The sequence below is a fragment of the Sphingobium sp. LF-16 genome, from assembly GCF_003711185.1.
GTDB lineage: Bacteria > Pseudomonadota > Alphaproteobacteria > Sphingomonadales > Sphingomonadaceae > Sphingobium > Sphingobium yanoikuyae_A.
The window spans coordinates 55,615-110,664 of sequence record NZ_CP029335.1 but is presented as its reverse complement, the minus strand read 5'-3'; the positions used below and the strand labels follow the sequence as shown (position 1 = coordinate 110,664).

Genomic DNA, 55,050 nt, shown 5'->3' with positions numbered 1-55,050 from the left:
TGGCACCGCCGGGCATGGGGGAGCAGGCAACCTCCCCCCGATGGAGGGAGGCGCCGGGCGTCAGTCCAGGTTGGGGCGCAGATAGCGTTCGGCGGTTTCCAGGTCGATGCCACGGCGCTGGGCGTAATCTTCCAGCTGGTCGCGGCCGACGCGGGCGACGCCGAAATATTCCGCCTGCTGGTGGCCGAAATAGAAGCCGCTGACCGCTGCCGTCGGCAACATGGCAAAGCTTTCGGTCAGGGTCGCGCCGGTCGCGTGGTGCGCGTCCAGCATCTCGAACAGGATCGGCTTCAGACTATGTTCCGGGCAGGCCGGATAGCCGGGCGCCGGGCGGATGCCGCGATATTCTTCCTTGATCAGCGCCTCGTTGGTCAGCTGCTCGCCCTCGGCATAGCCCCAGAGCGCAGTGCGGACATAATGGTGCAGCCGCTCGGCGAAGGCTTCAGCGAGACGATCGGCCAAGGCCTTCAGCAGAATATCCGAATAATCGTCGATCGCATTCTTGAAGCGAGCCAGATGCGGCTCGATGCCATGGATCGACACGGCAAAGCCGCCCATCCAGTCGCCATCATGACTGATGAAGTCGGCCAAGCACATGTTCGCCCGGCCTTCGCGCTTGGCGATCTGCTGGCGCAGCATCGGCAGGGTATAGTGCTTCTCGTCCTCGACATGAACGATGACGTCGTCGCCCTGACGACGGCAGGGCCACAAGCCGGCGACGCCGCGCGCGGTCAGCCACTTCTCGTCGATGATCTTGCCCAGCATCTTCTGCGCGTCGGCGAACAGGCTGCGGGCGCTTTCGCCGACAATCTCGTCCTCCAGGATGGCGGGATAATTGCCGGCCAGTTCCCAGGCGCGGAAGAAGGGGGTCCAGTCGATATAGTTGACCAGATCCTTCAGATCCCAGTCGGGGAAGCGGTGGGTGCCGGGCAGCAGCGGGCGCGGCGCCTTCAGGCTCTCGTCCATTTCGAAGGCGTTGGCGCGGGCGTCCTCAAGCGACAGGAGCTGGCTCTGCCCCTTGTTCGCGCGGGCGACGCGGACATGCTCATAATCATCCTTGGTCTTCTGGACGAAATCGGCCTTTTGCGTTTCGGAGACGAGCGCCGTCGCCACGCCCACCGCACGGCTGGCGTCGAGCACATGGACGACCGGGCCGGTGAAGGCGGGGTCGATGCGCAGCGCAGTGTGGACGCGCGAGGTGGTCGCGCCGCCGATCAGCAGCGGCATGGTCATGTTGGCGCGCTGCATTTCGGCCGCCACCGTCACCATCTCGTCGAGCGAAGGGGTGATGAGGCCGGACAAGCCGATCATGTCGGCGTCATTCTCGTTCGCTGCCTTGATGATGTCCTGCCAGGGCACCATCACGCCCATGTCGATCACCTCGAAGCCGTTGCACTGGAGCACGACGCCGACGATATTCTTGCCGATATCATGGACGTCGCCCTTGACGGTCGCCATGATGATCTTGCCCTTGCCCTTGGCGCCGGGTTCCTTGGCCGCCTCGATATAGGGCAGCAGATGGGCCACCGCCTTCTTCATGACGCGGGCGGACTTCACCACCTGGGGAAGGAACATCTTGCCCGCGCCGAACAGGTCGCCGACGACGTTCATGCCGTCCATCAGCGGGCCTTCGATCACCTGGATCGGCTTTTCGGCGGCGAGGCGGCATTCCTCGGTGTCTTCCACCACATACATGTCGATGCCCTTGACCAGCGCATGTTCGAGGCGCTTGGCGACCGGCCAGCCGCGCCATTCCTGCGCGGCCTTTTCCGATGCGGCATCCTTGCCCTTGAAGGATTCGGCGAGCGCGACGAGGCGATCGCCGGCTTCGGGATCGCTGTTCAGCAGCACATCCTCGCACGCCTGGCGCAGCGCCGGGTCGATCGCGTCATAGACGTCCAGCTGCCCCGCATTGACGATCGCCATGTCGAGGCCGGCGGGGATGGCGTGATAGAGGAAGACCGAGTGCATCGCCCGGCGCACCGGTTCGTTACCGCGGAAGGAGAAGGAGAAGTTCGACAGGCCGCCAGAGATATGGACGTGCGGGCAGCGCTTCTTGATCTCGCGGCAGGCTTCGATGAAGTCGACGCCGTAGTTGTTATGCTCCTCGATTCCCGTCGCGACGGCGAAGATATTGGGATCGAAGATGATGTCTTCGGGCGGGAAGCCGATCGTCATCAGTAGCTTGTAGGCGCGCTCGCAAATCTCGACCTTGCGGGCCTGGGTGTCGGCCTGGCCGGTCTCGTCGAAGGCCATGACCACCACGGCCGCGCCATAGGCCATGCAGAGACGGGCGTGATGCAGAAAGGCCTCTTCACCTTCCTTCATGCTGATCGAGTTGACCACCGGCTTGCCGGAAACGCATTTCAGACCCGCTTCGATGACTTCCCATTTGGAACTGTCGATCATCACCGGCACGCGGCTGATGTCCGGTTCCGACGTCATGAGCTTGAGGAAAGTGGTCATTGCCTCGACCGCGTCGAGCAGGCCCTCGTCCATGTTCACATCGACGATCTGCGCGCCATTTTCGACCTGCTCGCGGGCGATGTCGATCGCCGCGGCATAGTCGCCGGCCATGATCAGCTTCTTGAACTTGGCGGAGCCGGTGACGTTGGTGCGCTCGCCGATATTGACGAAGGTGGCGGTGGAGGTCTGCGTGGTCATTCTATCAATCCGTTCGCTTCGAGCCTGTCGAGAAGCGTTGCGCGCCCGGTTCTCGACAAGCTCGAACCGAACGGAGGGTGGTTTTACGCCGCGATATGCATCGGTTCGAGACCCGCGAGGCGCGTCACGACCTGCAGTTCGGGCACCTGGCGCGGCTTGTGGCCGTCCAGCGCCTTCGCCACCGCGCCGATATGGGCGGGCGTGGTGCCACAGCAGCCGCCGACCATGTTGACCAGCCCTTCGTCCACCCACTGACGGATCAGCTTCGCGGTGGTTTCCGGCAGCTCGTCATATTGGCCCAGTTCATTGGGCAGGCCGGCATTGGGATAGGCCAGGATCAGCGTGTCGGCATTCTTCGACAATTCGGCCAGATAGGGCCGCAGCAGGTCCGCACCGAAGGCGCAGTTCACGCCGATGGTCAGCGGCTTCAGGTGCCGCAGCGAATACCAGAAGGCGTTGATCGTGTGCCCCGAGAGATTCCGGCCCGACATGTCGGTGATGGTGAAGCTCAGCATCACCGGCACCGAGCGACCTGCCGCTTCCTCCGCCTCGCGCGCGGCCATGCCGGCGGCCTTGGCGTTGAGTGTATCGAAGCAGGTTTCGATCAGCAGGAAGTCGACGCCGCCGGCGATCAGCGCGTCGCACTGTTCGCGATAATCGGCCTTGAGCGTATCATAATCGACCTCGCGATAGGCGGGATCGTTGACGTCGGGCGAGATGCTGAGCGTCTTGTTGGTCGGGCCGATCGAGCCGCAGACGAAGCGGGGCTTGCCGTCCTTGGCCGTCGCCTTCTCGCAGGCAGCACGGGCGATCTTGGCGGCGGCAACATTGATGTCCCACACCAGATGTTCGCAGCCATAATCGGCCATCGCGATCTTGGTGGAGGAGAAGGTGTTGGTCTCGATCATGTCGGCGCCATTGTCGAGATAGGCGGTATGAATGCCCTCAACGATGTCCGGCCGGGTCAGGCAGAGCAGGTCATTATTGCCCTTCTGGTCCTTGGCCAGGTCCAGAGACCCACGATAATCGGCTTCGGTCAGGCCGTGCTTCTGGATCGACGTGCCATAGCCACCGTCGAAGATCAGGATCTTTTCCGCCGCCAGGGCGCGCAATTTCTGTTCAGCGTTCATCGTCATATCCCCTCGTCCCGTTCGGTTCGAGCTTGTCGAGAACCCTCGCGCAACCGGTTCTCGACAAGCTCGAACCGAACGGAGGGGATGGTTTCAAATCAGGCGTCCACCGTCACCTGCGGGCGCAGGCCCAGCAGGTGGCAGATCGCATAGCTTAGTTCCGCCCGGTTGAGCGTATAGAAATGAAAGTCGCGCACGCCGCCCATATAGAGATTGCGGCACAGTTCCGCCGCCAGCGTGGCGGAGACGAGCTGGCGCGCGGCGGGATGCTGGTCCAGCCCGTCGAACAGGCGGCCCATCCAGGCGGGGACATCGGTGTTGCACATCGCCGACATGCGCTGGACCGCGGCGAAATTGCTGACCGGCATGATGCCGGGAATGACGTCCGCATCGATGCCGGCGGCGGCGACCGTGTCTCGGAAGCGGAAGAAGGTGTCCGCCTCGAAGAAGAATTGGGTGATCGCGCGGGTCGCGCCGGCATCGATCTTGCGCTTCAAATTGTCGATGTCGCTCTGCGCGCTCAGCGCATCGGGATGGGTTTCGGGATAGGCAGCGACCGAAATCTCGAAATCATGGCGCTTGCGCAGCCCCTCGACCAGTTCGGCCGCGCCCTTGTACCCATCGGGGTGCGGCTGGAAGGCGGTGCCGGCCTCCGGCGGATCGCCGCGCAGCGCGACGATATGGCGCACGCCCGCTTCCCAATAGGCGTCGGCCACTTCGTCGATCTCGGCCTTGCTGGCGGCGACGCAGGTCAGATGCGCGGCGGCGGCCAGCGGCGTTTCCTTGGCGATGCGCGCGACCGTATTATGGGTACGCTCGCGGGTGGAGCCGCCCGCGCCATAGGTCACCGACACGAACTTTGGCGCCAGCGGCGTCAGCGTCTCGATCGCCGACCAGAGCTGCTCCTCCATCTTCTCCGTCTTGGGCGGGAAGAATTCGAAGCTCACATTGAGGTCGCCGGCCAGATCCGCATAGAGCGGCCCTTCGGCATCATGGCGGGCGCGGTCAGTCTGGGTCATGCGGAAATCCGTTCTTCGATGGGCAGGATGTCGGCGCCGCGCTGGCGCCCGAGCCACAATTGTACCGTCAGTTCCTGGCCGGGCAGCATGTCCACCCGCTCCAGCTCCAGGCCCGCCTGCGCGAACCAGCCTTCGATCTGCATGTCGGAAAAGCCCAGCCGCGCATGCTGGTCGCGGGTGCGCAGCTCCTCGCGTTCATGGGCGGCGAAATCGACGATCAGCACCCGGCCGCCGGGGCGCAGCACCTGCGCCGCCTGCGCGATCACCTGCTCGGGCGCCTGGGCATAATGCAGCACCTGATGCAGCAGCACCGTGTCGACGCTGGCGGGGTCGATCGGCAGCGCGCTAAAATCGCCGAGCAGCAGCGCATATTTGTCGCCGGCATCCTCGGGCAGCTTGGCGCGGGCCAGCCGCAACATATCGGGGCTGCGATCAAGCGCCGTCACCTGAGCGGCGGCAGGGCCGAACAATTCGATCATCCGCCCGGTGCCGGTGCCAATGTCGAGCAGATGGCCGATCGCCTGCCCGTCCAGCATCGCGCGCATCGCCGCTTCCACATCCGCCTCGGCGACATGAAGCGAACGGATCGCATCCCATTCCTCGGCATGTTCGGCGAAATAGGCTTCGGCGGCGCGCGCACGCTCGGCCCGCACGGCGGCAAGGCGCGCGAGATCCGCGCTCTGCCATGCGGCTTCGGCGGCCGACGGCTGCAACTGGTCGAACAGGGTGATGAAGGGTTGGACCGACGCCTTCTGGCCCAGCCGCAGGAAGACCCAATTGCCCTCCTTGCGCCGTTCGACCAGGCCGGATTCCACCAGGATGCGGATATGGCGCGACACGCGCGGCTGGCTCTGGTCGACCACCTGCGCCACTTCGCCCACGGCCAGTTCCATCGCCCGCAGCAGGTGGACGATGCGCAGCCGCGTCGGGTCTCCAAGAGACCGGAAAATGTCGAGGGCGCCACTCATGAAGCAATCATATAAAGAAATCTTTATATGCGTCAATGGCCGTCCATTGCGGGCACTTCCGACAAAAACCGCGCCTTATCAGGCCCTCCCGCTCAGGAATGGGATTGCCTTGCTTCGCCCAAAGCATTACGAATCAGCGCGCAGGCGCAATGGGGGGTGAGCTTTTCTCCGAGAGTGGTCTGCATCTTTTTTTTCTCTGAGAGGGGTTTGCCCATGTCCAAGTCGATTGCTCTTTCGCTCGTTCTCGCCGCTTCGCTGGGTCTGGCTGCTTGCGGTGGCCACACCGCCGAAAACGCTGCCAACAACGCCGCCAACGCTGCTGAGAACGCTTCGAACGCTGCCGACAACGCCATGAACGCCGCGATGAACGCTGCCGACAACGCTGCGAACGCCGCTTCGAACGCGACCAACAACGTCGCCAACGCGATGTAATTTCCCTTTCGGGAAGAGTTTCTTGGGAAAGGGCCGCACCGGAAACGGGAGCGGCCCTTTTCTTATGCGCGAAAGGATCGGCGAGTGACCAAGCGACCTGCCCTGCTGCTCCTGCTGGCGCTGGGCGCCTGCAATTCCGGCCAGGATGATGGCGTCGGTGGCGTCAGCACGGCCGAAGCCAGCGCGCTCAATGCCGCCGCGGCGCAGTTGGATGCGCGCGCCGGTGCAGCATCACCGCAGGAGGCCGGGCTCAACCCCGCTGCCTTCGTGGCTGCCCGCGCCGACCGGCGACAGGCCGGGGGCAACGCCGCCCGATAGCAAAAAGGCCGCCCCCTTAACGGGGACGGCCCTTCAAAGTCACCAGATGGGGTGACGCTCAGCAGTTGCGATCGATCGCGCGGCCAGCCAGCGCACCGACGCCCGCGCCGATGATGGCGCCCGTGGTGCCGTCGCCCCGGCCATAGCGGCCGCTGCCCCGACCAACCTCGTTACCGAGCAGGCCACCGGCGATCGCACCGATGATGGTGCCGCCCGTGCCATTGTCCCGGCAGCGATAGCCGCCACGATAACCGCGATAATCATTGCGGTAATAATTGCCGCGATAACCGCCGCGATAGCCACGGTCGCCGCGATAATAGTCGCCCCGATAACCGCGATAGCCACGGTCACCGCGATAGCCGCGATCACCCCGGTAATAGTCGCCGCGTTCATAGCCGCGGCCCCAGCCATCGCGCGCCATGGCGGGCGTCGCGGTGACGGCGAGGGAGGCAGCGCCCATGGCGAGCGCAGCACCCAGATTGATCAGATACTTCATCTTCATGGCGTTGCTCCTCAGATTGCCATTTCCGCGGTGAACCGGACGAGCCGATCACCAGGATTGATGCCCTTATGACTGATTCGCGTTGAGTGGAGCCTGAATGGCGGTGACAGCCACCGTTCAGCTGCCAACGCTTCGCCACTCCCCTGCTGCGTCCCGCCGACATTTCCCCTATGGCAGAGCGCGATGCGTCGAATCCTGATCGTTCTCGCTCTTGCGATCCTGCTGCTGCCTGCTCCGCCGTCCACCAAGCCCGCCGCCGTGCGACCGGGCACCTTGCTGGTGACGGCGCGCGCCGTGCCGCTCGACAGCAGCGATCCCGATCGCCGCCGGGTCGGCACACTCACCTATCTGGGCGGCTGGCAGCTTGGCAGCGACAATCCGGGCTTTGGCAGCATATCCTCGCTGCTGGTCGACGGGCCGGGCCAGATATTGGCGCTGAGCGATGCCGGCGTGCTGATGGGCTTCCATGTCGGCCCCGGCCGCCCCAGCCGCCGGCCCTTCATCGCGCCGCTGCCGGTGCGGGCGCAGGATAGGGAGCGGCCCTGGTGGTCCTGGGATTCGGAATCCATGACCCATGATCCGGCCAGCGATCGTTATTGGGTCGGGTTCGAGCTGCTCCAGGCGATCTGCCGCTATTCGCCCGGCTTCGCGCGGGTGGAGGCGTGCCGGACCTGGCCCGAAATCGTCGCCTGGCCCAAGACCGGATCGATCGAATCCTTCACCCGCTTGCCCGATGGCCGCTTCATCGCGATCGGCGAGATGGGCATGACCGCCGACGGCCATCATGACACATTGCTCTGGTCGGGCGATCCGGCCGAACATGACACGGCCGATCCGATCCATCTCCATTATGTCGCGCCGCAGGGCTATCGTCCGACCGACATGGTCGCGCTGGACGATCGCCATCTGCTGGTGCTGAACCGGCGCCTGACCCTGCAGGAACTGTTCACCGCGACGATCGCGATGATCGAGCTGCCTGAGAATCCCGCACAGAACACGGAACTGCGCGCCCGGACGCTGGCGCGGCTGGCGCCACCGCTGCTGGCCGACAATTTCGAAGGACTGGCGCTCAGCCGGGAACAGGGCCGGACGATCCTGTGGATCGCCTCCGACGACAATCACGAATTCTTCCAGCGCACCTTGCTGCTGAAATTCCGATTGGATTGATCAGGGTCGCGGCGCAACACCAGCCCGCCCCCCCCCCACCCGGCCTCCCATTCCAGGATATGCTGTTGGGAGGCCGGGTGGGGGTGCGGGCTGGTGCGGCGCATTCCCTGCTCAGCAGGGAATATCAGAAAACGCAAAAAAGCGGCCTGTTGCCAGGCCGCTTCTTATGCCGAAACGAATCGAAGCGAATCAGGCGGCTGCGGCAGCCTGCTTCTTAACGATGTCGCGCTTCAGGCGACGGGCCTTCAGCGACAGCTTGTCGTCGCTGGTCTTGACCAGCCAGTTGTCGAGGCCGCCATTATGCTCGACCGAGCGCAGACCATGGGTCGACACGCGCAGCTTGACGGTGGTTTCCAGCGTTTCGGAGATCAGCGACACGTTCTGCAGGTTCGGCAGGAACACGCGCTTGGTCTTGTTGTTGGCGTGGGAAACATTGTGACCCACCTGGCGACCCTTACCGGTCAGCTCGCAAATGCGCGACATAGTCAATCAACCTTTGAAATTCGGGTTCGTTCGGAAAGCGGCGCCGATAGCGGGATTCCCGCTCGCCGTCAACCTTCCGCTCGGTTCGTGGCACTATCGCAACCATTTCACCGGGCCCCGCGTTCATCCCCCCGTTCAATAGAGGAGAGTGCCATGCGTTTCATCGGCGGATTGCTGCTGATCGCGCTTATCGTCATCGGCGCCGGGATAGCAACCGGATTCATCGACCTGCAGAAGACTCAGGAAGGTCGCCTGCCCGAAGTGCAGGTAAAACAGGGCGCCCTGCCCAAATATGAGGCGAGCGTCGCCAAGGTCGAAGTGGGCAGCCGCAACGAAACGGTCGAGGTTCCGACCGTCGACGTGAAGAAGCCCTGAGTCGATTCGCGGGTTTTTGATGCGCCTCCCGGCGCATGGACGGCACCAGCCCGCACCCCCACCCGGCCGCCCAACAGCCTATCCTGGAATGGGAGGCCGGGTGGGGGTGCAGCCGAGTCCCGCGCCTTCCGCTGAAGGCTGGTGCGGCTCTCCCTCTCCGACTAAGGCGGGGTCATGACCTCGCCCTTTCCCTTGCCCGAACCCATGCGCCGCGCCTTTGCGCTGGCCCGCGCGGCAGAGGCAGCGGGCGAAGTTCCGATCGGCGCCGTGGTCACGCGCGATGGCGTCATCATCGGCGAGGGCGAGAATCGTAACCGCCGCGACAATGACCCCACTGCCCATGCCGAAATGGTCGCGATTCGCGCCGCAGCCACCCGGATCGGCGATTTCCGCCTGACCGGCTGCGACCTGTGGGTGACGCTGGAGCCGTGCCCGATGTGCGCGGGCGCGATTTCCCACGCGCGCGTCGCCCGGCTCTATTATGCGGTGTCCGACCCCAAGGGTGGCGCGGTCGAACAGGGACCGCGCCTCTTTGCCCAGCCGCAATGCCTGCACCGCCCCGAAATCTATGGCGGGCTGGCCGAGGCGGAGGGATCAGCGCTGCTGCGCGACTTTTTTGCCGCCCGGCGCTGAATAATCAATCTTGTACAGCGTGTAGGGCAGCGTCATCGCCGTCTTGAGCGTCACCGGCTGCAACCAGGCGGGAATCGTGCCGCGCATCAGGTCCGCGTAGAAGCCGCGCGGGCTGCGCGACTGATAGATGGTCCCTTCGGGGAAATTGGGACAGACCAGCAAATAGGTCGCATGATGCTTCGCCGCGATCGGGCGGAAGGCGTCGGCCGGCCCATCATAGGCATGATGCATGTCAAGGATCGTCGCGCCATTGCGATGATAGGGGCCGGCCACCGCGCTATGATGCGTCGTGGCGATGATGCGCGGCCCCAGGTCGACCATGGTGAAGATGGTCGCCGGCGGCAGCTGGTCCAGCACTTCCAGCGCCGGCAGGGTGCGACAGCGGCCATTGGCCTTCTTGATCGCGTCGGTGCGGGCGACGGCGGACGGGCGCCAGGGCTTGGGCTTGGTGCCGGTCGCCTGCTGCCACAGCGCGATCACCTGCGGATAGAGCGGATAGGCAAAGGCAATGGCGCCGACCAGCAGCGCGCCGATCCCCGCCAGGATGCGCACCCGGCGCGATCCGGTGAAGATCGCCGTCACCAGCCGCCATCCGGCCCAGGCGGCAGGCGGGATCGCCAGCAACTGCGCCGCCGGCCCGGCGCGCAGCTGCCAGAAGAGCAGAGCGGTCGAGAAAAGCATCATCAGGCCGATCGTCGCGAAGGCCCAGAGCCGGTCGCTGTCGCGCCGCAGTTCCCATAGCGCCCAGAGCAGGCCAAGAAGGCCCACCGCCGGCAGCGCCATCAGCGGCACGACCAGGCTCTGCGCCTGCGCGGTGATGGGCTTTGCCTCGCGGATATTGGCGAGCCAGAGCTGCTGCAGCTCAGGCGAGATCTGATAGGGGGTCAGGCATTGCGGCCAGTTCAGGAAGAAGAACAGACCCACCGCCCCGCCGACGATCATGCCGGCGATCAGCCGCTGCCACCAGAGCCGCAGCGGCAGGCGGCCGAGCAGCACCATGCCCGCACCGGCCGCGCCGAACACCGCGACCCAGATGGGCGAGATGGCGTCGCACACCATGTGGCGATTGTCGTAGCTGGCGAAGAGGACGTAGCAGAGCGAGGTCGCCCCCGCGAGGCTGAGGCCATAGGGCAGCATCCGCCGCCCGGCGCCATCGCGGAACACCCAGCGCAGCGCCACCAGCGCGCCGCCGGCGGCGAGATAGACGATCATCTCCATGCCGATCGCCACCGACAGGGCGCTCGACACGCCGGCCACCACGCCGCCGCGCAACCAGTTGCGATCGATAAGCCCCGCCATCATCGTCAGCGCCAGTGCCAGCTGCCAGCCATGATGGTCGATCCGCATCGGCGCGAACATGCCCAGGCCCATCTGCGCGGCGAGCGGCGCCAGCACCGCGAACAGCCAGGCCCAGCGCGCACCGACCGCGTCGCCCGCCAGCCGGCGTGCGATCGACCCCAGGCTCAGCATCAGCAGGAACAGCGGCAGCAACGGCGCGATCGCGCAGGCAAGTCGGTCGGCCAGATCCTGTTCGACAAAGGCGCGGAAGAACAGCATCAGCCCGGCGAGCGGGATGTCGACCAGCCGCGACCAGTGGATATTGGCACCGCCCGGCGGATCGAGCCGATATTGGCGCAGATCATACCAGCCTTGCCCGGCAAGCCAGTCCTTGACCTGGACGAAGCGGATATTGTCGTCGGTGTCGCTGAGCGTCAGCCAGTGGATGGCGGGCCAGCGGTCGACCAGCATGCCGACCAGGATCGCGATCCAGATCAGGAAGGTCAGCCACTTCCAGTGGCGATCGGCATAGGCGGTGAGGATCGCGAACCAATGGGACGCGCGGGCGCGGAAAGCAGGCCAGCTTTGCAAATTCATGGCCGGTGGATTAGACGCTCCACACCAAAGCGCAACGGGGCTCCATGAAAATCATCGACCGACTGTCGCCGGCCCATCAGGCCCTGTTCTGGCAGATATTGCGCTATGGCATCAGCGGCCTGTTCATCACCGCCTGCCAGGCGGCGATCTACTGGACGCTGGCGGCGCCGGTGGGCCTCCATCCACAGGTCGCCAACGGCATCGGTTATCTCTGCGCGGTGGCCATCGGCTATGTGCTGCACAATGCCTTCACCTTTCGCGGCCATGGCAGCCAGTCGGGCCATGCCGCGCGCGGTTTCCGCTTCGTCGCGGTCTCGCTGATCAGCTATGCGCTCAACGCCCTGTGGGTCTATCTGTGCGTCACCCATATGCGCTGGCCCGAATGGTCGCCGATCCCGGCGATGATCTTCCTCACCCCCGCCGTGGTGTTCGGCCTCAACCGGCAATGGGTGTTCCGCTAAGGGAAATACCCCCCGATCTCAGATCGCCAGCGCCCGGTTCGGCATGGCGCGCAAGCGGCCGACGTCGCGCTGCGGTGGCGCGCCGAACAGGCGGCGATATTCGCGACTGAACTGGGACGGGCTGTCATAGCCGACCTGATAGCCAGCCTCGGCCGCGTCGATCCGCTGTGCCAGCATCATCTGCCGCGCCTGCTGGAGCCGCAGCTGCTTTTGATATTGCAGCGGCGTCATCGCCGTCGCCCGGCGAAAATGATCGTGGAAGCTCGACAGGCTCATGCCGGCAAGATCGGCCAGCACCGGGCCGCTGAACGGTTCGCGATAATGGGCCTTGAGCCAGCGGATCGCGCGCGCGATTTGGCCGGTGCGGCTGTCACCATTCGCAATCGCGCGCAGCAGCCCGCCGCTCGGCCCCATCATCAACCGCAGCAGCAATTCCCGTTCGACCAATGGCGCCAGCAGCGCGGCGCTGTCCGGCTGGCCGAGCAGGCCGGTGAGCCGGCTCGCCGCGTCCAGCAGTTCGGGCGTGATCGGATGGAGCGAGAGCGCCCGCCCCTCCTCCACCGCCGCAGCCGCCGGCAGGGCCAGCGCCATGTCGGACAGCATCGCCGGGTCGAGATAGAGGCAGAAGCAGAGATAGGGGCTGTCCGCATCCGCCTGCGTCACCGTGCCGGTGATCGGCAGGTCGAGCGTGGCGACCAGATAGCTGGCCGGGCCATAGGCTATGACCGCGTCGCCCATCATCACCTGCTTGGCGCCCTGCGCGATGATGCAGAGAGCCGGGCGCTGGAGCATATGCACCGGCTCGCCCGGCTGCGACCAGCGCACCAGCGTCAGCCGCGGGATCAGCGTGTCGACTATGCCGTCCGCGTCCATATGGCGGGCGATCTGCTCGCCCAGATGCTCATGGCTCATGCGCACCCCCTTCCAGGAATTTCAGGCAATCTGAATAGCCCATAAGCCCGCCAATAGCCACTTCCGATCATTAATTCGGAATATCGTACAATCATGGCGCAGGACCATTCTACCGCTCCACGGCCGGACGGGCGCATTCCTGCTCCATCGGATCGGATGTCGATCCGCCCCAAGGATGGAGCTTCAATCATGGCTATCGAGAACAAGGTCATCGCGATCACCGGCGCCAGCAGCGGCATTGGCGAGGGCACGGCGCGGCTGCTGGCGGCGCGCGGGGCGAAGCTGATGCTGGGTGCCCGCCGCACCGACCGGCTGGCCGCGCTTGCCGACGAACTCAATGCTGCCGGCGGCCAGGTCGCTTTCCGCGCGCTCGACGTCACCGACCGCGCCGATGTCGAAGCGTTCATTGCCGCAACCGAAGCCGAATTTGGCCGCATCGACGTGCTGGTCAGCAATGCCGGGCTGATGCCGCTGTCGCGCTTCGACAGCTTGAAGGTCGAGGAATGGGACCGGATGATCGACGTCAACATCCGCGGAGTGCTGCACGGCATCGCCGCCGCCCTGCCCCGCTTCAAGGCCCAGGGCAGCGGCCATTTCGTCAATATCGCGTCGATCGGCGGCTATCGCGTCTGGCCGACCTGCGGCGTCTATTCGGCGACCAAATATGCGGTGCGCGCCATTTCCGACGGGCTGCGGATGGAGCACGATGACATCCGCGTCACCATCGTGTCGCCCGGCGTAGTCGAATCCGAACTGGCCAGCACCATCACCGAAGCGGGCGCCGCCGCCGCAATGGAGGATTTCCGCGCCATCGCCCTGACGCCGGACGCGATCGCCCGCGCCATCGCCTATGCGGTGGAGCAGCCCGACGATGTCGATGTGAATGAATTGATCGTCCGTCCGGTGCGGACGATGGACTGAGGAAGAGACCATTTGAGAAATGGCTGTACCAGCCCGCTCCCCCGCCTAACCACCCGATCCAGTGTCATCCTGTCGGGTGGTTGGGCGGGGGAGCGGGCTGGTACCGTACCGAAAAATCGCTCTTTCGCGATTTTTCCAAACAGACTCCGGGATCGGTTCAGGCCATCGCGCACCAAACGGCCGGCCGCCCCTGCACGGGCGGCCGGCGCCGTTTCGTCAGTGGACGAAACGCGCGACGACGTCGCGGTAGGAACGGCTGACCTTCACCTGGGCGCCGGATTCCAGCACCAGGAAGCATTCGCCGTTGGTATGGGGCTTCACCTGACGCACCTGGCTCAGGTTGACGATGGTCGAGCGATGGACGCGCTGGAAATTGCGCGGGTCGAGCCGCTTTTCCAGATCCTTCATCGTCTCGCGCAGGATCAGCGAATTGTCGGCGGTATAGATGCACATATAGTCGCCCGCCGCGTCGATCCGCTCGATCGAATCCACGTCGACGCGGAAAATCTGCCCGCGATCCTTGATGTTGATGAGCTTTTCGAAGCGGTTCGACGCCGGCGCATCCTCGTCGCCATTGGCAAAGTCGTGCATCGCGTCGGGCGCCACTTCGGCCAGCACCTCGCGCAGCTTTTCCGCTTCCTGCACCTGCTTCTTCTCGGACAGGCGCAGGCGCACCCGGTCGAGCGCATCGGCCAGGCGGCCTTCATCCACCGGCTTCATCAGATAATCGACCGCCTGTGCCTCGAAGGCGCGGATCGCATGGTCGCTATAGGCGGTGACGAAGATGAACAACGGTGGTTCGACCTCCATCATCCCCTGGACGACGGAGAAGCCGTCGAAGCCGGGCATCTGGATATCGAGGAACACAAGGTCGGGTTTATGCGTCTTGATGGCACGGATGGCTTCGCGGCCATTGGTGCAGGTCTCGATGATTTCGACATCCTCATGCGCTTGCAGACGGAGCTTAAGGCCTTGGATAGCCAGGCTTTCGTCGTCGACGAGGATTGTTCTGATGGTCATGCGGCCACTTTCGATGTTTCATCCATGTTAAGCGGAATTTCGATGATGACCGAAAATCCGCTTTGCGTGGAACGCGTTTCGAACCGCTGTCGTTCCCCGAAGGCCTGAATTAACCGGTCCCGGATGTTCGGCAGGCCGACGCCCGTCCCCTCGCTGACCGGAATGTGTGGCTTCATTGCGCCATCGTTCAATCCCGGCCCGCTGTCCGACACGACGATCCGGACATTTTCACCGGCGGGTTGCGCCGAGACCGAGATTTCCGCCCCTTCCTCCTTGGGCGTGACCGCATATTTGATCGCATTTTCCACCAGCGGCTGCAGCAGCAGCGACGGCAGGCGTGCGTGGGCGACCGAAGGATGGACGTCGAAGGACGGACGCAGCCGGTCCTCGAAGCGCATCTTCTCGATCTCCAGATAGAGTTTCAGCGTCTCGATCTCCTGCTCGATCGTCACATGCGCGGTCGGCTCGTTGATCAGCGTATAGCGCAGGAAGGAGGACAGCCGCGACAGCATCGCATTGGCGCGCGTGGTTTCCTTGAGCAGCACCAGGGTCGAGATGGAATTGAGCGTGTTGAACAGGAAATGCGGATTGAGCTGATAGCGCAGCATGGCGAGTTGCGCGCTCGACGCCTGATTCTCCAGATGCAGCAGCTGGTCCGCCTGTTCCTCCACCGTCAGGTAGAAGTTGATCGCATAATAGAGCGCCGACCAGGCGCCCAGCAGCGTCATCGACAGATAGAAGGCGCCCAGGAACAGCTGCAACCCGGCGGTTTCGCTGCCCTTGTTCTGGGTCGAAAAGACCCAGGCATCGATGAAGGCGACCATCGCGGCGGCGGCGACCACGGTAACGATCGACGCGCCCCAGGTCAGGATCGGCCGCTGTTTCTGCAGAAAACGGAAAGCGACCGCGATCAGCAAGGTCGCCGAATAGCCGGTGACGGTGGAGATCAGCACCGGGATCAGGCTGGACAGCGGCTGACCATTGGCGATGGTGGACGACCCGCGCAGTAGGAAGGCCCCGGCCCAGCCAAGCGACTGGAGGTTCCAGAAAGCGCGATTCTTGTCCGCGAAAAAGGGTTTGGGCTGCAGGGGATGGACTGACATTACCGACAGCCTAGGCGATTTCAGCGCCATGGTGAAGCCGCCCCGTCGTCCGGTATCAGGCCGCCGCAGCCGGCTCTTGCGCCATCGGGGTCACTTCGTCGCGGCACAGCCAGACCAGATCGCTCAGGTCCAGCGTGCGGCCGTCATGCGCCTGGATCGCGATCGCGCGGATCGGCAGGCCATCGCGCTTGTCCGCCAGCACCTGGCAGAAGGGCGGAGCGCTGCCCCATTTCTCGCCCCACTGGCGCAGTGCGATCATCGCGGGGGCCAGTTCCTGGCCCTTTTCGGTCAGCCGATATTCGACCTTGCGCCGGTCGCACTGCATCGGCTGGCGCAGCATGATGCCATTTTCGACGAGCCGCGCGAGGCGGTTGGCCAGGATATTGCGGGCGATGCCCAGCGTCGACTGGAACTCCTCGAAATGGCGAATGCCCGACAGGGCGCCCCGCAGGATCAGGAAGGACCAGCGCTCACCCATCGCCTCCAGCGCGGCGGGAAGGGCGCATTGTTCCAGGTCCTGGGCAAGATTATGTTTCATGATGTCGATCTAATAGCGCAAAGCGGCGACCGTTGCAAAAGTTGCACAAAGGCAACCCAAATCACACAGATCGGGATTTTTTTGTTGCGCTGCAAGGCGCTTCCCACACAATCGGGAAACGATGCTACGTCAATATGAACTTGTCGAACGGGTAAAGCGCTACGATCCGGATGCGGATGAAGCGATGATCAACCGCGCTTATGTCTTCTCCGTCCAGAAGCATGGCAGCCAGAAGCGTGCCAGCGGCGACCCCTATTTCAGCCATCCGATCGAGGTCGCGGGTATCCTGACCGACTTCTATCTGGACGACCAGACGATCGTGACAGCGCTGCTGCACGACACGATCGAGGATACGCTGGTCACCTATGACGAGATCGAGGAGGCGTTCGGCAAGGATGTCGCCCGCATGGTCGACGGCGTGACCAAGCTTTCCAAGATCGAGGCCATGTCCGAAAATGAGCGGGCGGCCGAGAATTTGCGCAAGTTCCTGCTCGCCATGTCGGACGATATCCGCGTGCTGCTGGTGAAGCTGGCCGACCGGCTGCACAATATGCGCACGCTGCACTTCATCAAGAATGAGCAGAAGCGCCGCCGCATCGCCAAGGAGACGATGGACATCTATGCCCCGCTGGCGGAGCGGATCGGCATGTATGACTTCATGCGCGAGATGCAGCTTCTCTCGTTCCGCGTGCTGGAACCCGAAGCCTATGACAGCATCACCAAGCGGCTGGAGCAACTGAAGGAAGGCGGCCATGACAAGGTCGACCGGATCGGCGCGGAGCTGCAATTGCTGTTGGGCGGCCATAATCTGTCCGTCACCGTGTCGGGCCGCGAAAAACATCCCTATTCCATCTGGAAGAAGATGCAGGAACGGCACATCAGCTTTGAACAGCTGACCGACGTCATGGCCTTCCGTGTCATCACGGAAACGACCGAGGATTGCTATCGCGCGCTCGGCGTCATCCACCAGACCTTCAAGATGGTGCCGGGCCGGTTCAAGGATTATATCTCCACCCCCAAGCGCAACGGCTATCGCTCGCTGCACACCACGGTCATCCATCAGGAAAATGCCCGTATCGAGGTGCAGATCCGCAGCCGCGACATGCATAATGACGCCGAACTCGGCCTTGCGGCGCACTGGGCCTACAAGCAGAAGGGCGACGCCACCGACCAGAATGCGGCCTGGCTGCGCGACCTGGTCGAAATCCTGGAACAGAGCCAGGATGCCGACGAGCTGCTCGAACATACCCGCATGGCGATGTATCAGGATCGCATCTTCGCCTTCTCGCCCAAGGGCGAGCTGCACCAGTTGCCCAAGGGATCGACCCCGGTCGACTTCGCCTATGCCGTCCACACATCGCTCGGCAACCAGACGGTCGGGGCGAAGGTGAATGGCCGGGTGGTGCCGCTGCGCACCTCCCTTGAAAATGGCGATCAGGTCGAAATCCTGAAATCCGCCGGCCAGGAACCCCAGCCCGGCTGGCTCAGCTTCGCCATCACCGGCAAGGCGCGCGCCGCCATCCGCCGCTTCATCCGCCAGAAGCAGCGCGGCGAGGAAGTGGCGCTGGGCGAAAAACTCTATGAGGAGATCATCGGTCGCTTCTCGCCCGAACTGGCGAGCGAGCTGGGCGACAAGGCGCTCAATGCCGCGCTCAAGCGGCTGAAACTGGAGGATCGTGCTTCGCTGATGGTGGCGATCGCCACGCATCGGTTGCTCGATTCCGAAGTGATGGAGGCGCTGATCCCCGGCTCCACCAGCGGCCAGGAACTGGAAGAAGCCCATCCGCGCCAGCATGCCCCGGTCTCGATCCGCGGCCTGACGCCGGGCATCGCCTACAAGCTGAGCGAATGCTGCCACCCGGTGCCGGGCGACCGCATCGTCGGCATCCGCCGCACCGGCGAGCCGATCGAGGTCCACACCATCGACTGCCGCACGCTGGAGGCGGGCCAGGACGATGACTGGGTCGACCTGAGCTGGGACAGCAAGTCCAAGGGCGGCACCGCCCGGCTGCAGGTCATCGTCAAGAACCAGCCCGGCGCCCTCGCCGCGGTCGCCAATGTGTTCGGCGCGACCAAGGCGAACATCCTCAACCTGCAACTGGTCAATCGCGAAGGCCCCTTCCACACCGACATCATCGACCTGGAAGTGGCCGACGCCCAGCATCTGAGCCGCATCGTCTCGGCGCTGCGCGCCCTCGACACGGTGGTGCAGGCGGACCGGGTCTAGGACAGAAGCAGCGGTGGGGGACGGCGTCCTCCACCGCCAACCGCCGCATTATGCCGGGATCGATACGCTACAATATGTAGCATTGGCGAAATTCACACCAAAAGCTCTCGGCCAATTCCCGCTCATGCGACAAAATCCGCTGCTCGCGGCTCATGGCAAAATAGCTGGCCGGAACTTGCTCCGCCGACCAATTGCGTTCGGACAGCCGCTCTGCCGCGGCACGCAATTCAGTGGGGCAGGCATATCCCAGCGCATTGACCTCACGATCATCGAGCGGACGCCAATTCTTCACCTTGCGAACGACCGGTGCCATGCAATCATGCCAGGCAATTATAGCGACAAGCGATGCCCGCTCATCCGGCGGCATATCTGTCAAATCCTCGGGCTCGGCATAGCCAGCGCTGCCCAACATCGTGCAGCAGAATGCGCTAAGCGCCACATTCACCCAAATATGCATAGCATCATCATGCTATCGCCCGCCCTACGAGGACACAATGCCGTTGCGCGATCGCAACCGTTCCTCGCCAGATTCCGCGTGACAGCATGGCTCAAAATCTGTAAGGGCGCCCCAGCAGACCCGTGGCTCATGCCATTGGTCTTCCGTCCGAGACAGTTGGTGAAGGGAATTTGCCCTTCTTAATCTCCAGCCTAGACGGGGAAAAGTTCTTTACCGGACGGGCCATGCGCCCGATTCGGGTCTGCCTGATTTCCCTTTCGAGGATATGGGCCAGTCGATCTCTCCCCTTCGGACTTAACTGCCCCATGGCTTGCCATGGGTTTTAGCCGTTCGCGTAGCGCAAGCGACGCGAACATGAAGTGGAGAATGGCATGGATCGTAATCAGAAATCTGAGATCGTCTCCGCGCTGAACGCTCAGCTGGCAGAAGTTGGTGTGGTCGTCGTGACCCGCAACCTCGGCATGACCGTCGCCCAGTCGACCGTCCTGCGCCAGAAGATGCGCGACGCCGGTGCGTCCTACAAGGTTACGAAGAACCGCCTCGTCAAGATCGCCCTCGAAGGCACCGACTATACCGGCATCAGCGACCTGCTGGCCGGCCCCGTCGGCCTCGCCTCCTCGGTCGATCCGGTTGCAGCCGCCAAGGTTGCAGTCGATTTCGCGAAGACCAACGACAAGCTTGAGATCGTTGGCGGCGCGATGGGCGAAGTGCTGCTCGATGCGGAGGGCGTCAAGGCCCTGGCATCGATGCCGTCGCTGGATGAACTGCGTGCGAAGCTGGTCGGCCTTCTGGTCGCCCCGGCTACCAAGCTCGCAACCGTCACCCAGGCACCGGCTGCGCAGCTTGCGCGCGTCTTCAACGCCTATGCGGAGAAGGAAGCGGCCTGAGCCGCCCCTCATCCTCATTAACTTTTGAACCTCATTTGTTCGGGGCAATCGCCCCTTGGAAGGAATTGAAAAATGGCAGACATCAACGCTCTGGTCGATCAGCTCTCGGCCCTCACCGTCCTCGAAGCCGCTGAGCTGTCGAAGGCTCTGGAAGAAAAGTGGGGCGTTTCGGCCGCCGCTGCTGTCGCTGTGGCCGCTCCGGCTGCTGGCGGCGCCGCTCCGGCTGCTGAAGAGCAGACCGAATTCGACGTGATCCTGACCGGCGACGGTGGCAAGAAGATCAACGTCATCAAGGAAGTCCGCGCCATCACCGGCCTGGGCCTGACCGAAGCCAAGGCTCTGGTCGAAGGCGCCCCGAAGGCTGTCAAGGAAGGCGCCAGCAAGGACGAAGCCGAAAAGCTGAAGAAGCAGCTGGAAGAAGCCGGCGCGACCGTCGAGCTGAAGTAAGCTGTTGCGGCGTTGCTTCGGCAAGGCCCGGCTTTCCGGTTGCAACCGGAGAAATTTGGGGTGGTGCCTTCGGGTGCCGCCCCTTTTTCTTTGTCCGATCAAGCTGATTGATTTCCGCGCCATATTTGCCTCTATTCCCGCCCACAGAATGGAATGGAGGATGCAGGCGATGCGGCGGACCACTATCATCGGGCTGGGCGCCCTGTTGCTCGGCACCAGCGCCCTTGGCACAGCCCCGCTCGCCGCCCGTTCCCCCACGCCCCAGCCGCAGATGGCCCAGACCGAAGCGGGAATCGTCCATGGCGCGCTCGACGCCGGGGTGGAAAGCTGGAAGGGCATTCCCTTCGCTGCGCCGCCGGTCGGCGACCTGCGCTGGCGCATGCCCCAGCCCGTGGCCCGCTGGCAGGGCGTGCGCGAAGCCACCGCCTATCGCAACGACTGCATGCAGCTGCCATTCCCCAGCGATGCGGCCCCGCTCGGCACCCCGCCGGCGGAGGATTGCCTCTACGCCAATGTCTGGAAGCCCGCCGGCGCCACCGCCAAGCTGCCGGTCCTGTTCTGGATCTATGGCGGCGGCTTCGTGAATGGTGGCTCCTCCCCGCCGACCTATGCGGGCGCGGCGCTGGCGAAGCAGGGGCTGATGGTGGTCAGCTTCAACTATCGGCTCGGCCGCTTCGGCACCTTCGCCCACCCCGCCCTTGCCGCCGCGAACGAGGACAAGGGCCTCGCCGGCAATTACGGCCTGATGGACCAGGTCGCGGCGCTGCAATGGGTGAAGCGCAACATCGCCCGTTTCGGCGGCGATCCCGCCAACATCACCATCATCGGCGAAAGCGCGGGCGGTATGTCGGTCCATGCCCTGCTGACCTCGCCTTTGTCACAGGGCCTGTTCCAGCGCGCGGTCATCATGTCGGGCGGCGATGGCCAGATGATGGGGCCAAAGGATGGCAGCGCCGCGACGATCGGCGAAGCCTTTGCCGCGACCAGGGGGATCAAGGGCAGCGACGCCGCCGCGCTCAAGGCGCTGCGCGCCCTCCCCGCCGACCAGGTGATTGACGGCCTCAACCTGGAGGGCATGTTCAAGGGCCAGCTTGGCCCCTACAGCCCGCCCTTCCCCGACGGCAGGATCGCGGTCAATCCCGCCGCCGCCTATGCTGCCGGCAATTTCGCCCATGTACCGGTGATGGTCGGCGCGACCGGCGCCGACATTGGTGGCCCCACGGGCTTCATGGTCGGCGGTGCCCGCACCGTCGCCGCCACGCTCGCGGCGGCGAAGCTGCCGGTCTACGCCTATCGCTTCGACTATGTCGCCACTTCGGTGGGCAAGCCCGGTGCGGGCCATGCCACCGACATCCCCTATTTCTTCGATACCCAGGCGATCAAATATGGCGCCGCGACCACGCCACGCGACAATTCAATGGGTCGCACCATCAGCGCCTATATCGTCAATTTCGCGCGCAGCGGCGATCCGAACGGCACCGGCCTTGCCGCCTGGCCGCGCTATGACGCGAGCGAGGATCGGATCATGTTGTTCAACCCCGACGGCAAGGCCGCAGCGCAGAAGGATCCGCTACCGCCGGTCACGCCCTGACAGGGGCATGCCCGGTCAGTAGTTCCACTGCACCTGGGTGCGGATCAGATTGCCTTCCGCCCGGCCGGTGCGCCGTTCGTCGGCTTCGGCGCGCTTCATCCGGGCATAGGCGAAGGTGAATTCCAGCGCCTTCCACGGCTGCCATTCCACACCCAGTTCGAATTCGTCGGTTTCCAGCCGCGGCGCGTTGGTGCCGGCCTTCCATCCGCCGCGATAATGCTGCCAGCGGGCATAGGGCATCAGCGCGCCGATCGTCTCGGTCGGCAGGCGATACATCATCTGGACATAGCCGCCGCTCAGATTCTTGGTCTCGATCGACTGGCTGTCCAGGTCATATTCCGGCCCCTTGCCCCAATTCCATTCGGCCTGGATGCCGAAGGGCTGGGGATAGAGAATGGCGTGCAGGCCGACACGATCATCGTCATAGGCAATCGTGCTGACGCCGCCGCTGCGCAGTTCGGGCTGCACATCGTTCATCATTGCCGATCCGCCGATTTCCAGCACCTGGCCCTCAAAGGCATCGCCCAGCCCATCCAGCTCGAACGGCCAGGTCGCGAACGCCACCTTCATCAGCCCGCGATTCTGCTCGGTCCGGTTGGTGCCCTGCCCGTTGAAGACGCCAAGGCCAAAGGCGCCATAATTGCCGAACAGCTTCTGCCCGTCATGCCCCAGCCGGTCCCAGATCTGCTGCACCGATGTCGGCGTATAATAGCCGACAATGCCCAGGTCGCGCTCGCTCGGCACCGCGCTGTTGATCGCGTCGCTGCGGTCGAGCGTCAGCCGGTTGGACGAGGACTGCATATTCTCCCAGCCGAACGGCACTTTCGACTGACCTAAGCGCACACGCCAATTCTTGTCCTTGTCGAGGTAGACATCGGCATAGGCATCGCGCAGCTGGACGAAGCCCTCGCGCCGCTCGCTGCCCGCCTGGTTGTTCACCGCCGACGCGAAATCGGATTGGAGATAGAGCGACACCCGATCGGACACATCGCCCTGCAGCACCAGCCGCGCCCGGCGCAGCGAAAAACCGCCGCGATCCGAGATCGAACTGTCATGGGGCGAACGGAGCCGGGACTCGCCGGTCGGCGCCGTGTCGTCGCCCGACAAGAAGGCGTTGTAGCGCATCTGGGTATAGCCGCGCAGCGACAGCTTCTCATACCAGGCCTTGGACTTGGGCGCCTCGGCCGACACCGGGACGGCCGCCGGCGCGGCCGGCGCAGCGGCCAGAGCGACGGGCGCAGCAGGCGGCGAAGCGGCGTCCACTGCGGGCACCGGCGCGGCCGCCACCGGCTGCGTGCCCTTGTTGGCGGCCAGTGCGGCGGTCAGCGCCTGCACCTGCGCCTTGAGTTCGTCGATCTGGCGCTGCAAGGCCGCATTATCCTGCGCCTGTGCCGGCGTGGAGATCATCAGCGTCGCCAGCGCGGTGCCGGCGGCCAGTCGCAATCGGAGCGTCATTCCTGTCCATTCCCCTGTTTCGGGGACGCCAGTATGAATCTTATGTTACATCGCAGCGTCTTTCAGATGTCGCTTTTGTGACATCGGCAAAAGCGCCGATCGCGGTTGGCGGCGGCGCCCCATCGGGCTGGAGCAGATTTCGATCCGGCCGTGCCGGATCGGCTGCTCCATATTTTTGATTTCCCGCCTTTTCCGAGTCATCAGGTGATTCCACCTGATTGGAAAACGCTTTAAGCCCGTTCCTGCATGTTTGCCGTCCCGCCCCGCCTGCGCGCCCTGTCGCGCCGCGCCGCCCTGATCGCCGGGGCCAGCCTCGGCCTCGCGCTCGGCAGCTGCTCCGACGAAGGCAGCGGCCCGGTGGTGGTCAGCGTCATCGGCAGCCGAACCGAACTTGCCAAGCCCTTGCAGAATCTGCCCAATCCGGCAGCCAAGCTGATCCTGGAGGCCACCGCCCAGGGGCTGGTCGCCTTCGATGCCGGCGGCGACATCTTGCCGGCCCTCGCCCAGCGCTGGGTGGTGGAGGATGATGGGCGCAGCTATATTTTCCGCCTGCGCCGCGCCTTCTGGGCCAATGGCGCTCGCGTCACCGCGCCCGATGTCGCCCGCATGCTGATGGCGCGGATCGAGATGCTGCGCCAGCTCGACCCCGACGGACCGCTCGACGCGGTGCAGGCGGTCGTGCCGATGACCGGCGAGGTGATCGAGATTCGCATGGCCGCTGCCCGCCCCTATGTGCTGCAGATGCTGGCCCAGCCGCAAATGGCGGTGTTGTCGCGCGACGGCGGCACCGGCCCCTATCGCAGCGTCTGGCGCAGCGGCGCGGCGATGCTCGCCCCGGTCGATCGCCTCAGCGGCGACGATGCCGACAGCGATGAGGAGGAAGCCGGCGTCCCCGCCTGGCAGACCCGCGTGCTGCGCGCCGAGCGCGCGTCGCTCGCCATCATCCGCTTCCGCGAGAAACAGTCGGCGCTGGTGCTGGGCGGCCGCTATGCCGACCTGCCCCTGCTGGTGCCCGCCGGCATCGATCGTGACGCCGTGCGAATGGACCCGGTGCAGGGGCTGCTGGGCCTTGCCGTCACCGGCAAGGGCGATCTGCTCGACGATGACGGCGTGCGCGCCGCGATCAACATGGCGGTCGATCGCAACCAGCTGCTCCAGATGTTCCCGCTGGGCGGCTGGGCGATCAGCGAGCAGTTGCTGCCCGGTCAGCTCGACCTGCCGGTGGCGCCGCCCACGCCCGGCTGGGTCGGGCAGGCGATGGATGATCGCCGCGCACAGGGCCGCGCCATCATCGACCGCTGGCGTGGCACCCATGGCGATCCGCCGCCGCTGCGCATCGCCCTGCCCGCCGGCCCCGGCTCGACCCTGTTGTTCGGCCTGTTGGCGCGCGATCTGGGCGCCATCGGCCTGGCCGCAGAGCGGGTCGATCTGGCCGACAAGGCGGACCTGTCCCTGATCGACGAGGTCGCCGCCTATGACAGCGCGCTCTGGTATCTCGGCCGCATCGGCTGTGCCCGCAAGATTCACTGCAGCCCGGAGGGCGAAGCCGCGCTGCAGGCCGCCAGCCTCGCCAGCACGGCGGAGGAGCGCGCCGCCCGCGTCGCCCAGGCGGTGGGCCTGATTCAGGGCCATGATGGCTATATTCCGCTCGGCGCACCGATCCGCTGGTCGCTGGTGTCGAAACGGCTCAGCGGCTTTCTGCCCTCGCCGCGTGGCCGCCACCCATTGAACCATCTCTTCCGCAGCACCAACTAAGGGTCTGCGCCCTTTTTGCCGCACCGGACGTTATCCGGCCGCACAGGGCTTTGGAGAGTGATGGAATGCCCGTTTCGGCCAAGCAGTTCGATGACCTTGTTCGTGACATGCCCGGCTTCGGCCGCGACCCCGCTTCGATCCGTCGCCGGATCGAGATGATGGAGGCCGTGCTGGAGGGGCTGTTCGTCATCCCCGGCACGAAGCGCCGGGTCGGCATGGACAGCCTGATCGGTCTCGTCCCCGTCGTCGGCGACATCGCGACCGCCGCCATGGGCGCCTGGATTGTGTGGGAAGCCCGCAATCTCGGCCTGTCGAAATGGCAGCTCACCCGCATGGCCGCCAATGTCGGCGTCGACACGCTGGTCGGTGCCATCCCCTTTGCCGGCGATATCTTCGACTTTCTCTACAAGTCGAACACGAAGAATCTGCGCATCATCCGCAAGCATCTCGATCGCCACCACCCCTCGACGGTGACGATCGACGGTTAATCCCGGTCAGCGACGCGGCTCGATGCGCAGTTGCGCCCGGTCGCGCACGCCGCCCTGTTGCGGCGGACAGGCCATGTAGCGATATTTGCGGTCCATGCAGATCCACACTTCGCTCAGCGCGCCGTCGCGGCTGACGTTCAGGCGGATGCCATCGGCGACCATGCCCTTGTTCTGTGCCGCGAACGCCTTGGCGAAATCCTGTGCCGACAGGGTCGGCCGCTGTGCCAGTGCATCCATGTCGGGGAAACGCACCGCCTGATAGAGCTTGCGCGACAGGGCGAAGAATTTGGTCGGCGTGGTCGGCATGCAGGTGCCATGCTTGACCCACTCATGCTGGATCAGCTGCACCGAAGGCGTCGAACAGAGATGATCGCTGATCACCTTGCGCGGCAATGGGGCGGCCGGTTTGCAATATTGCGGCCATTCCTTGCCGTAGCCGTCGGGCCACAGGCCATGCAGGGTGAAACCGAAATCATTGCCCGACCCGCACTGGAACGCATCGCGGGCGCCGCCCCGCGACGTCTTACAATATTGCGGGCTCCAGCTGACGGCCAGCGTGTAATAGCCGATCGGCAGCACGCGCTTGGGTTCGTCGGCGCTCGGCCCCTCCACTTGCGGGCGGGCGATGATCTCGGGCAGGCGGCACTGATTGGCCTGGGCATGGGCGATGCCGGGCAGCAGCAGGGCGATCAGGGGCAACAGATATTTACGCATGGGAAAAATCCAGTCCGATGTCGGCGGCAGGGGCAGATTGGGTGAGGCGGCCGACGCTGATATAGGTGACGCCGGTGTCCGCCTTGGCGCGGATCGTCTCCAGCGTGACGCCGCCCGATGCTTCGGTCGGCACCCGCCCGCCGACCAGGGTGACGGCGCCGCGCAGCGTGGCTGCATCCATATTGTCGAGCAGCAAATGGGTAGCGCCGGCGGCCAGCGCCGGCTCGATCTGGTCGACCCGGTCGACCTCGACGATGATCTGGGCGATGCCGGCGGCAACCGCACGGCGCGCCGCTTCCTCGACCGACCCGGCGACCGCGACATGATTATCCTTGATCATCGCCGCATCCCACAGGCCCATGCGATGATTGGTCGCGCCGCCCATGCGGGTGGCATATTTCTCTAGCCGGCGCAGACCGGGGATCGTCTTGCGTGTATCCAGCAAGGTCGCGCCCGTGCCCAGGATCGCGTCGACATAGGCGCGGGTCATGGTGGCGATGCCGGTCAGATGCTGCACCGTGTTGAGCGCCGATCGCTCGGCCGTCAGCAGCGCGCGGGCCTTGCCCCGGATGCGCATGATGTCGGTCCCCGCCGCCACCCGGTCGCCATCCTGGTGCAGCAGCTCGATCTCGACATCGGGATCGAGCGTCCGGAAGAAGGCGACCGCGATCGGCAGGCCGGCCAGCGTCACCGCGTCGCGGCTGTCCATCACCCCGTCGAAGATCGCATCGGCCGGGATCACCGCCTCGCTGGTGACGTCGCGGCCGTCCGGCCCCAGATCTTCCGCCAGCGTCGAAGCGACAAAGGCGTCGAGATCGAACCCTTCCAGCGTGAAAGCCGCGCTCACTTCTTCTTCTCCACCAGTTCGCGGGTCAGGAAGGCGTGCAGCAGCGCCGCGCGCACCGCATCCTCGGCATGGTCGGCGCCGACCGAATGGCCGCCCTCGCGATATTCATGATAATAGACCGTGCTGCCAGTCGCCTTCAGCTTCGCCGCCATCTTGCGCGCATGGCCCGGATGCACCCGGTCATCCTTGGTCGACAGGTAGAAGAAGGCGGGCGGATACTGCGCCCCGGCCTTCACATTCTGATAGGGCGACCATTTGGACATGAACGCCCAGTCGGAGGGCACATCGGGATCGCCATATTCCGCCACCCACGAGGCGCCGGCCGACAGATGCGAATAGCGCTTCATATCCTCCAGCGGCGATCCCGCGATCACCGCGCCATAGAGGTCGGGCCGCTGGGTCATCGCCGCGCCGACCAGCACGCCGCCATTGGAGCGGCCGGAAATGCCGATATCGCCCTTGGTCGACACGCCGGTCTTGACCAGATCCTCGGCCACCGCCGCCAGATCGTCGAACGCATTCTGGCGCTTCTCGCGCAGCGCGTCCTGATGCCAGGCCGGGCCATATTCGCCGCCGCCGCGGATATTGGCGAGGACATAGGCATTGCCATCCTCGACCCAGAACAGGCCCAGCGGCCCGGCGCGATAGGGTTCGGTGGTGAGGTAGGTCGGCGTCTGCGCCGCACGGAACCCGCCATAGGCATGGATGAACGCCGGCACCGGTCCCGTCACGCCCTTCTTGCGCGCCAGGAAATAGGGGATCTTCGTCCCGTCCTTCGACGTGGCGAAGCGCTGCTCCACCACGAACTGGCTGGCGTCGAAGCGCGCGGGCAATTGCTGGATCGTGCGCGCCGCCCCCTGCGCTCCCGCCACCATCAGGCTGGGCGGCGTCAGCATCCCCTCGACCGAAGCGAAGACCCGGTCGCCCTTGTCGTCGGTGCCGACCAGATGGACCGTCGCCTTGTCCGCCAGCGGCACCGAACGGCTGGTCCAGCGGCCGGTGGCAGCGTCGCGGGTCATCGCCAGCAGCGCGCCCGACACATTGTCGAGCTGCTTCACCCACAGGATATTGTCGGTGGTGCGCACTTCCTCGACCACGGAGGTCGCGGTCGGCTTCAGCACGACCTGCGGCGCCCCCGCCTTGCCCGCCGCCACATCGGCGATCGGCCAGGACACCAGCGATCCGGTCGGAATGTCGCCCAGCGGCTTGTTCAGCAGCACGATCATCTGGCCGCCGATCAAGCCACGGAAATCCGCCGTATCGGGCACCGGTGTGCGGATCAGCTGGCCGTTCGCGCCCTCGATATAGAGGTCGTTGGTGTAGAAGGTCAGCGCCCGGTCGATGAAGACCCAGCGTTTGTCGCCATCCTGCTCGACGCGCGGCCGCACCGAAATGTCGCTGTCGACGCCTTCCTTGACCAAAGTTGCGGCCGACAATGGCGTGCCCCGCTTCCAGCGCTTGACGATGCGCGGATAGCCCGACGCGGTCAGCGATCCCGCGCCATAATCGGTGCCAACCAGCAACGTGTCCTTGTCGGCCCAGGCGACGTCGCTCTTGGCTTCGGGCAGGGTGAAGCCGCCCTCGACGAACTTGCCGGTGGCGAGGTCATATTCGCGCACGACATCGGCATCGGTGCCGCCCGCGCTCAGCGAGATCAGGCAGCGACCATAATCGGGCGCCAGGCAATCGGCGCCATGCCAGACCCAGCTCTTGCCCTCGGCCTTGCCCAGCGCATCGACGTCGATGATCGTCGTCCAATTGGGCTTGCCGGCCAGATAGGATGCCAGGTCGCTCGACCGCCACAGGCCGCGGGGGTTCTTCGCGTCGCGCCACAAATTGGTGACCCGGTCGCCCATCACCTTGTCCGGCACCGCGATCTGGCTTTCATCGTCCAGGATCGCGCGCGCCCGCGCCCGGTCCGCCTCGAACCGCGGGCTGGCCCGCAACAGCTTTTCCGTCTCGCCATTCCACTGCTCGACCTGCGCGATCGCCTTGGCGCCCTCGATATCCTCCAGCCAGAGATAGGGATCGTCACCCGTGGCGGGCGCGGCGGCGATCAGGGCAGGAGCGGAAGCGATGGCGATCGCCATCAGGGCGGAACGGAGCGTCAGCTTATGTCTCATGGCCCGATGCGATAGGCGATGATGCGGGGCCGTTACAACAGCGAGCCGACCATCCGCGCGACATTTTCCGCAACCTTGCGATAGAGCGGCCGGGCGCGCCATATTTCGCGGTCCAGCGTCTCCGCCCGCGCCATGAAACGGCGCTGCACCACCTCCACCGCCGCCACCGTTTCCGCGTCATAGAGGAGCAGGCTGGCTTCCTCGTTCAGCTCGAAACTGCGCATGTCGACATTGGCGGAGCCGACCACCGCCAGCCGACCGTCGATGCTGACGGTCTTGGCGTGGACGAATTCGGGCCGATGGGCGTGGATGCCGATGCCCGCCGCCATCAGCTCGGCATAATAAGAGGATTGCGCCGCATGGACCAGCCACTGGTCGACCGGCTTGGACACGATCAGATCGACGGTCACGCCGCGCAGCACCGCCGTGCGCATCGCATCGACCAGATCATCGTCGGGGATGAAATAGGGCGTCACCAGCATCACATGGCTGCACGCCTGATGCAGTTGCCACACCAGCAGCGTCTTGAACCCTTCCAGCGGATAGTTGGACCCGCTCGGCAGCAATTGCGCCACCGCGTCGCCGGCCGGTTCGGGAATGGTCACCGGCCCTTCGGGCAACTGGTGCGTCTCCATATACCAGTCGGCCCGCACCAGCGCCTCCAGCTCCGCCACCACCGGCCCGGTCACCCGCGCCACCAGTTCCTGGTTGACGATGCCGGGCTTGAAGTCGCGCGCGACGATATTCTGCGATCCGACATGGCCGATCGTCCCGTCGATCACGAACAGCTTGCGATGGTTGCGCATGTCGCGCCTTGTCCGCCCGCGGATCCAGCGGAACGGCAAAGCGGCGCACAGCTCCACCCCCGCCGCCGTCAGCATCGCTTCCATCCCCTTGCGCCAGGGACGCGATCCGACCGGATCATACATGACCTGCACGGTGACGCCGCGCTTCACCGCCGCGCCCAGCGCATCGGCCACGCGCTGTCCTACCGCATCATCGGCGAAGATATAGACGAGGATGCGGATGCTGTGCTGCGCGGCATTGATGTCCGCCACCAGCCGATCGATCGCGACGATATAGTCGAAGATCAGATCGACCCGGTTGCCGCCGGTCGCCGGCATCTTGCCCAGCTTCGCGGCCAGGTCGACGATCGGATCGGGCGGCGGCGCATGGGGCGCAAGCCGCGCCGCAATGCCGCCGAACCAGGGATCAAGCTCGCCAAAGCGATCGCGCCGCCATTCGGGGAAACGCGGGCTGCCGATCGTCCAGAACAAGAGCAGTCCCGGCACCGGCAGGAAGAAGATCAGCAGCAGCCACGCCCGCGTCGCGGCCGGCGATCGACGAAAGGGCACGGCGATCAGCGCGCCGATGCGGATCGCCCATTCCAGCGCATAATAGGCCAGGCCCAGTTCGCTGTCGGGGAGGTTGACCATGTGACCGACCTCCCCCGTCTATGCTCAGCGAGCGCCCAGATCGCCCTGACCGACCGTGCCGCTGGCCATTTCCAACATCCGGTCCAGGCTCTTCTTGGCGGCGACGCGCAGCGTCTCGTCCATCTCGATGCGCGGGCTCAGGTCGCGCAGCGACAGATAGAGCTTCTCCATCGTGTTGAGCGCCATATAGGGACAGATATTGCAGTTGCAGTTGCCGTCCGCGCCCGGCGCGCCGATGAAATTCTTGTCCGGCACGCTTTTTTGCATCTGGTGGATGATATGCGGTTCGGTGGCGACGATCAGCGTGTCGCCCGGCATCGTCTTGGCAAAGTCCAGGATGCCGCTGGTCGACCCGACATAATCGGCATGGTCGACGATATAGGGCGGGCATTCGGGATGCGCGGCGACCGGCGCCTGCGGATGCTGGGCCTTGAGCTTCAGCAATTCGGTCTCGCTGAACGCCTCATGCACGATGCACACGCCCGGCCACAGCAGCATGTCGCGGCCCAGCTTGCGCTTGAGATAGCCGCCCAGATGCTTGTCGGGGCCGAAGATGATCTTCTGCTCCTTGGGGATCTGCGCCAGGATCTTCTCGGCCGACGACGATGTCACGATGATGTCGGACAGCGCCTTCACCTCGGCCGAACAGTTGATGTAGCTCAGCGCAATATGATCGGGATGCGCCTCGCGGAACGCCTTGAACTGGGCGGGCGGGCAGCTATCCTCCAGGCTGCAGCCGGCGTCCATGTCGGGCAGCACGACGATCTTCTGCGGCGACAGGATCTTGGCCGTCTCCGCCATGAAGCGCACGCCGCAAAAGGCGATGACATCGGCGTCGGTCTCGGCCGCCTTGCGCGACAGTTCCAGGCTGTCACCAACGAAATCGGACAGATCCTGAATTTCGGGCGACTGGTAATAATGGCCCAGGATGACAGCGTTGCGCTCCTTGCGCAGGCGGTCGATCTCCGCGCGCAGGTCCGTCCCCTGCGGAATATCGGTGAAAGCGTTCATACCCTGTGACTCCTCGGTCCCTTTGCGGGGTCTTGGCACGCGCCCTAGCGTTGTGGGCGCTTGTTTGCCAGTACCTCGTTGATCGGCGTCGTGACGTCCCATTGCTCGCGATTGGGCCGTTCCGCCGGGAAGGTGACGATCACCCGCGCATCGCCCTGCCCGGCCGCTGCCAGCGGCGCGGCCATCAGCTTCACCAGCGCGGCCCGGCCATATTCGCGCGCCTGCGCCATCCGCTCGGGCGACCCGGCCGATTTGGCGGCCCGCGCCTGGGCATAGGCGGACGTGCGCCGGCTCAGTTCCTCGCCCGCCTCGCGCGTCACGAACAGGCCGCTGGTGCGCACCAGAGTGCGCTGGCTCTCGTCCACATTGGGCTTGCCGACGGTGACATCGGGCGCGTTGACGATCAAGGTGCGGCGCTCCGCATCCCATTCCAGGTCATCCGCGCCGATCGCACCGACATTGACGAAATAATCGACCGAAAAGGGCATCTTCACCACCTGGTCGGACTTCAGCCAGCCAAAGCCGCGCACATCGCGCGCGCTGCTCTGGATCGTGCCGCTGAGTTCGGAAACCTTCAGGCTGCTGGTACCGGCGATCCTTTCGGCAATGACCTTGGTCACCACCGTCCCGTCATCCTCGACGCTCACCACATAATCGCGATTATAGCGTTGCCATCCGACCAGCATCGCCCCGCCGACGATCAGGATCAGCAGCGCGACCGCGACCGGCCCGGCATAGCGCTTCAGCGCATCTGCCATCGACCATCCTCCAGCGGCGCAGCCATGCCCCGGCCATTGAGGTCGATCAGATGTGCCAGCACCGATCGCCCGGCCGCCCCGTAGAGGCGCGGGTCCACGCCCTTGTACATTTCCGCCACCATGTCGGGGATGGCGCTGTCGCCATTGCGCTCCAGGAAGCGCATGATCTGGCCCTCGCGCTGCTTGCGATGGCCCATCATGCCGCGCACCAGCCGCTGCGGATTTTCCACCGGCTCGCCATGGGCCGGATAATAGACGATATCGTCCCGCTCCAGCAGCCGCTGCATCGAGCGCATATAGGCAGTCATGTCGCCATCGGGCGGGGAAATGACGCTGGTCGACCAGCCCATCACATGGTCGCCGGTGAACAGCGCCTTGTCCTGCGCCAGCGCAAAGCAGAGATGGTTGGAGGTATGGCCCGGCGTCGCCACCGCCTCCAGCGTCCAGCCGGTGCCGGCCACCACTTCGCCATCGCCCAGCACCCGGTCGGGCCGATAGTCCGCGTCGAATGCCGCATCCGCGCGCGGCCCGTCGTCGCTCAGCGTCAGCGGCGCACAGCCGATGATCGGCGCCCCGGTCAGCGCGCTCAGCGGCCGGGCCGCCGGACTATGGTCGCGATGGGTATGGGTGCACAGGATCGCCACCACGCGCCGCCCGCCGATCGCGGCGATCAGCGCGTCGAGATGCTCGGCCTCGTCCGGCCCCGGATCGATCACCGCCACATCCGCGCCGCCGACCAGATAGGTCTGGGTGCCGGTATAGGTGAAGGGCGACGGATTGGGCGCCAGCACGCGCGCCACCAGCGGCGACAGCGTCATCAGGATGCCGGTCGGCAAATCGGCCGGATCGAACGGGGTAGCCATGGCCCCCATGTGCCCATTTCCCGGCGGATTTCAAGGGCACGCTGCCATTCCAGAATATACGTCATGCCAGCGAAAGCTGGCATCTCAGGCCTTTATATGTAGCATCGCCGGATGGCGCAGGGCGGCTATACCTACATCATGACCAACAAGCCGGGCGGCGTCCTCTATATCGGCGTCACCACCGATCTCGCAGCACGCATCGATCAGCATCGGCGCGGCACCGGATCGATTTTCTGCCGCAAATATGGGCTGACACGTCTGGTCCTCGTCGAACATCACACGGATATCCTGCTGGCGATCAGTCGGGAGAAAACGCTCAAGGCCTGGAAGCGCGATTGGAAAATCCGCCTGATCGAACAGGCCAACCCGGACTGGGATGATCTCTTCGACCATATCGCCTGAAGGCGACAGACCCCAGCCTTAGCTGGGGTGACGATCAGGGAGGAGAGCGCTACCTGTCCTACATCGCCCCCCTCTGCTAGGCTGCCGCCATGCGCCACGCAGCCCCTCCCCGCATCCCCCGCTCCACGCAACAAGATTTCCAACTCTTGTTTCATATTATCAAAATGTGCGGGAAATATGCGAAGTTAAGCGCGGCATTTCCAACATGACCCCCGCCCTCCCAGAACGCTGGCGCCAGCATCTCAGCCTCGACCGGCGGCGATCCACCCATACGGTGCGGGCCTATGTCGCCACCGCCGAGCGGCTGGTCGCCTTCCTCGCCGAGCATCAGGGACAGGCCGTGACCGCCGCCAGCCTCGCCCGGCTGGAGCAGGCGGACCTGCGCGCCTATCTCGCCAGCCGCCGGGTCGACGGCATCGGCAATATCTCCGCCGCGCGCGAATTGTCGGCGGTGCGCGGCTTCCTGAAATTTGTCGGCGGCGCGGAGGCCCGCATCCCCCAGCTCAAGGGGCCACGGGTCAAGCGCGGCCTGCCCCGCCCCATCTCCCCCGACGAAGCACTGGCGCTCGCTGGCGACATTGCCGAGGGCGCGCGCGAGGACTGGATCGGCGCGCGCGACTGGGCGGTGCTGCTGCTGCTTTATGGCGCGGGCCTGCGCATTGGCGAGGCGATGGGGCTGATGGGCGACGTCATGCCGCTGGGCGATACGCTGCGCGTCACCGGCAAGCGCGGCAAGACGCGGCTGGTGCCACTGCTGCCGCAGGTCCGTTCCGCGATCGAGGCCTATGCCGACCAATGCCCCTGGTCGCCGGAACGCGACCAGCCGCTGTTCCGGGGCGCGCGCGGCGGCCCACTCTCGGCCGCGCTCATCCGCCGGTCGGTGCAGGGTGCGCGCGGGCGCCTCGGCCTGTCGGACCGGACCACGCCCCATGCGCTGCGCCACAGTTTCGCGACCCATCTGCTCGGCCGGGGCGCGGACCTGCGCAGCTTGCAGGAACTGCTCGGCCATGCCAGCCTGACCTCGACCCAGGTCTATACCCAGGTCGATGCCGCCCATCTGCTCGACGTCTATCGCGCCGCCCATCCCCGCGCCTGAAACGGCCATGGATTCGCCGTAATCCTGCGTCAGCCTCGCTGGCAGATCCCCGTTGCGACCGGAGGAACCCCTGGATGCTGCGTCTGTTGATGGCCCTGCAAAGCGTTGGCGGCACCGACATCCCGCCCGATTTCGACCTTCAGAAGGTGCAGCCCGCGCCCAATCCCAACGCCATCGTCGTCACCGGCCGCCGCCGCGACGAGCGGATCGACCGCGAGGTCGCCGCCACCAGCGACGAGCCACCGCTCGGCCGCGCCGAAACCACCCTGTTCGGCAAGGTGAAGGGCAATGTCCATGTCGAGAGCCAGGGCATGGGCGACGGCACCACCTCGCAGCGGGTAATGGTGGGCATCAAATTGCCCTTCTAACCAGGCTTATCCCTTGGGCCGCCAGGTCGCCAATCGCCAGAGATAGAGCAGCACCGCGCCGACCACGCAGGCGGTCGCCACCGGCCCGACATATTTGTCGATGTCGCGGAAATTCTGGCCGAGCAGGAAGCCGGCATAGGCCAGCACCAGATTCCACACCAGCGCGCCGCCGGCAGTCCAGATCAGGAAACGGACATGCCCCATGCGGAACAGGCCGGCGGGCAGCGAGATCATCGTGCGGAAGGCCGGCATGAAGCGGAAGACGAAGACGACGATCTGGCCATATTTGCCGAACAGCCGGTCCAGCGCCTCGACATCGCGCCATTCCAGCGTCGCCCAGCGGCCGAAGCGATCGACCAGCGGCTTCAACCGGCCAAAGCCCAATATATGGCCGACCAGATACCAGAAATAATTGCCGATCGTGGTGCCCAGCGTGCCCGCCAGCAGCAGCCATTCCATCGCCATCCGCCCCTGGCCGACGCGGATGCCGCCAATCCCCATGATCAGTTCGGATGGGATCGGCGGAAACACATTTTCAAGGATCATCAGCAGGAAGATCCCCCAATAGCCCCCCGCATCGATCAGCCGCAGCACCCAGTCGGTCATGCCCCTATGTCCGTTCGTGCTGAGTAGAGGCTGAGCGAAGTCGAAGCCTCGTATCGAAGCATCGCGTGCAACATCCTTCGATACGCCATTTCGACATGCTCAATGGCTACTCAGGACGAACGGAGGAATGGCGCACATCCGTCAGGCCGCCGCCCGTGCCGCCAGGCGCGCGTCGATCGCGTCCCAGATCAGGCCGCCGGTGTCGGTGCCGTCGAACGCGTCGATCGACACGATGCCGGTGGGCGACGTCACGTTGATCTCGGTCAGCCATTCGCCACCGATCACGTCGATGCCGACGAACAGCAGGCCGCGACGCTTCAATTCCGGACCCATCGCCTCGCAGATTTCCCGCTCGCGATCAGTAAGCACCGTCTTGGCGGCCGATCCGCCGACCGCCAGGTTGGAGCGGATTTCGCCCGCACCCGGAATGCGATTGACCGCACCCGCGACCTCGCCATCGACCAGCACGATGCGCTTGTCGCCCTGCGCGACGCCGGGGATGAAGGCCTGGACCATGAAGGGTTCGACCCACGAGGCCTTGAACAGTTCCACCAGCGACGACAGGTTCGCGCCATTGCTGCCGACATGGAACACTGCAACCCCGCCATTGCCATAAAGCGGCTTCACCACGATCTCGCCATGCTCGGCCAGGAAGCTCTTCACCTCGGCCAGGTCGCGCGTGATCATCGTCGGCGGCATGAAGCGGGCATAATCGAGCACGAACAGCTTTTCGGGCGCATTGCGGACGCTGGCAGGGTCGTTCACCACCAGAGTCTCCTCCTGCACCCGCTCCAGCAAATGGGTGGCGGTGATGTAGCTCAGGTCAAAGGGCGGGTCCTGCCGCATCCACACGACATCGACATCGCGGCCCAGGTCCAGCATCTCCGGCTCGCCCAGCGCATAATGATCGCCCTCGACCTTCTGCACCTTCACCGGCCGCGCCTTGGCCAGGACCCGGCCGTCGCGATAGGTGAGGTCCGGCGCCAGATAATGATAGAGCTTATGCCCCCGCGCCTGCGCCGCCAGCATGATGTGGAAGGTCGAATCGCCGGCGATCCTGATCCCTTCCATCGGGTCCATCTGCATGGCGACGGTCAGGGGGTTGAGTTCGGTCATCTTCATTCCTTTTACCGTTCGCCCTGAGCGAAGTCGAAGGGCTCCGCCGAGCGTTAGCGAGGTGACTTGCCTTCGCTGGCGCTCAGGCGCGGGCTTCGACTTCGCTCAGCCCGAACGGAATGGAGAGCCTTCACCCCCCATGCCAGACATTGGCCAGATGGCGTGGCGGGCGGCCCGGCGCAAGGAGGATGACGTCAATTCGCATGTCGTCTCCGGGTCTTGCCAGCTGATGCCATAATATTTCGGCGCTCGCCGCCACCCGTGCCAGTCGGCGTTGGTCGATCGCGACGTCCAGCTCGGCATCGGTGGCGCGGCTCTTCACCTCGACAAAGGCCAGCATCGCGCCCTTGCGCGCGACCAGGTCGACCTCGCCCGCGGGCGTGCGCAGGCGCTGGCCGATAATCTGCCAGCCCTTGAGGCGCAGCCACCAGGCAGCGATGCGTTCGGCCTGCCGGCCGCGCTTCTCCGCCTGCTGGCGGTTCACGCCTCGCGTTCCCCTTTCAGCTCATTCGCCCGGTCATAGAGCGTCCGCCGGTCGAGCCCCAGCTTCTTGGCCACCTCGCCCGCCGCCTTCGACACCGGCAGCCGGGTCAGCGCCTCCCGCAGCGCCGCGTCGGCATCCTCGGCGCTGGCCGGGGGTGCCTCGCCGGGCGGGCCGACGATGACGACGATCTCGCCCTTGGGCGGGGCATCGGCATAGCGAGCGGACAGCGCGGTCAGTGTGCCGGTCGCCGTCTCCTCGAACGTCTTGCTGATCTCGCGACTGACCGCCGCCTCGCGATCGCCCAGCGCCGCCGCCATCGCCGCCAGACTATCCGACAGGCGCGGCCCGCTTTCGTAGAAGACCAGGGTCGCGCGCAATGCCACCACCTCGGCCAGCACGTCGCCGCGCGCCTTCGCCTTGTTCGGCAGGAAGCCCATGAACAGGAACCGGTCGGTCGGCAGGCCCGACAGGGTCAGCGCCGCGATCGCCGCGCTCGGCCCCGGCAGGGTCGTGATCTTGCGCCCCGCCGCCCGCGCATCGCGCACCAGCTTGTAGCCCGGATCGGAAATCAGCGGCGTCCCCGCGTCCGACAGCAGCGCCACCGATTCGCTCGCCATCCGCTCGATCAGCCGTTGCCGCACATTTTCGGCGCTATGGTCATGATAGGGAATCATCGGTCGATCCGACCCCGCATGGCGCAGCAGCCTTGCGCTGACCCGTGTATCTTCCACGGCGACCACGTCGGCCAACCGCAGGACTTCGGCCGCGCGCGGCGTAAGGTCTCCAAGGTTGCCGATCGGCCCCGCCACGATGTAAAGCCCGGGCTCAAGCCCGGATGCCAATATAGTTTCCATAAGGATCCCAGATGACAGAGACGGATGCCCCCCGGCAAGCGAACATGTTCGCGGCGATGAAGCGCAGCGCGCGATTGCTGTTCGTTGCCAGCACCATCATGCTTGCCGCCTGTCAGTCGATCGTGCCCAAGGGCCCCGGCCCTGCCCAGCCCACCGGTCCCGCCAAGCCGACCGGCCCGGAAGTGACCCAGGGCCTGCCGACCGACACTGCGCGCCACCGCGTCGCACTGCTGGTCCCGACCAGCGGCCCCAATGCCGGTGTCGGCCAGTCGATCGCCAACGCCACCACCCTGGCGCTGATGGACATCAAGACCGACAAGGTCCGCATCACCACCTATGACACCGCCACCGGCGCGGCAGCCGCCGCCAACCGGGCGCTGGCCGACGGCAACCGCCTGATCCTGGGACCATTGCTGGCGGATGACGCTCGCATCATCGGGCCGATCGCGGCCAAGGCCAATGTGCCAGTCATCAGCTTCTCCAACGACACCAGCGTCGCGGGCAGCAACATCTTCCTGATGGGCTATACCCCCAACCAGTCGATCGAACGGGTGATCGGCTTCGCCCGTCAAAAGGGCCTGTCCAATTTCGGTGCGCTGGTGCCGCGTGGCACCTATGGCGAGCGCGCCGGCAATGCGCTGTTGCGCGCGGTCGAACAGGCCGGCGGCACGGTCGTGTCGATGCAGACCTTCGACCGCACCCCCGCCTCGATCACCGCTGCGGTCAAGAAATTGCAGGCCTCGTCCAGCTATGACGCGCTGCTGATCGCCGACAGCGGCCGGGTCGCGCTGCAGGTCGCGCCGATCGTGCGCAAGAATGGCGGCGCCAATGCCCGCCTGCTCGGCACCGAAATCTGGAATACCGAAGAATCGCTGGCCGCCAGCCCCGTGCTGCGCGGCGCCTGGTATGCCAGCGTGTCGGACAGCCTTTATCGCCAGCTCGCGACCAAATATCGCACCCGTTACGGCAGCGCGCCCTTCCGCCTGTCCTCGATGGGCTATGACGCGGTGTTGCTGACGGTGCGGATCGCCCAGGACTGGAAGCCGGGTTCGCCCTTCCCCACAGCGCGCCTGCGCGATCCGGGCGGCTTTGCCGGCATCGACGGCGCCTTCCGCTTCAACCGCAACGGCATCGCCGAACGCGCACTGGAAGTGAGCGAGGTCGGCGCCGGCACGATCAGCGTGGTCGATCCCGCCCCGCGCGGCTTCGGCAATTAAGCAAAGGGGGCCGGAAGGCCCCCTTTTTCGTTACGGATCAGACCCGCGCCGTCGGCACGATCAGCGGCAGGCCGTCGCTGACGTCGATCCGCGCGGCGACGCCATAGACGGATGCCAGCCGCTCCGGCGTCAGCACTTCCATCGGCGCGCCGTCCGCCACCAGCGCGCCGCCATCCATCAGCAGCAGCCGATCGCAATAGCGCGCCGCCATGGCGAGGTCGTGGAGCACGGTGACGACCAGCGCCCCGCCCTGCGCCTGCGCCCGCAACAAGGCCATCACATCGATCTGGTGGCCGGGGTCGAGCGCGGCGAGCGGCTCGTCGGCGATCAGCGCCGGCGCGCCCACCGCCAGCGCCCGCGCGAGCAGCACCCGCGCCCGCTCGCCGCCCGACAGCTCGGTCGCGATCCGCCCCTTGAAGCCGGCGACATCGGCGCGGACCATGGCATCCTCGATCGCCGCCTCATCGTCGGCGGTCAGGCGCGACAAAGGCCCCAGATGCGGCAATCGGCCCAGCGCCACCAGCCGCTCGACTGCCAAGGGCCAGTGCAATGTCTGGCCCTGCGGCAGATAGGCGATGGACCGCGCGACCGCCTGGCGCGACATCCGCTCGACCGGCGCCCCGTCCAGCAGCGCGCGGCCGGCGGCCGGCTTCACCAGCCCCAGCAGCGCCCGCACCAGGGTCGACTTGCCCGCGCCATTGGGGCCGATCACTCCGATCAACTGGCCCGGCGCCATGGTCAGATGGACGCCACGCACCGCCAGATGGCGACCCAGCCGGACGTCCAGTTGCTCGGTCGACAGGGTCACCATAGCCGCCGCTCCCGCATCAGGTGAATGAGGAAGACCGGCACACCAAGGATCGCGGTCAGCACGCCCAGTTTCAGCTCGCTGCTGGTCGGGATGATGCGCACGCCGATATCGGCCAGGGTCAGCAGCACCGCGCCGCCCAGCATGGACGGCAACAGCAGCGCGGAAGGCGAGCGATCGGTCAGCGGTCGCACCAGATGCGGCACGATCAGGCCGACGAAGCCGATCGATCCGGTCACCGCCACCGCGCCGCCGACACCGATTGCCACCCCCGCCATCAGCCGAAGCCGCGCCCGCGACAGGTCGACGCCCAGCGCCCGCGCGCCATCCTCGCCCAGGGTCAGCGCGTCGAGCGCGCGTCCGTCATAAAGCAGCAGCGCCGCGCCAACCGCGATGCAGGGCAGCGCCAGCAGCAGATGGTCGATGCTGCGATTTTCCAAGCTCCCCATCAGCCAGCTCATAATCTCCATCGCGGCAAAGGGATTGGGCGACAGGTTGAGCGCCAGGCTGATCCCCGCCCCCGCCAGCGTTGCGACCGCGATCCCGGCCAGGATCAGCGTCAACGGGCTTTCCGACGGCCCGGCAAGCAGGAACAGCGCGCCGATCGCCGCCAGCGCGGTGACGATCGCCAGCAGCGGCAACGCCATCGGGTGCAGTTCGGACAGGCCGAAATAAAGCGCGATCACCGCACCCAGCGCCGCCGCATTGGACACGCCCAGCACGGCGGGCTCCGCCAGAGGATTACGCAGATAACCCTGCAGGGCCGCGCCCGACAGGCCCAGCATGGCGCCGACCAGCAGGCCGATCGCCATGCGCGGCAGGCGCAGGTCGATGACGATCGCCCGCGCCACCATGTCGCCGCCGCCCGCCAGCACCGTCAGGATGCGGCCCGGCGCAATCGTCACCGATCCCAGCGCGACCGATGCGATGGCCGCGACCAGCAGCAGGGCGATCAGCCCCGGCAGCAACAGGGGATGCCGCCGCCCCTTAGAAGCGGACACGCACGCCGCCATAGGCCGACCGGCCATAGGTGCCATAGCCATAGGCCGTGGCGTAATCCGCATCGAACAGATTGTCGATCCGGCCATAGACTTCGAGATGGTCGCCCACGGGGAGGGACGCGCGCAGCCCGGCCAGCGCATAGCCGTCGAGCCGGCGCGTGTTGGCCGTGTCGTCATAGCTGTCGCCGACCATGGTCAGCGTCGCGCCGGTCGACAGGCCGAAGGACCAGAGATAGTCGGCCGACACACTGACCGCATTGGCGGCGCGGCGCGGCAGGCGATTGCCGTCGGTGCCCCCGCCCGACCGGTCGCGCGCATCGACATAGGAGTAGGAGGCCGCCACCGTCAGCGCCTCGACCGGCTTCAGCGTCAGCGTCGCTTCCACGCCCTTGGCGCGGGTCCGGTCTAGATTGCCATAGGTGTAGGTCGCATAATCATAGTTGATCTGGTTGCGAGTATCGCGCCGGAAGGCGGTCAGCGACAGCACCGCCTTGTCCCCGTCCAGGCTCTGGTCGAAGCCGATATCATAGCTTTTCGACCGCTCCGGCCGCAGCGCGCTGTTGCCGCTATAGGTGTCGTAGAGCTGATAGAGCGACGGCGCCTTGAACCCTTCGCCATAGGAGAGGCGGATATTGGTGGCGCCCGCGTTCGGCGTGTAATTGGCGTTGGCACCAAAGGTGGTCGCGCCGTCGAACTGGCTATGATCGTCATGGCGCAGCCCGCCCGTGACGGCGAGGCCGGCAAGCGGCTTCACCACCGCCAGCGCATAGACGCTGTCGATGTTCGCCTTCGCACTCGCTATGTCGCCAAAGCCGAAATACTCATAGTCCGGCCGCTCATGCTCATAGCCGAAGATCAGCTTGGCCTGATCCACCGGGGCATAGACGCCCTCATATTCGAAGCGCAGATTGGTGCCCGAATAGCCATAATCCGGGTCGGTGCCGCGCACGAAATAATAGTCGCGGTCGTTGCGCATCCAGGTAACGGCGGCGCGGTTGGTCAGCTTGCCGTCGAGCAGCGCCAGGTTGATCCCGGCATAGCCGACATATTGGTCCAGCTTGCTGACGTCGCTGCTGTCGGCCGGCGCGCCGAAGAAGCTGTCATAGTCGAGATCGGCATGGATATAATAGCCGCGCAGGTCGAGGCTGAGGCTGTCGGTGAAAGCGATCTTCAGCTTGGCGTTGGTGGCGATATTCTCATAGCCATCCTTCTCCACGCCGCCGAACGACCGGCCGACCGAGGAAATGCCGTCGGTGTTGAAATAGGCGACGCCGACGCCGCCCGACACCGCGCCATGCGTGCCCGACACATCGGCCTTGGCGTTCAGCGTATCGCTATAGCCATAATCGGCCGAGGCGTTAACCTCGAAACCCTCGCTGGGCGCGCCGGTCATCACATTGACCACGCCGCCGATCGCCTGGCTGCCATAGACCACCGAGTTGGAGCCGCGCAGCACTTCGATCCGGCGGATATTGCCGGTCAACAGATGGCCGAAATCATAGCCGTCGCCGATGCCGCTCGGGTCGTTGACCTTGACCCCGTCGATCAGCACCAGCGTCTGGGTCGTCTCCGCGCCGCGCAGCGACACGCCGGTCACGCCGCCGGTGGAACCGTTGCGGCTGAAGCGGACGCCCGGCGTGGTGGCGAGCAGGTCGACGACATCGACCGCCTGGCGCGTCCTGATCGTGTCGGCATCGATCACCGTGATCGCCTGGCCGACCTCGTCGCGCGGCTGTGCGATGCCCGAAGCGGTGACGACGATATCGTCATCCTGGGCCAGTGCCGGCGTAGCGGCCAGCAGCGCGATGAGCGAAATCCCCAACATCTTCATTTTATCGTCCCCCGGCGTCCGTCGATTTGGAACCGGGGCGTCCGCACATGCGGTCGCTGCGTGAGGATCGGGAAGACGCCAGCGCCCCGCCCCACGCACCGATGCGGCCCCGGCCGCCATGGGCGTCGCTCGACGGAAACACCGCGCCATGGCCATCCCCTGGGCCAGGGCAAGAGCGACCAGACGCCGGCAGGTCTCCTGGCTCGCGGGTCAGGGCAGCGATGCGCCAGCCTTCCCGGACCTATCGGTCCAGTGGCCGGTTCCGGCCCTCCCCTTTTGAAGAGCCTGGGAACCCTGCGCATCGCGCTCACCGCTTACAGTTGCAGGGACAGCCGCGGATTTGGAAGGGCTGCGCCCCCCGCACCGCATTCCCGTTTTCAGCCCTTGCGGGCACCGGCGCGATCATGCGCGTCCGGGGCTTTTGACCGCCCCGGCGCGCGGCCCCCATAAGCCAAAGCACAAGCCCTGCCAAGCGGGCCAGGATCGCCCCGGCGGATCGTTGCGCGGTGCTGGTGGCCGGCTATGCAGGGGCCTCTGACCCAAGGAGCCGACATGTCCGATTCGCCAGATCTATCCTTGATGGCCATCACTGCCGCCGACGTCGCCGATGCCGCGCGGCTGATCGCGCCGGCGGCGGTCCGTACCCCGCTGATCGAGAATGCCGCGCTCAACGATTTGTGCGGCCGGCGCGTGCTGGTGAAGTTCGAGGGCGCCCAGCATAGCGGATCGTTCAAGTTCCGCGGCGCCTATAACCGCCTCGCCCGGCTGAACGATGCGGAACGGGCGGCGGGCGTCGTCGCCTGGTCCTCGGGCAATCATGCCCAGGGCGTCGCCTTTGCCGCGCGCCTGCTCGGCATTCCCGCCACGATCGTGATGCCGGCCGATGCCCCGGCGATCAAGACCGCCAACACCCGTGCGCTCGGCGCCGAGGTCGTCCCCTATGACCGCTTCACCCAGAGCCGTGAGGCAATCGCCACCGCCCTGGCCACCGAACGCGGCGCAACGCTGGTCCCCTCGTTCGACGATCCCTTCATCATCGCCGGCCAGGGCACGATCGGCCTCGAAATACTCGACCAGGCCCAGGCCGCCAGCGCCGACCTCGCACAGATACTCGTCTGCTGCGGTGGCGGCGGGCTGGTCGCGGGCACGTCCACGGCGGTCAAGGCCGCCCGCCCCGACATCAGCGTCTATGCCGTCGAACCCGCCGGCTTCGACGACACGGCTCGCTCGCTCGCCAGCGGCGTGCGGGAAAGCGTCTCGCCCGACGCACGCAGCATCTGCGACGCCCTGCTGGCGCCCAGCCCCGGCGCGCTGACCTTCCCGATCAACCATGCCCTGCTGGCCGGCGGCCTGGTCGTCAGCGACGATCAGGTGCGCGACGCGATGCGCTTCGCCTTCACCACGCTCAAGCTCGTGGTGGAGCCGGGCGGTGCAGTGGCGCTCGCCGCCATGCTCGCCGGCCTCGCCCCGCCCACCGACGGCGCCACCGCCCTCGTCATCTCCGGCGCCAATGTCGATCCGGCCACCTATGCCGCGATCATCGGCGGCCCGAACGCCTGACCGCTGGTCTTTTGCCCCGTCCCGCACTAAATGCGGCGCCATGATGAGCCGCTTTTCCAAGATGCATGGTCTGGGCAATGATTTCGTCGTGATCGACGCGCGCCAAGCGCCGGTCGCGATGACGGAGGCGCGCGCCCGCGCCATTGCCGATCGCCATGCCGGCATCGGCTGTGACCAGTTGATCGTCATCGGCGATGCCGAGACCGGCGACCAGGCCGACGTGTCGATGCTGATCTTCAATTCCGACGGTTCGGAAGTGGAAGCCTGCGGCAACGCCACCCGCTGCGTACCGCTGTTCGTCGGCAAGGACGTGCTGATCCGCACCAGGGCCGGGCTGCTCGACGCCAAGGGCCTGGACGGCGGCGCCAGCGTCGACATGGGCGCGCCCCGCTTCGACTGGGACGCGATCCCGCTTGGCTATCCGATGGACACGCTGACGATGTCGGCCAGTTGGGAAGATTTGCCCGCGCCGGCCGCCGTCAATGTCGGCAACCCGCATGTGATCTTCTTCGTCGAGGATCTGGACGCGGTCGATTTCGAACGGCTCGGCCCGCTGATCGAGCATGACCCGCTTTTCCCCGCTCGCGTGAACGTCAATTTCGCGCAGGTCGTCGGCCCGCAGCATCTGCGCCTGATCGTCTGGGAACGCGGCGCCGGCCTGACCCGCGCCTGCGGCACCGGCGCCTGCGCCACCGCCGTCGCGGCGATCCGGCGCAAGCTGATGGCCGGCCCGGTGACGGTCAGCCTGCCGGGCGGCGACCTGGAGATCGACTGGGCACCGGGCGGCACGATCCGCATGACCGGCCCCGCCACCCATGTGTTCGACGGCGAGGCGGACTGGGACCGCTTCTGACCGTGGCTGGTCCCGACATCATCACCCTGGGCTGCCGGCTCAACATCGCGGAGAGCGAGGCTATTCGCGAAATGGCCGGCGCACAGGACGACCTGATCGTCGTCAACAGCTGCGCCGTGACGGCCGAGGCCGTGCGCCAGACCCGGCAGGCGATCCGCCGCGCCAGGCGAGACCGCCCCGACGCCCGCATCCTGGTCACCGGCTGCGCCGCCCAAACCGAACCCCAGACCTTCGCCGCCATGGCGGAAGTGGACGGCGTGATCGGCAACCGGGAGAAGCTGGAGGCAGCCGCCTTCGCCCCGGTGGCGGATAAGGTCAACGTCTCCGACATCATGGCCGTGCGCGACACCGCGCCGCACATGGCCAGCGCCTTTGCCGAACATGCCCGCGCCTTTCTGGAGGTGCAGAATGGCTGCGACCATCGCTGCACCTTCTGCATCATCCCCTATGGCCGGGGGAACAGCCGCTCCGTGCCCGCCGGCGCGGTGATCGACAAGGCGAAGCAACTGGTCGACGCGGGCTATGGCGAGATCGTGCTGACCGGCGTTGATGTCACCAGCTATGGCCCGGACCTGCCAGGTAGCCCTTCGCTCGGCCAACTCGTTGAACGGCTCCTCAAGCATGTCCCGGACCTGCCCCGGCTGCGCCTCTCCTCGATCGACAGTGTCGAGATTGACGAGCGGCTGTTCGACCTCATCGCCCATGAGCCGCGCATGATGCCGCATCTGCATCTCTCGCTGCAGGCCGGCGACGACATGATCTTGAAGCGCATGAAGCGCCGCCATGCCCGCGCCGACGCCGTGCGCATCGTCGAGCGGGTGAAGGCCGCCCGCCCGGACATCAGCATCGGCGCCGACATCATCGCCGGCTTCCCGACCGAGGATGACGCCATGTTCGCCAACAGCCTGGCGCTGGTCGCCGATTGCGACATCGTCCATGGCCATATCTTCCCCTATTCACCGCGCACCGGCACGCCGGCCGCGCGCATGCCCCAGCTGGATCGCGCCACCATCAAGGCCCGCGCCGCCCTGCTGCGCGACGCCTGCACGGCCCAGCGCGATGCCTGGCTCGCCCGCCTGGTGGGCACTCGCCAGTCGGTGCTGGTCGAACGCAATGGCCTGTCGGGCCATGCGGAAAATTTCGCGCCGGTGCGCTTCACCACGCCCCAGCCCCCCTCCACGATCGTCGCGGCCCGCATCAGCGGCCTTGAGAATGGCGCGCTGATCGCGCAAGAGGCGCAATAATGACTGACACCGGCACCAGCTGGCGCGACCGCCTCTTCGGCGGCCTCAAGCGCACATCCGACAAGCTCGGCGAGAATCTGACCGGCCTTTTCACCAAGGCCGCGCTCGACGACCAGACCCTCGACGAGATCGAGGAAGCCCTGATCATGTCCGATCTCGGCCCGGCCATGGCCGGCCGGGTTCGTGATCGCCTGGCCGAGGGGCGCTACAACAAGGAACTGACCGAGGAATATCTGCGCGAGATCATCGCGGAGGAGATCGAGAAGGTGCTGGCCCCGGTCGCCCGCCCGCTGGAGATCGAAGCCTTTCCGCGGCCCCAGGTGATCCTGGTCATCGGTGTCAACGGATCGGGCAAGACCACCACCATCGCCAAGCTCGCCAATAATTTCCTGGAACAGGATTATGGCGTGATGCTGGCGGCGGGCGACACGTTCCGCGCAGCCGCGATCGGCCAATTGAAGGTCTGGGCCGACCGGCTGGGCGTGCCCATCGTCGCCGGCAAGGAAGGCGGCGACGCGGCGGGCATCGTGTTCGACGCGGTCAAGCAGGCGACGGCCACCGGCATCGACGTGCTGATCGTCGACACCGCCGGCCGCCTGCAGAACAAGACCGAACTGATGGACGAACTGGCCAAGGTGCGCCGCGTGCTCGGCCGATTGAACCCGGCCGCCCCGCACGACGTTGTCCTGGTCCTCGATGCCACCACGGGACAGAATGCGTTGAACCAGATCGAAGTCTTCAAGGAAACCGCGCAGGTCACGGGCCTGGTCATGACCAAGCTCGACGGCACGGCGCGCGGCGGCGTGCTGGTCGCGGCGGCGGAGAAATATCGCCTGCCGATCCACGCCATCGGCGTGGGCGAAAAGATCGAGGACCTGCGCCCGTTCGATGCCGGCGACATGGCACGCGCGATCGCGGGGACGGCCTATGCCCGCTGACGCCAAGAAGCCCGCCCATGGCGGCAGCCTCAGCCTCGCGCTCGATTTCGGGCCGCTGCTGGTCTTTTTCCTGAGCTACAAGGGCGCGGGCTGGTTCTGGGGTGCGGGCAACCCGATCACCGCCATGAGCTTTGGCACCGCCGCCTTCATGGCCGCGATCGTCATCGCCGTGATCATCTCCAAGGTGAAGCTCGGCCGGGTCTCGCCGATGCTCTGGCTCTCGGCGCTGCTGATCCTCTTCTTCGGCGGCCTCACCATCTATTTCCACGACCAGCGCTTCATCCAGCTGAAGCCGACCATCATCTACGCCTTCTTCGCGCTGATGCTGTTAGCCGGGCTACTGCGCGGCAAGCCGCTGCTCAAATATCTGCTCCAGGCGGCCTATGACGGGCTGAGCGAGGAAGGCTGGCGCAAGCTGTCACGCAACTGGGCGCTGTTCTTCGTCGCCATGGCGGTCGCCAACGAACTCATGCGCCGGTCGATGAGCTTCGACACCTGGCTCGCGGTCAAGGTCTGGGGCGTGACCATCGTCTCGGTCGTCTTCGCCGGCGCCAACATCCCGATGCTGCTGCGCCACGGCCTGACCCTGGACGACGGCCTCGACAGCGACGAGGTGGGCGAAACCACCCCGCCGCAGGGCTGACCCCAAAAAACTGCGTCATCCCGGACTTGATCCGGGATCCATTCTGCGCTCGCTCTCGGGCTTAGTGCAGAATGAATCCTGATCCTTCGACAAGCTCAGGAGTGCCTTCCGTCAGGATGACGGATGTGGGGCAAGACTGGCCCTAGGCCTGCACCACCTCGTCCACCAGAATGTCGCGCAGATGGCCGTCGCGGTCCGGCCACAATATGGCATTGCCCGCCCGCATCCCGATCAGCGCGGCGCCGACCGGCGTCAGGATCGATATCCGGCCCAGCGCCACATCGGCATGGCTGGGATAGACCAGTTCCACCCGGCGCGGCGCCCCGCGCGCACCATCGCGATAGAGGATGGTCGATCCCATCGCCGCGACATCGGCCGGCAGTTCCGCCCGGCTGCACAATTGCGCCCGGCCGACCTCCTCCAGCAACAACTGGCTGACGTCGGGGAAGCGGTCGCGCGCCGCCCAGGCCAGATCGGAAATCATGTCGGCTTCGGATTCGACAATATGGATCGGCGGCACGGCCGCCCACTTCTGTTGCAGGGTCATGGGAAAACTTCCTGATAGGGGGGTGCGCCCGGTGCTCGGGCGCAAGGCGTCAAGAAGGGTGCCCCGGACCTGCCGGCAGCGCGCCTGTCAGGTCCGGGGCGGATGGCCCGCGAGAAGCTGTCCCCCATGATGGCGGAAGCGTGCAAAGATGACCTTGAACGGCATGGTTGCGATCATGTTCGGCACGGCCCCGCCTGTCAAGAAACACCGCCCGCTGCCATACTGCCCCATCCCGTCCAAAGGCCCACCAACCGCCCGTTTCTGCGATCGTTTCGCAATAGGCACATATTGGTTTTCTTGGGCGTTGGGTGCGCATATGGGAAGCGACGGAGGCGTCCACGCCCCGCATGGACCATATGATAAACCGGCATCGCAAGCATCACTGCGAGCCGCCCCATAACGAACCCGAGGAGTTCCGCCATGGCCTTTGTTCTGCCCGACCTTCCCTATGCCAAGGACGCCTTTGGCGACATCCTGTCGGTCGAAACCTTCGACTTCCACCACGGCAAGCATCACAATGCCTATGTCGTGAAGGCCAATGAACTGGTCGCCGCCGACGAGAGCCTGCAGGGCAAGTCGCTGGTCGAACTGATCAAGTCGTCCAAGGGCGGCCTGTTCAACCAGGTCGGCCAGATCTGGAACCACACCTTCTACTGGAACTCGCTGTCGCCGGTGAAGACCGCCCCGACCGGCGAACTGCTCGCCAAGATCGAGGAAGCCTTCGGTTCGGTCGACGCGCTGATCGAGAAGCTCAAGGCAGAGGCCGTCGGCCACTTCGCCAGCGGCTGGGCCGCGCTGATCCTGAAGGACGGCAAGCTGGAAGTGACCAGCTATCATGACGCCGACACCCCGGTCGCCCATGAAGGCCACGCCCCGCTGCTGATCCTCGATGTGTGGGAACATGCCTATTATATCGACTATCGCAACCTGCGCCCGGCCTATGCCGAAAAGCTGCTGAAGGAAGCGATCAACTGGGACTTCGCTGCCCTCAATCTTGACGGCCAGGGCGCCAGCCGCGCCGACCAGCCGGCCTGATCGCGGCAGGCTCCAATCGGGGCCTGCTCCACAGGATCGATGACAGAAAGACCGTCCGGTGCGCAGGCGCCGGGCGGTCTTCTTTTTTACAGGCTTTATGCGCTTTGCCTGTCCCGGCTCCCAATGCCCCCTTAACGGCGGGCGGTGCATGATCGAACCTGGCCAGCAGGGGGATCGCGATGAACATGGACGAATTGGGCACGCAGCATGAGGAGATCGCCCTGATCGCCGCGCAACTGCGCCAGGCGATCGCTGATCCCGACCAGCCTCGGGCGGTGAGCGCATTGCGCTGGCAACTGGCGCGCAAGCTGATGGCCCATCTCGCGCTGGAAGACCGCATTCTCTACCCCATGCTCCAGCGCCAGGGCGACGATCGCGTCCGCACCACGGCCGCCCGCATCCAGGCCGAGATCGGCGCGCTGGCCGAGAGCTTCGCTCGCTACATGGCCGGCTGGACCGATGAGCGGATCACCCGCGACTGGCGCGGCTTCTGCGCCGACAGCGGCCGGATATTGGATGCCCTCAGCCGGCGGATCGATCGCGAGGAGCGCATCCTATATCCGCTGGCCCGTTCTGCTGATGGAACTGCGAAAACGTGGACAGCCCGCGCCGGCTGACCGGCGATCAGGCCGCTTCCAGCTGCGCCACGAACAGGTCGGTCGCGCGCTGCAACTCCTGCGCGGTGCGCGACAGGCCGGCCGCCGCGCTCGACACGCGATCTGACAGATTTTCGGTATTGCGCGCGACATCGGCCACGGTGGCCATGCGCTGCGCCATATGATCGGCGTCGCGGGCGGTATCGCGCGCCGACTGGCCGATCGCCGCCGTCGCATCGCGCTGGTCGGCCACCGCACGCTGGATCGCCTGCGCCGCCTGCGCCAGTTCCTCGACGCTCCCGGCGACCTCGGACAGGGCTTCCTGCGCCACCCCGGCGCCCTGCCGCGCCGACGAGGCCAGCGACTGGATTTCGCCGGTCGCACTCGCCGTCTGGTTGGCCAGCTGCTTCACCTCGCCGGCCACCACCGCAAAGCCGCGCCCGACCTCGCCGGCCCGTGCCGCCTCGATCGTGGCATTGAGCGCCAGCAAATTGGTGCGGGCGGCAATCTCGGTGATCGAATCGGCGAAGCTGGTGATCGACGCCGTGCGCCCTTCCATCGCCTGCATCGCTTCATGCCCCGCCACCGACACGCGCTGTGCCTCGCCGCCCAGGCTCGCCTGCTGGCTGGCCGCCGCCGCGATTGCGCTGATCGATTCGGACAATTGCTCGATCCGCCGCGCCAGCACCGCCGCGCTGGCCGATGATTGCCCCGCCGCTGCCATCGTCTCGTCCGTGCCCACGCTCGCCCGGCGCGCCAGATCATGCAGCAGCCCGGCCGATTCCTTGAGTTCGCCCGTCGCCGCACTGACCGCGCTCACCACGCCCGCCACCGACTTGCGGAAGGCGCCGACCAGCGCCAGCGTCTCGCTGCGCCGGTCCTGCGCCATCCGTGTCTTTTCGGCGTCCCGCTCGATCCGCAGATGCGCCTCGCGCGCGTCGGACTGGCGCTGGGCATCCATCGCCGATTCCGCCGCATTGCGCCCCGCCTGCGCTTCCCGCGCCAGCCGGGCGGTGTCCGCCACATGCGCATCCTGCGCCAGCAGCAGCCCATGCAATTTGATGCTGAGATAGCCCAGGATCGTGCCCTGCAGCACCACCGCAAAGCCATGGACGATGACCCGGCCAAGCTCCGCCTGCCCCGAAAACACCCAATTGGGCGCGACATAGGTCAGCACCAGATGATGCAGCGCGATCAGCACCGACGCCAGCAGGATCGGCCGCCAGTCGTAGAGCACCGCCAGCGAGGCGAGCGCCACGAAGAAATACATGTGTGCGTCCATCTGCCAGACATGGCCGCTCAGCAGGAACAGGGTGATCGCCGGCTGCACCGCCGCCAGCGTCCCCATCACCAGCCGCACCTCCAGGTCGTTGCGACGCCGCATCACCATCCAGGTCGGCAGGATGTTGGCCAGCGCCGACAGCAGCATGGCGGGCGCCGCCCGCTCATTGCCGATCATCATGCCGCCAATGCCGATCAGCACGGTCCAGATCAGGCTGCACAGCAACAGGATACGCAGCCCGTGCAGGCGCAGACTTTCGAGACTGTTGAATGCCATCAGGCCAATCCTCCCACCGGTTCGCCACAGGCCGCGACAAAGGCGCGCAGCGGCAATATGCCGCCCCGCAACAAGGGCAGCAGCGCGTCGCGCTGCCCCTCCACCACCATCGATCCGGGCAGGCGTCCGCTTGCCACCAGCCGGGCGCCATGCGCCACCGCATCGGGCACCAGATGCGCGCGCGCACCGGCCGTCATCGGGATCAGCAGGATGCGCCCCTGCGCCGGCGGATTGCCGTAGAGCAGGGCGAGACCCAGGAGGATGATCGCGAGCTGGGCCAGCAGCACCGCACCGCGCGAGGAAGGAAGCCATATCCGCATGGCATCCCCCTAGGAAATGTTGGTAAGGATAGGCTTAACAGGCCCGTCCGGATTTACGCATTTTGCGTAAGTCAGCCCGGTTTCTGCGATTCCGCCTGCGCAGGCAGGTCCAGCGCCGTCGCCAGTGCGTCCAGATCCGCCCCCGGCCGCACCAGCAGCCAGTCGCGGCTCGCCGCGCCGTTGACCACGGTGATCGCGCCCCTGGGACAGACGCCCAGACAATTCACCTCGATGATGCCGGCCGCCGCCTTGCGCCCCTTCTTCAGCGACAGATGCCGCCGCAGCGCCTTGGCCAGCCGCTCCTCGCCATCCTTGCCGAAGCCGCCGTCCAGCTTCTTCGAGCATTTGCGGCAGACCAGCACGGCATTTTGCCAGTTGGACCGGACATGATCCTTCAATCGCTGGCGCCCCGCGGCTTCCAGGTGCGCCGCTCCTCGGCCGCACGCAGCACCTCATAGGCGGCCTGGATTGTCTGGAACTGCACCGCCGCCTCGGCATCGCCCGGCTTCACGTCGGGATGATATTCCTTGGCCAGGCTGCGCCAGCTCTTGCGCACCGCCTCGAAATCGGCGTCATCCTCCAGCCCCAGCGCCTGCAGCGCGTGCATCTCGTCGCGCGACCGGCTGCCGTCGCCGGGACCGCCCCAGCCATGATGGGCGCTCGACTGATAGCCGCCGGCATCGCGCCGTTCGGTGCGCTCGCGCTCGGCCCGTTCTTCCTCGTCCAGCCCCTGAAAATAGTCCCAGTTGCGGTTATATTCGGCCGCATGCTCGCTGCAGAAATACCAGCGGTCCGGGCTGTTGGGCGATTTGGGCGCGGGGCAGTTACCCGGCTGATCACAGCCGAAACGGTCGCAGATGCGCACGCGCTGCGCTTCCCGCGTCGCGCCATAGGCACGCCAGCGGGGAAAACCCCAGTCATTGGATCGGCTCTGTCTTGCCATCGGACCAAATTAGGGAAGCCGCGCCCGGAAAGCCAGCCCTGCACCGGGATTAACGGCGGAAAGTCACACCCTGCATGTTGCCGCCGCAGCCAAGGCCACCATCGGGGCGATAGCTTTGCTCATATTTGGCCCGCGTCACGATCTTCGTGCCGTTGGTGCCAAAGATCATCGGCGGATAGGTGATGACGGCCCGCTGGTTGCGGGTCGTGCCGTCCGCCGCGATGTCGAACTGGACCCGCGTCCATCCCTCGACACCCACGGACACCATGTCCGTGGGATAATCGGCGGAGGATACTGGCGCGCTGCGCAGGCTGGGCTTGGCATCGACGATCGAACATTGCTGCGCCGACAATCCGGTCGCGGCATAATCGGCCCGTGCCGCTTCCAGATTGCCGCCGGTCGCCTGCAGGCTCGCCCGTCGCACCAGCGCTGCCACGCGCAGCGGATCATTGGCCGGCAAGGCGCCATCGTCGATCACCGCGTTCAACAGCGCCTGCGACCCGGCCTTTTCCCTGGGCGTCAGATCATCATAGGCCAGGATCGCGAAGGTCGCCCGTGCATCGGCATCGGCCTGATAATCGGCGGCGCGCAACGCATAGGGGGAATCGGCCCGGATACGAATATCCACATGCTCGGCGGCATCATGGACCAGGCGGTCGACCAGCAATTGCGCCAGCGGCGGGGCATCCGCCGTCCGCACCACCCGGCGCAGCAGCGGGCCATAGGTCTCGACATCCTCGCGCGCGGCCATCGATCCGGCGAGCAGCGGGATCAGCACCGGCACCAGTTCCACCGTCGTATCGCCCTTCTGGCTGCGGATCAGCTGCGCCTGCTGCAACAGCAGCGCGCGCTGCCGGGTCATCGGCACATTGTCCAGCACCGGGCCGGGAACGCGCCTGGCCTCCAGCCAGTCGCCCAAAGCCTTGGTCGGCCCCGCCAGCATCGACGGACCGCCTTCCGCGGTCGAACAACGCAGTTCCAGCCGCGTGACGAACCGGAACAGCGCCGGGATATTCTTCACGTCATCGGGCCGCCACGACCAGTCCCGCACCGCCCGCGCAAACGCCAGCGCCGACGGGCCGGGGCGCGATCCATAGACCGGCCGGGCATAGGAAACAGCGCCACTGTCGCTGATGCCGAATTCCACCACGGCATAATCCTCGGGCTGGACGCCATCCTCGCCACAGCGCGGCAGCGCCATGTCCGCGCCCTGGGTGAAGTCCTGCTGCGGCATGCGCCCGGCACCGGTATAGACCAGATAATTGCGCGCCGTGTCGCGATGGCCGGCCAGCATGGCGGCGATCGACGCATCCGACCGGGTCACGAGATCATCGAAATCGACCCTGGTGGTCAGCCCGCCCTGCTGCTTCACCGCCCGTGCGAACAGTTTTTCCGCAGGATCGAACTGGCCCAGATTGAGCAGCGCCCGCCCCCGGATCAGGTCGATATG

The 55,050-nt window shown here is 65.8% G+C and carries 57 protein-coding genes and 1 riboswitch (1 of these 58 only partly in view); of the genes, 24 read left to right on the top strand and 33 right to left on the bottom strand.

Annotated elements, in window-relative coordinates:
- Positions 1–60: 60 nt before the first annotated feature.
- The 4 genes from metH to DIZ22_RS00560 form a co-directional block, all read right to left on the bottom strand.
- Positions 61–2,664, bottom strand: coding sequence for a methionine synthase (gene metH, locus DIZ22_RS00575; RefSeq protein WP_122927855.1), 2,604 nt, complete (start codon positions 2,662–2,664; stop codon positions 61–63).
- 83 nt (positions 2,665–2,747) lie between these two features.
- The gene (locus DIZ22_RS00570; RefSeq protein ID WP_048938359.1) at positions 2,748–3,794 is read right to left on the bottom strand and encodes a homocysteine S-methyltransferase family protein; all 1,047 of its coding nucleotides are present in this window, start codon (positions 3,792–3,794) and stop codon (positions 2,748–2,750) included.
- Between the two features lie 98 nt (positions 3,795–3,892).
- Positions 3,893–4,813 (bottom strand): methylenetetrahydrofolate reductase, encoded by a 921-nt coding sequence (metF, locus tag DIZ22_RS00565; RefSeq protein ID WP_037516237.1) that lies wholly within the window; start codon positions 4,811–4,813, stop codon positions 3,893–3,895.
- Positions 4,810–5,781 carry a metalloregulator ArsR/SmtB family transcription factor gene (locus DIZ22_RS00560; protein WP_048938360.1) on the bottom strand — a complete coding sequence of 324 codons (972 nt, stop codon included), beginning with the start codon at positions 5,779–5,781 and terminating at the stop codon, positions 4,810–4,812. The genes metF and DIZ22_RS00560 overlap by 4 nt, the downstream gene beginning before the upstream one ends.
- Before the next feature lie 213 nt (positions 5,782–5,994).
- Here DIZ22_RS00560 and DIZ22_RS00555 point away from each other — a divergent pair, with 213 nt between their 5' ends.
- Together DIZ22_RS00555 and DIZ22_RS00550 are read left to right on the top strand one after the other, a co-directional pair.
- Entirely contained in the window at positions 5,995–6,213 is a 219-nt protein-coding gene (locus tag DIZ22_RS00555) for a hypothetical protein (protein ID WP_004210488.1), read from the top strand.
- A gap of 84 nt (positions 6,214–6,297) precedes the next feature.
- The gene (locus tag DIZ22_RS00550; protein ID WP_122927854.1) at positions 6,298–6,531 is read left to right on the top strand and encodes a hypothetical protein; all 234 of its coding nucleotides are present in this window, start codon (positions 6,298–6,300) and stop codon (positions 6,529–6,531) included.
- A gap of 58 nt (positions 6,532–6,589) precedes the next feature.
- On the opposite strand, the gene DIZ22_RS00545 is transcribed toward DIZ22_RS00550, so the two are convergent.
- Positions 6,590–7,033 (bottom strand): glycine zipper 2TM domain-containing protein, encoded by a 444-nt coding sequence (locus tag DIZ22_RS00545; RefSeq protein WP_010336747.1) that lies wholly within the window; start codon positions 7,031–7,033, stop codon positions 6,590–6,592.
- Positions 7,034–7,216: 183 nt separating this feature from the next.
- Here DIZ22_RS00545 and DIZ22_RS00540 point away from each other — a divergent pair, with 183 nt between their 5' ends.
- Positions 7,217–8,200 (top strand): esterase-like activity of phytase family protein, encoded by a 984-nt coding sequence (locus DIZ22_RS00540; protein ID WP_048938362.1) that lies wholly within the window; start codon positions 7,217–7,219, stop codon positions 8,198–8,200.
- Between the two features lie 189 nt (positions 8,201–8,389).
- On the opposite strand, the gene rpmB is transcribed toward DIZ22_RS00540, so the two are convergent.
- Entirely contained in the window at positions 8,390–8,683 is a 294-nt protein-coding gene (gene rpmB, locus DIZ22_RS00535) for a 50S ribosomal protein L28 (RefSeq protein WP_004210484.1), read from the bottom strand.
- A gap of 153 nt (positions 8,684–8,836) precedes the next feature.
- On the opposite strand from rpmB, the gene DIZ22_RS00530 reads away from it, so the two are divergent.
- Both DIZ22_RS00530 and DIZ22_RS00525 read left to right on the top strand, forming a co-directional pair.
- Entirely contained in the window at positions 8,837–9,058 is a 222-nt protein-coding gene (locus tag DIZ22_RS00530) for a hypothetical protein (RefSeq protein WP_048938363.1), read from the top strand.
- 174 nt (positions 9,059–9,232) lie between these two features.
- On the top strand, positions 9,233–9,691 hold the full coding sequence (locus DIZ22_RS00525; protein ID WP_048938364.1) for a nucleoside deaminase: 459 nt from the start codon (positions 9,233–9,235) through the stop codon (positions 9,689–9,691).
- On the opposite strand, the gene DIZ22_RS00520 is transcribed toward DIZ22_RS00525, so the two are convergent.
- On the bottom strand, positions 9,653–11,566 hold the full coding sequence (locus tag DIZ22_RS00520; RefSeq protein ID WP_048938365.1) for a hypothetical protein: 1,914 nt from the start codon (positions 11,564–11,566) through the stop codon (positions 9,653–9,655). The genes DIZ22_RS00525 and DIZ22_RS00520 overlap by 39 nt on opposite strands.
- Before the next feature lie 44 nt (positions 11,567–11,610).
- Here DIZ22_RS00520 and DIZ22_RS00515 point away from each other — a divergent pair, with 44 nt between their 5' ends.
- The gene (locus DIZ22_RS00515; protein WP_048938366.1) at positions 11,611–12,027 is read left to right on the top strand and encodes a GtrA family protein; all 417 of its coding nucleotides are present in this window, start codon (positions 11,611–11,613) and stop codon (positions 12,025–12,027) included.
- 18 nt (positions 12,028–12,045) lie between these two features.
- Here the strand turns inward: DIZ22_RS00515 and DIZ22_RS00510 are convergent, their stop codons facing one another.
- Complete coding sequence (locus DIZ22_RS00510) at positions 12,046–12,939, bottom strand: AraC family transcriptional regulator (RefSeq protein WP_048938367.1); 894 nt, start codon at positions 12,937–12,939, stop codon at positions 12,046–12,048.
- 189 nt (positions 12,940–13,128) lie between these two features.
- Between DIZ22_RS00510 and DIZ22_RS00505 the strand changes: the two genes are divergently transcribed.
- Positions 13,129–13,860: an SDR family oxidoreductase gene (locus tag DIZ22_RS00505; protein ID WP_048938405.1), complete on the top strand. Its 732-nt coding sequence runs from the start codon at positions 13,129–13,131 to the stop codon at positions 13,858–13,860.
- A 216-nt stretch (positions 13,861–14,076) separates the two neighbouring features.
- Here the strand turns inward: DIZ22_RS00505 and DIZ22_RS00500 are convergent, their stop codons facing one another.
- From DIZ22_RS00500 to DIZ22_RS00490, 3 genes are read right to left on the bottom strand one after another with little or no spacing between them, the layout of a single operon-like run.
- Complete coding sequence (locus DIZ22_RS00500; RefSeq protein ID WP_004210477.1) at positions 14,077–14,880, bottom strand: LytTR family DNA-binding domain-containing protein; 804 nt, start codon at positions 14,878–14,880, stop codon at positions 14,077–14,079.
- On the bottom strand, positions 14,877–15,983 hold the full coding sequence (locus DIZ22_RS00495) for a histidine kinase (protein WP_010336741.1): 1,107 nt from the start codon (positions 15,981–15,983) through the stop codon (positions 14,877–14,879). The genes DIZ22_RS00500 and DIZ22_RS00495 overlap by 4 nt, the downstream gene beginning before the upstream one ends.
- 55 nt (positions 15,984–16,038) lie before the next feature.
- A complete protein-coding gene (locus DIZ22_RS00490) occupies positions 16,039–16,521 on the bottom strand; it encodes a helix-turn-helix domain-containing protein (protein ID WP_010336740.1) in 483 nt (160 codons plus the stop codon).
- 121 nt (positions 16,522–16,642) lie between these two features.
- Here DIZ22_RS00490 and DIZ22_RS00485 point away from each other — a divergent pair, with 121 nt between their 5' ends.
- Positions 16,643–18,748 carry a bifunctional (p)ppGpp synthetase/guanosine-3',5'-bis(diphosphate) 3'-pyrophosphohydrolase gene (locus DIZ22_RS00485; RefSeq protein ID WP_004210474.1) on the top strand — a complete coding sequence of 702 codons (2,106 nt, stop codon included), beginning with the start codon at positions 16,643–16,645 and terminating at the stop codon, positions 18,746–18,748.
- A 67-nt stretch (positions 18,749–18,815) separates the two neighbouring features.
- Here the strand turns inward: DIZ22_RS00485 and DIZ22_RS00480 are convergent, their stop codons facing one another.
- Positions 18,816–19,205 (bottom strand): hypothetical protein, encoded by a 390-nt coding sequence (locus DIZ22_RS00480; protein WP_048938368.1) that lies wholly within the window; start codon positions 19,203–19,205, stop codon positions 18,816–18,818.
- A 371-nt stretch (positions 19,206–19,576) separates the two neighbouring features.
- Here DIZ22_RS00480 and rplJ point away from each other — a divergent pair, with 371 nt between their 5' ends.
- The 3 genes from rplJ (at position 19,577) to DIZ22_RS00465 (ending at position 22,130) form a co-directional block, all read left to right on the top strand.
- Positions 19,577–20,092, top strand: coding sequence for a 50S ribosomal protein L10 (gene rplJ / locus DIZ22_RS00475; RefSeq protein ID WP_048938369.1), 516 nt, complete (start codon positions 19,577–19,579; stop codon positions 20,090–20,092).
- A gap of 72 nt (positions 20,093–20,164) precedes the next feature.
- Entirely contained in the window at positions 20,165–20,539 is a 375-nt protein-coding gene (gene rplL, locus DIZ22_RS00470; protein ID WP_004210471.1) for a 50S ribosomal protein L7/L12, read from the top strand.
- 169 nt (positions 20,540–20,708) lie between these two features.
- Entirely contained in the window at positions 20,709–22,130 is a 1,422-nt protein-coding gene (locus tag DIZ22_RS00465) for a carboxylesterase family protein (RefSeq protein ID WP_048938406.1), read from the top strand.
- A 15-nt stretch (positions 22,131–22,145) separates the two neighbouring features.
- Here DIZ22_RS00465 and DIZ22_RS00460 read toward each other — a convergent pair whose 3' ends face one another.
- The gene (locus DIZ22_RS00460; protein ID WP_048938370.1) at positions 22,146–23,585 is read right to left on the bottom strand and encodes a porin; all 1,440 of its coding nucleotides are present in this window, start codon (positions 23,583–23,585) and stop codon (positions 22,146–22,148) included.
- 246 nt (positions 23,586–23,831) lie between these two features.
- On the opposite strand from DIZ22_RS00460, the gene DIZ22_RS00455 reads away from it, so the two are divergent.
- Together DIZ22_RS00455 and DIZ22_RS00450 are read left to right on the top strand one after the other, a co-directional pair.
- Complete coding sequence (locus tag DIZ22_RS00455; RefSeq protein ID WP_048938371.1) at positions 23,832–25,340, top strand: ABC transporter substrate-binding protein; 1,509 nt, start codon at positions 23,832–23,834, stop codon at positions 25,338–25,340.
- 65 nt (positions 25,341–25,405) lie between these two features.
- Positions 25,406–25,828 carry a DUF4112 domain-containing protein gene (locus tag DIZ22_RS00450; RefSeq protein WP_010336734.1) on the top strand — a complete coding sequence of 141 codons (423 nt, stop codon included), beginning with the start codon at positions 25,406–25,408 and terminating at the stop codon, positions 25,826–25,828.
- A 6-nt stretch (positions 25,829–25,834) separates the two neighbouring features.
- Here DIZ22_RS00450 and DIZ22_RS00445 read toward each other — a convergent pair whose 3' ends face one another.
- The 7 genes from DIZ22_RS00445 to DIZ22_RS00415 are packed head-to-tail and all read right to left on the bottom strand — an operon-like array spanning position 25,835 to position 33,580.
- Positions 25,835–26,542, bottom strand: coding sequence for a ribonuclease T (locus DIZ22_RS00445; RefSeq protein ID WP_048938372.1), 708 nt, complete (start codon positions 26,540–26,542; stop codon positions 25,835–25,837).
- Positions 26,535–27,389, bottom strand: a complete 855-nt coding sequence (nadC, locus tag DIZ22_RS00440) for a carboxylating nicotinate-nucleotide diphosphorylase (protein ID WP_048938373.1) — start codon at positions 27,387–27,389, stop codon at positions 26,535–26,537. Before nadC ends, DIZ22_RS00445 begins: the two co-directional genes overlap by 8 nt.
- Positions 27,386–29,512 (bottom strand): prolyl oligopeptidase family serine peptidase, encoded by a 2,127-nt coding sequence (locus DIZ22_RS00435; protein ID WP_048938374.1) that lies wholly within the window; start codon positions 29,510–29,512, stop codon positions 27,386–27,388. The genes nadC and DIZ22_RS00435 overlap by 4 nt, the downstream gene beginning before the upstream one ends.
- A 32-nt stretch (positions 29,513–29,544) precedes the next feature.
- Positions 29,545–30,948 carry a phospholipase D-like domain-containing protein gene (locus DIZ22_RS00430; protein ID WP_048938375.1) on the bottom strand — a complete coding sequence of 468 codons (1,404 nt, stop codon included), beginning with the start codon at positions 30,946–30,948 and terminating at the stop codon, positions 29,545–29,547.
- A gap of 24 nt (positions 30,949–30,972) precedes the next feature.
- A complete protein-coding gene (gene nadA / locus DIZ22_RS00425) occupies positions 30,973–31,959 on the bottom strand; it encodes a quinolinate synthase NadA (protein ID WP_048938376.1) in 987 nt (328 codons plus the stop codon).
- Positions 31,960–32,003: 44 nt separating this feature from the next.
- Positions 32,004–32,717 carry a DUF4230 domain-containing protein gene (locus DIZ22_RS00420; RefSeq protein ID WP_048938377.1) on the bottom strand — a complete coding sequence of 238 codons (714 nt, stop codon included), beginning with the start codon at positions 32,715–32,717 and terminating at the stop codon, positions 32,004–32,006.
- Positions 32,702–33,580: an MBL fold metallo-hydrolase gene (locus tag DIZ22_RS00415; protein WP_048938378.1), complete on the bottom strand. Its 879-nt coding sequence runs from the start codon at positions 33,578–33,580 to the stop codon at positions 32,702–32,704. The genes DIZ22_RS00420 and DIZ22_RS00415 overlap by 16 nt, the downstream gene beginning before the upstream one ends.
- A gap of 111 nt (positions 33,581–33,691) precedes the next feature.
- Between DIZ22_RS00415 and DIZ22_RS00410 the strand changes: the two genes are divergently transcribed.
- The 3 genes from DIZ22_RS00410 (at position 33,692) to DIZ22_RS00400 (ending at position 35,446) form a co-directional block, all read left to right on the top strand.
- The gene (locus DIZ22_RS00410; protein WP_048938379.1) at positions 33,692–33,982 is read left to right on the top strand and encodes a GIY-YIG nuclease family protein; all 291 of its coding nucleotides are present in this window, start codon (positions 33,692–33,694) and stop codon (positions 33,980–33,982) included.
- A 205-nt stretch (positions 33,983–34,187) separates the two neighbouring features.
- Complete coding sequence (locus DIZ22_RS00405; protein ID WP_048938380.1) at positions 34,188–35,078, top strand: tyrosine recombinase XerC; 891 nt, start codon at positions 34,188–34,190, stop codon at positions 35,076–35,078.
- A 74-nt stretch (positions 35,079–35,152) separates the two neighbouring features.
- Positions 35,153–35,446 (top strand): hypothetical protein, encoded by a 294-nt coding sequence (locus DIZ22_RS00400; protein WP_048938381.1) that lies wholly within the window; start codon positions 35,153–35,155, stop codon positions 35,444–35,446.
- 6 nt (positions 35,447–35,452) lie between these two features.
- Here DIZ22_RS00400 and DIZ22_RS00395 read toward each other — a convergent pair whose 3' ends face one another.
- The 4 genes from DIZ22_RS00395 to rsmI form a co-directional block, all read right to left on the bottom strand.
- A complete protein-coding gene (locus DIZ22_RS00395; RefSeq protein ID WP_004210450.1) occupies positions 35,453–36,052 on the bottom strand; it encodes a DedA family protein in 600 nt (199 codons plus the stop codon).
- A 141-nt stretch (positions 36,053–36,193) separates the two neighbouring features.
- Positions 36,194–37,168, bottom strand: coding sequence for a glutathione synthase (gene gshB / locus DIZ22_RS00390; RefSeq protein WP_048938407.1), 975 nt, complete (start codon positions 37,166–37,168; stop codon positions 36,194–36,196).
- A gap of 130 nt (positions 37,169–37,298) precedes the next feature.
- Positions 37,299–37,652, bottom strand: coding sequence for a YraN family protein (locus DIZ22_RS00385; protein WP_010336721.1), 354 nt, complete (start codon positions 37,650–37,652; stop codon positions 37,299–37,301).
- Positions 37,649–38,506, bottom strand: a complete 858-nt coding sequence (gene rsmI / locus DIZ22_RS00380; protein WP_048938382.1) for a 16S rRNA (cytidine(1402)-2'-O)-methyltransferase — start codon at positions 38,504–38,506, stop codon at positions 37,649–37,651. The genes DIZ22_RS00385 and rsmI overlap by 4 nt, the downstream gene beginning before the upstream one ends.
- Before the next feature lie 56 nt (positions 38,507–38,562).
- Between rsmI and DIZ22_RS00375 the strand changes: the two genes are divergently transcribed.
- Positions 38,563–39,723 (top strand): penicillin-binding protein activator, encoded by a 1,161-nt coding sequence (locus DIZ22_RS00375; RefSeq protein ID WP_199909726.1) that lies wholly within the window; start codon positions 38,563–38,565, stop codon positions 39,721–39,723.
- Positions 39,724–39,760: 37 nt separating this feature from the next.
- On the opposite strand, the gene DIZ22_RS00370 is transcribed toward DIZ22_RS00375, so the two are convergent.
- From DIZ22_RS00370 to DIZ22_RS00360, 3 genes are read right to left on the bottom strand one after another with little or no spacing between them, the layout of a single operon-like run.
- Positions 39,761–40,534 (bottom strand): ABC transporter ATP-binding protein, encoded by a 774-nt coding sequence (locus DIZ22_RS00370; RefSeq protein WP_048938384.1) that lies wholly within the window; start codon positions 40,532–40,534, stop codon positions 39,761–39,763.
- Positions 40,528–41,532 (bottom strand): iron ABC transporter permease, encoded by a 1,005-nt coding sequence (locus DIZ22_RS00365; protein ID WP_234415648.1) that lies wholly within the window; start codon positions 41,530–41,532, stop codon positions 40,528–40,530. The genes DIZ22_RS00370 and DIZ22_RS00365 overlap by 7 nt, the downstream gene beginning before the upstream one ends.
- On the bottom strand, positions 41,519–43,363 hold the full coding sequence (locus tag DIZ22_RS00360) for a TonB-dependent receptor (protein WP_122927853.1): 1,845 nt from the start codon (positions 43,361–43,363) through the stop codon (positions 41,519–41,521). The genes DIZ22_RS00365 and DIZ22_RS00360 overlap by 14 nt, the downstream gene beginning before the upstream one ends.
- Before the next feature lie 170 nt (positions 43,364–43,533).
- Positions 43,534–43,776, bottom strand: a riboswitch (cobalamin riboswitch).
- 139 nt (positions 43,777–43,915) lie between these two features.
- Here DIZ22_RS00360 and DIZ22_RS00355 point away from each other — a divergent pair.
- The 5 genes from DIZ22_RS00355 to ispZ are packed head-to-tail and all read left to right on the top strand — an operon-like array spanning position 43,916 to position 48,601.
- Positions 43,916–44,923, top strand: a complete 1,008-nt coding sequence (locus tag DIZ22_RS00355) for a threonine/serine dehydratase (protein WP_122927852.1) — start codon at positions 43,916–43,918, stop codon at positions 44,921–44,923.
- 40 nt (positions 44,924–44,963) lie between these two features.
- Entirely contained in the window at positions 44,964–45,776 is an 813-nt protein-coding gene (dapF, locus tag DIZ22_RS00350) for a diaminopimelate epimerase (RefSeq protein ID WP_122927851.1), read from the top strand.
- A 2-nt stretch (positions 45,777–45,778) separates the two neighbouring features.
- Complete coding sequence (gene mtaB, locus DIZ22_RS00345; RefSeq protein ID WP_010336713.1) at positions 45,779–47,020, top strand: tRNA (N(6)-L-threonylcarbamoyladenosine(37)-C(2))-methylthiotransferase MtaB; 1,242 nt, start codon at positions 45,779–45,781, stop codon at positions 47,018–47,020.
- The gene (gene ftsY / locus DIZ22_RS00340) at positions 47,020–47,958 is read left to right on the top strand and encodes a signal recognition particle-docking protein FtsY (protein ID WP_017500277.1); all 939 of its coding nucleotides are present in this window, start codon (positions 47,020–47,022) and stop codon (positions 47,956–47,958) included. Before mtaB ends, ftsY begins: the two co-directional genes overlap by 1 nt.
- Complete coding sequence (ispZ, locus tag DIZ22_RS00335; RefSeq protein ID WP_048938389.1) at positions 47,948–48,601, top strand: septation protein IspZ; 654 nt, start codon at positions 47,948–47,950, stop codon at positions 48,599–48,601. The genes ftsY and ispZ overlap by 11 nt, the downstream gene beginning before the upstream one ends.
- A gap of 142 nt (positions 48,602–48,743) precedes the next feature.
- On the opposite strand, the gene rnk is transcribed toward ispZ, so the two are convergent.
- Positions 48,744–49,148: a nucleoside diphosphate kinase regulator gene (gene rnk, locus DIZ22_RS00330; RefSeq protein WP_048938390.1), complete on the bottom strand. Its 405-nt coding sequence runs from the start codon at positions 49,146–49,148 to the stop codon at positions 48,744–48,746.
- Between the two features lie 420 nt (positions 49,149–49,568).
- Between rnk and DIZ22_RS00325 the strand changes: the two genes are divergently transcribed.
- Positions 49,569–50,183: a Fe-Mn family superoxide dismutase gene (locus DIZ22_RS00325; RefSeq protein WP_004210428.1), complete on the top strand. Its 615-nt coding sequence runs from the start codon at positions 49,569–49,571 to the stop codon at positions 50,181–50,183.
- 179 nt (positions 50,184–50,362) lie between these two features.
- The gene (locus DIZ22_RS00320) at positions 50,363–50,800 is read left to right on the top strand and encodes a hemerythrin domain-containing protein (protein ID WP_048938391.1); all 438 of its coding nucleotides are present in this window, start codon (positions 50,363–50,365) and stop codon (positions 50,798–50,800) included.
- A gap of 7 nt (positions 50,801–50,807) precedes the next feature.
- On the opposite strand, the gene DIZ22_RS00315 is transcribed toward DIZ22_RS00320, so the two are convergent.
- The 5 genes from DIZ22_RS00315 to DIZ22_RS00295 all read right to left on the bottom strand — a co-directional run.
- Complete coding sequence (locus DIZ22_RS00315; RefSeq protein WP_048938392.1) at positions 50,808–52,337, bottom strand: methyl-accepting chemotaxis protein; 1,530 nt, start codon at positions 52,335–52,337, stop codon at positions 50,808–50,810.
- Positions 52,337–52,657, bottom strand: a complete 321-nt coding sequence (locus DIZ22_RS00310; RefSeq protein WP_048938393.1) for a hypothetical protein — start codon at positions 52,655–52,657, stop codon at positions 52,337–52,339. Before DIZ22_RS00310 ends, DIZ22_RS00315 begins: the two co-directional genes overlap by 1 nt.
- A gap of 71 nt (positions 52,658–52,728) precedes the next feature.
- Positions 52,729–53,079: a hypothetical protein gene (locus DIZ22_RS00305; RefSeq protein WP_048938394.1), complete on the bottom strand. Its 351-nt coding sequence runs from the start codon at positions 53,077–53,079 to the stop codon at positions 52,729–52,731.
- Positions 53,052–53,600 (bottom strand): J domain-containing protein, encoded by a 549-nt coding sequence (locus tag DIZ22_RS00300; RefSeq protein WP_004210421.1) that lies wholly within the window; start codon positions 53,598–53,600, stop codon positions 53,052–53,054. The genes DIZ22_RS00305 and DIZ22_RS00300 overlap by 28 nt, the downstream gene beginning before the upstream one ends.
- Before the next feature lie 49 nt (positions 53,601–53,649).
- Positions 53,650–55,050 carry the 3' portion of a hypothetical protein gene (locus tag DIZ22_RS00295; RefSeq protein WP_234415649.1) on the bottom strand. Its footprint extends 594 nt past the window's final position, so 1,401 of the gene's 1,995 nt are visible here — the last part of the coding sequence; its start codon lies off the right edge, out of view; its stop codon occupies positions 53,650–53,652.

Bases quoted from the DNA above. Each gene is read 5' to 3' on its own strand.
- metH (WP_122927855.1), bottom strand. From the start codon at position 2,664: ATGACCACGCAGACCTCCACCGCCACCTTCGTCAATATCGGCGAGCGC.
- DIZ22_RS00570 (WP_048938359.1), bottom strand. From the start codon at position 3,794: ATGAACGCTGAACAGAAATTGCGCGCCCTGGCGGCGGAAAAGATCCTG.
- metF (WP_037516237.1), bottom strand. From the start codon at position 4,813: ATGACCCAGACTGACCGCGCCCGCCATGATGCCGAAGGGCCGCTCTAT.
- DIZ22_RS00560 (WP_048938360.1), bottom strand. From the start codon at position 5,781: ATGAGTGGCGCCCTCGACATTTTCCGGTCTCTTGGAGACCCGACGCGG.
- DIZ22_RS00555 (WP_004210488.1), top strand. From the start codon at position 5,995: ATGTCCAAGTCGATTGCTCTTTCGCTCGTTCTCGCCGCTTCGCTGGGT.
- DIZ22_RS00545 (WP_010336747.1), bottom strand. From the start codon at position 7,033: ATGAAGATGAAGTATCTGATCAATCTGGGTGCTGCGCTCGCCATGGGC.
- DIZ22_RS00540 (WP_048938362.1), top strand. From the start codon at position 7,217: ATGCGTCGAATCCTGATCGTTCTCGCTCTTGCGATCCTGCTGCTGCCT.
- rpmB (WP_004210484.1), bottom strand. From the start codon at position 8,683: ATGTCGCGCATTTGCGAGCTGACCGGTAAGGGTCGCCAGGTGGGTCAC.
- DIZ22_RS00530 (WP_048938363.1), top strand. From the start codon at position 8,837: ATGCGTTTCATCGGCGGATTGCTGCTGATCGCGCTTATCGTCATCGGC.
- DIZ22_RS00525 (WP_048938364.1), top strand. From the start codon at position 9,233: ATGACCTCGCCCTTTCCCTTGCCCGAACCCATGCGCCGCGCCTTTGCG.
- DIZ22_RS00520 (WP_048938365.1), bottom strand. From the start codon at position 11,566: ATGAATTTGCAAAGCTGGCCTGCTTTCCGCGCCCGCGCGTCCCATTGG.
- DIZ22_RS00515 (WP_048938366.1), top strand. From the start codon at position 11,611: ATGAAAATCATCGACCGACTGTCGCCGGCCCATCAGGCCCTGTTCTGG.
- DIZ22_RS00510 (WP_048938367.1), bottom strand. From the start codon at position 12,939: ATGAGCCATGAGCATCTGGGCGAGCAGATCGCCCGCCATATGGACGCG.
- DIZ22_RS00505 (WP_048938405.1), top strand. From the start codon at position 13,129: ATGGCTATCGAGAACAAGGTCATCGCGATCACCGGCGCCAGCAGCGGC.
- DIZ22_RS00500 (WP_004210477.1), bottom strand. From the start codon at position 14,880: ATGACCATCAGAACAATCCTCGTCGACGACGAAAGCCTGGCTATCCAA.
- DIZ22_RS00495 (WP_010336741.1), bottom strand. From the start codon at position 15,983: ATGTCAGTCCATCCCCTGCAGCCCAAACCCTTTTTCGCGGACAAGAAT.
- DIZ22_RS00490 (WP_010336740.1), bottom strand. From the start codon at position 16,521: ATGAAACATAATCTTGCCCAGGACCTGGAACAATGCGCCCTTCCCGCC.
- DIZ22_RS00485 (WP_004210474.1), top strand. From the start codon at position 16,643: ATGCTACGTCAATATGAACTTGTCGAACGGGTAAAGCGCTACGATCCG.
- DIZ22_RS00480 (WP_048938368.1), bottom strand. From the start codon at position 19,205: ATGCATATTTGGGTGAATGTGGCGCTTAGCGCATTCTGCTGCACGATG.
- rplJ (WP_048938369.1), top strand. From the start codon at position 19,577: ATGGATCGTAATCAGAAATCTGAGATCGTCTCCGCGCTGAACGCTCAG.
- rplL (WP_004210471.1), top strand. From the start codon at position 20,165: ATGGCAGACATCAACGCTCTGGTCGATCAGCTCTCGGCCCTCACCGTC.
- DIZ22_RS00465 (WP_048938406.1), top strand. From the start codon at position 20,709: ATGCGGCGGACCACTATCATCGGGCTGGGCGCCCTGTTGCTCGGCACC.
- DIZ22_RS00460 (WP_048938370.1), bottom strand. From the start codon at position 23,585: ATGACGCTCCGATTGCGACTGGCCGCCGGCACCGCGCTGGCGACGCTG.
- DIZ22_RS00455 (WP_048938371.1), top strand. From the start codon at position 23,832: ATGTTTGCCGTCCCGCCCCGCCTGCGCGCCCTGTCGCGCCGCGCCGCC.
- DIZ22_RS00450 (WP_010336734.1), top strand. From the start codon at position 25,406: ATGCCCGTTTCGGCCAAGCAGTTCGATGACCTTGTTCGTGACATGCCC.
- DIZ22_RS00445 (WP_048938372.1), bottom strand. From the start codon at position 26,542: ATGCGTAAATATCTGTTGCCCCTGATCGCCCTGCTGCTGCCCGGCATC.
- DIZ22_RS00435 (WP_048938374.1), bottom strand. From the start codon at position 29,512: ATGAGACATAAGCTGACGCTCCGTTCCGCCCTGATGGCGATCGCCATC.
- DIZ22_RS00430 (WP_048938375.1), bottom strand. From the start codon at position 30,948: ATGGTCAACCTCCCCGACAGCGAACTGGGCCTGGCCTATTATGCGCTG.
- nadA (WP_048938376.1), bottom strand. From the start codon at position 31,959: ATGAACGCTTTCACCGATATTCCGCAGGGGACGGACCTGCGCGCGGAG.
- DIZ22_RS00420 (WP_048938377.1), bottom strand. From the start codon at position 32,717: ATGGCAGATGCGCTGAAGCGCTATGCCGGGCCGGTCGCGGTCGCGCTG.
- DIZ22_RS00415 (WP_048938378.1), bottom strand. From the start codon at position 33,580: ATGGCTACCCCGTTCGATCCGGCCGATTTGCCGACCGGCATCCTGATG.
- DIZ22_RS00410 (WP_048938379.1), top strand. From the start codon at position 33,692: ATGGCGCAGGGCGGCTATACCTACATCATGACCAACAAGCCGGGCGGC.
- DIZ22_RS00405 (WP_048938380.1), top strand. From the start codon at position 34,188: ATGACCCCCGCCCTCCCAGAACGCTGGCGCCAGCATCTCAGCCTCGAC.
- DIZ22_RS00400 (WP_048938381.1), top strand. From the start codon at position 35,153: ATGCTGCGTCTGTTGATGGCCCTGCAAAGCGTTGGCGGCACCGACATC.
- DIZ22_RS00395 (WP_004210450.1), bottom strand. From the start codon at position 36,052: ATGACCGACTGGGTGCTGCGGCTGATCGATGCGGGGGGCTATTGGGGG.
- gshB (WP_048938407.1), bottom strand. From the start codon at position 37,168: ATGACCGAACTCAACCCCCTGACCGTCGCCATGCAGATGGACCCGATG.
- rsmI (WP_048938382.1), bottom strand. From the start codon at position 38,506: ATGGAAACTATATTGGCATCCGGGCTTGAGCCCGGGCTTTACATCGTG.
- DIZ22_RS00375 (WP_199909726.1), top strand. From the start codon at position 38,563: ATGAAGCGCAGCGCGCGATTGCTGTTCGTTGCCAGCACCATCATGCTT.
- DIZ22_RS00370 (WP_048938384.1), bottom strand. From the start codon at position 40,534: ATGGTGACCCTGTCGACCGAGCAACTGGACGTCCGGCTGGGTCGCCAT.
- DIZ22_RS00360 (WP_122927853.1), bottom strand. From the start codon at position 43,363: ATGAAGATGTTGGGGATTTCGCTCATCGCGCTGCTGGCCGCTACGCCG.
- DIZ22_RS00355 (WP_122927852.1), top strand. From the start codon at position 43,916: ATGTCCGATTCGCCAGATCTATCCTTGATGGCCATCACTGCCGCCGAC.
- dapF (WP_122927851.1), top strand. From the start codon at position 44,964: ATGATGAGCCGCTTTTCCAAGATGCATGGTCTGGGCAATGATTTCGTC.
- ftsY (WP_017500277.1), top strand. From the start codon at position 47,020: ATGACTGACACCGGCACCAGCTGGCGCGACCGCCTCTTCGGCGGCCTC.
- ispZ (WP_048938389.1), top strand. From the start codon at position 47,948: ATGCCCGCTGACGCCAAGAAGCCCGCCCATGGCGGCAGCCTCAGCCTC.
- rnk (WP_048938390.1), bottom strand. From the start codon at position 49,148: ATGACCCTGCAACAGAAGTGGGCGGCCGTGCCGCCGATCCATATTGTC.
- DIZ22_RS00325 (WP_004210428.1), top strand. From the start codon at position 49,569: ATGGCCTTTGTTCTGCCCGACCTTCCCTATGCCAAGGACGCCTTTGGC.
- DIZ22_RS00320 (WP_048938391.1), top strand. From the start codon at position 50,363: ATGAACATGGACGAATTGGGCACGCAGCATGAGGAGATCGCCCTGATC.
- DIZ22_RS00315 (WP_048938392.1), bottom strand. From the start codon at position 52,337: ATGGCATTCAACAGTCTCGAAAGTCTGCGCCTGCACGGGCTGCGTATC.
- DIZ22_RS00310 (WP_048938393.1), bottom strand. From the start codon at position 52,657: ATGCGGATATGGCTTCCTTCCTCGCGCGGTGCGGTGCTGCTGGCCCAG.
- DIZ22_RS00300 (WP_004210421.1), bottom strand. From the start codon at position 53,600: ATGGCAAGACAGAGCCGATCCAATGACTGGGGTTTTCCCCGCTGGCGT.